This window comes from Acetobacter zythi (genome assembly GCF_963921165.1).
In the GTDB taxonomy this organism is placed as follows: domain Bacteria; phylum Pseudomonadota; class Alphaproteobacteria; order Acetobacterales; family Acetobacteraceae; genus Acetobacter.
This window is the reverse complement of the sequence record NZ_CAWUEO010000047.1, coordinates 1-57,671: the sequence shown is the minus strand read 5'-3', so window position 1 is coordinate 57,671 and position 57,671 is coordinate 1. Positions and strand designations below refer to the sequence as shown.

The window sequence follows — 57,671 nt, the reverse complement described above, 5'->3', positions numbered from 1 at the left end:
AAGCCTCCAACACTTCTATCTGGGTTGTAACATCCAGCGCTGTTGTGGGTTCGTCAAAAATAACCACCTCAGGCTCGGTTATGAGCGCCATGGCAGCCATAATCCGCTGGAGTTGCCCGCCCGAACATTCATGCGGGTAACGCGCGCCGATCGTCTGGGGTGTGGGCAGCGCCATCATCTCAAACAGGGCTATTGCGTGCTCTATCGCCTCCTTACGTGGGAGAATATGGTGCGCAAGGGCCGGTTCAATCACCTGCTCCATAAGGGGCAGGGCAGGGTTGAAGGCCGCACCGGCGTTCTGGGCAATATAAGCAATTGTTTTGCCCCGAAAGCTGCGTAACTCGCTTGCATTCATGGTGCGTACATCATGCCCTGCAACCCGCAGTTGGCCTTGCGCTATGCGGCAGCCTGAGCGGGCATAGCCGGTCAGAGCAAGGGCGATGCTGGTTTTGCCCGACCCGGATTCACCAATCAGGGCCAGCATCTCGCCTTCCGCCACATCAAAACTGACATTGGAGACAATGGGCGTTTCCGGCCCTGTGCCCCTGCGCCCGGTCAGGCACAGATCTCGCACGCAAATAAGGGGCGGGGGGGACAGGAGGGGCTGTTGGGTCATTGGCGGCGTCCTTTGCCGTCCAGAGCAAGGTTAAGCCCTACGGTCAGGCAGGCAATGGCCAGTGCCGGGGCAATAACGGCCGGAGCGCCGTAAACAAGGCCCAGCAGGTTCTCACGCGTGAGGGAGCCAAGGTCTGTCTGCGGGGGCTGCAACCCGACCCCCAGAAAGCTCAGGTTGCTCAGCAGTCTTACGGCGTAAATGAACCGCAGACCCACATCGGTCAGAACGGGACCTGTCATGTTCGGTAGAATTTCGCGCACGACCAGATATCCGGTTTTTTCTCCCCGCATGCGCGCGGCCAGAATAAAATCCTTCTGCACAATGGACAGGGCAAGCATCCGGCATGTGCGGTAAGAACCGGGCATGTAAATACAAGCCATTGCCAGCACCAGAACAGGCACCGATGAGCCAAAAGTTGCCACCGCCACCAGCCCGCTCAGCAGGGATGGAATGGAAATGACCCCATCCATAAAGCGTGAAAGCAGGGTATCGGTCATGCCGCGCTGGAGTGCGGCCATCATGCCCAGAAAAGCGCCTGCGGTACAGGCCAACACAGTGGCCGCCGCACAGAGCAGCACGGTGCTGCTGGTGCCGTAGAGCAGGCGGGTCAGTACATCACGCCCCAAATAGTCCGTTCCCAGCAGGTGCTGGGCAGATATGGGGGCAAATACTGTGGAACTGACAACCTCCCCCGGCAGGCAGGGGGCTATGAAGGGGCCTGCAAAAGCCAGCGCCAGCCAGAAGATCGTGATCACGACTGGCACCTGCAACAAAGGGGACAGGCGGCGCAGGGGCAGGGTAAGCGTCATGCGCGGGTCCTTTCCTGCGTGGAGAACAGGGCCACAATATCGGCCAGAGTGGTCAGCAGCAGATAAGCCGCGCAAAAAATAAGCGCGCATGTCTGCACCAGCGGAATATCGCGCGAGGCCACGCTATCCACCATCAGACTGGCAATGCCGGGATAATGAAAAACAGATTCCACAATCACCACGCCTCCCAAAAGATAGGAAAGGCTGAGCGCCATTACATTGAACAACGGCGCCACAACATTGGGCAAAACATGGCGCAGAATAATAGCCGTGGGAGAAACACCCTTGAGCAGTGCCATTTCCACCCATGATGAGCTGAGAACATTCACCATGACCGCGCGGGTCATGCGTGCCATCTGGCCCACAATCACGCAGCCAAGTGTTGCAACCGGCATGGAAAAAGCTGCCAGAAATGACCCAATGGAATGAATGTCGCTAATGCTGGCAAGGGCTGGCAACAGATGCAGTTGTACGGCAAAAACCAGAACGGCCAGTGTGGCGACCAAAAACTCCGGCACGGAGACCACACAAAGGGTCAGCAGGGATACAGCACGGTCAAAAATTGTATTGCGGAAGATGGCAGACAGAGTGCCCAGCACCAGCGCCGTAGGCACAGCAAACAGGGTTGTAATACCCGCGAGTAAAAGCGAGTGGATCAGCCGCTCATGCACCATGCTCATGACGGACTGGTGGCTGACCAGCGATGTGCCAAAATCCCCTCTGAGCAACCCACCAGCCCAGATGGCAAAACGCAGGAGAACAGGCTGGTCCAGCCGCAGGCTATGGCGCAGGGCTGCTACAGCATCAGGCGTTGCGGCCTGCCCCAGCAAGGACTGGGCGACATCTCCGGGTAGGGCAGAGGTGATAAAAAAGACCGCCACCACCACAAAAATCAGAGAAACGCAGGAGGCGCCAAGTCTACGGGCAATGGCCATGCCAAGCTTTGCAGTCATGGCGCTGCCTCCCTTGTTGTGGTTGGAGCAGGCTGGTCATTAACCCAGATGTGGCGGGCGAAGTTATACCCCATCAACTGCCCACCCTGATGCGGGCGTAAACCCTGTATCCGGGGATGAAAGCCATCCAGACTGGTAATAAAGGTAGGAATGCATACGCCGGAATCTGCGTGGATCATGGCCTGCATATCGTTGTACAGGGCATGACGCCTGGTCTCGTCCGGCTCATGGCGGCTAAGGGCCAGAAGTTGATCAAAACGGGGGTTGCGCCAATGTGCCTCATTCCACGGTGCGGTGGACGCAAAGCTGAGTGCGAAGGTCATGTCGGCAGATGCGCGGGGGTTAATATTGCCAAAACCCATGGGAAACCGCATCCATGACTGGCTCCAGTAGCCATCCGCTGGCATGCGGCGCACGTCCAGCCGCAGGCCAATATTTTGTGCCGCATTCTGGAGGAGCACTGCCATTTCCACCGACCCGTTTGCCGCGGGCGAGCAGATGAGGGGGGGCAGGCTCTGGTTAAGGAAACCATTTTTGTTAAGCAGGAACTTTGCTTTATCCGGGTCATAACTGGTTTGGGCCAAACCGGTGTTACAAAAGCGGTGTTCGGGGGGCAGGGGCTGGTCATTGCCGGTGCGGCAAAAACCCAGATAAATGGAATTGCGCATCTGTTCGCGGTTGAACAGCAGCTTCATGGCCTGCACAAAATCCGGGTTTTTTCCCGGTCCTACGTCCTGACGGATGGCCAGATTGGTGTAAGTCCCTGTTGGGCTTTCCATGACCGCAATGTTGCGTTTGCGGACCAGCGCGACAAGGCGTGGGTCTACAGCGGCAATAATATCCACATCCCCCGAAAGCAGGGCATTGTGCCGGGCCATGTCATCACTAATGGAGATCAGCTCCAGTGAATCCACCCATACACCGCCGGGGTTCCAGAAGTTGGTGTTCCGCAGGGCTACTGAGCGTACACCGGGTTGGAAAACGGCACAGGTAAACGGGCCTGTGCCGTTGGCGGTGTTAAACCGTGTTGTACCATCACGGATAATGGCAAAATTGGTCAGCCCCAGAACTGAGGGAAAAGCAATATTGGGCGCGTCCAGCTCAATCACAACCCCCAATGGTCCGTTTGCGCGAACGGCGCGCATGGCCATGGCCTGATAATGCACCTGTGAACCAAGTTCGGGGTCTTTATGGCGGAGGATGGAATACACAACATCGGCAGATGTCAGCGGTGCGCCATCATGGAAGCAGACCCCACTACGCAACTGGATGTGCCATGTCTGAAAATCAGAGCTTTCAATGCTCTGGGCCAGAGCTGGACGTGGGGTAAGGGTTTCGTCCAGTGCAACAAGGCCATCGTAGAACATATTGCCACGCAGGTAATCGGTCGCCATGGATTGGCGTGCGGGGTCCAGCGTGTCACTGAGGGAGCCGGATGTGGAGGCCGCCCGGACATGCCCGCCTGTGCGGGGCTGCGCGCGCCGTAGCCCGGCGTCAACCTGCGCGTTTGTAGGAATAAAGCCATCGGCAGCACGTGCAGCACCTAACCATGGGCGGGTGGCACACATGCTGGCGGCAACCATACGTGTACCCTGTTTTATCATGTTGCGTCGGTTCAGCATCAACACGCTCCAAGTCGAGGAAAACAGGGGTCAATCAAGAGCGGGGCAGGTTACGGCAGTGGATCATTGCCCCGCTCGGGGAGTGCGCTCTTACAGACCCAGAACGCCGGGCAGGCCACCAATGTCGGGGATTTCGGTATAGCCATAGTAAGGGGTGGAGGGTTCATGGCCACGGGCAACAAAAACCTTGTTGCGGATGCCCAGATCATGCGCGGTCATCAGGTCGTAGCGCAGGGAGGAGGAGACATGCAGAATGTCTTCCGGCCCGCAGCCCAGCTTATCCAGCATGTATTCAAACGCGCGCATGTGCGGCTTGTAGGCCTGCGCGTCTTCCGCCGTGAATACAGCATGCACAGGTGCACCCAGCTTGGCTACGTTGGAATGGATCTGCGAGTTGGACGCGTTGGAAAGGATGACCAGCGGCACCTCTTTGGCAACCTTGGACAACCCCGCAGGCACATCATCCCACGGACCCCACGTGGGAACAGCTTCATAGAACTTGTTCGCCACTTCGGGAGCAAAGGGAACATTCCACTTTTTGCACGTCCGCTCCACGGCATTAAGCAGCACGTAGCGGTAGGGCTGCCATGGGCCGAGCACTTCATCCAGCCGGTAGGCGGCAAAGTCCTTGCAGAACTGCTCCATCCCTTCGGGGGGAACAACATCGGCGTAAAGCTCACGCGCCATGTCGCTCATGCGGAAGCGGGTCAGGGTGCCGTAGCAGTCGAATGTTACGAATTTGGGCCTGAACGTCGTCATGATGTTTTTTGTCCGTCTGGTTAACGTTACGATATGACAACATAAACCAAGAGGAGAATGCTACTGCATTTTTTGTTTATGCAGCAGAGCATTCTGTATGTTGGAAAAAGGACCACAGAAAATGCCGTGTGGTCATGCGACCAGCCATGCCTGTGTGAAAATGGCAGGCTGTTAAGGCAACATTACAAAACCGCCGGGGCCAGAAACCGGGCAATGTTAAATGGAGCCAGAGGTATTTCTGTTTTACCTGTAGCCAACAGATCCGCCATGGTTGCCCCCACGCCCGGTCCAAGCTGAAAACCATGCCCGCAGAACCCAAAAGCATAGTAAAGCCCCGGCACACGCGCACTTGGCCCCATGACCGGCAGGTCGTCATCGGTATAACCTTCAATACCTGTCCATGTACGAATAACACGCAGGCGGGCAAAATCGGGTAAAATGCGTTCCAGATGCGGCATCTGCCGCACGGTATTGAGCGGGTTCAGGTAAGCACGTTTGGCAGCCAGATCTACGGTGCCACGCAGCCCCCCACCAAAAACAATGTTGCCGCGTTCTACCTGCCGCAGATAAACGCCTTCCTCTTCCACCCATGAGGCGTACCCAATAACCGGGTGAATGCGGTAGGGAACAGGCTCTGTTACCCCCATTTGCGGGGCTTTGGGGGTTAGGGGCAGGTTTTCGCCAAAGGCGGCGGCCATTTTTTGCCCCCATGCCCCGCTGGAAATCTGGAGCAAAGGGGCCGTAAAGCGCTGGCCCTTGGTGGTTTCAACCACAAAGTCTTCGGTAGAACGTGTAATATGGCTGACTTCAGCGCCTTCCAGCACCGTGGCCCCTGCTCTGCGTGCCGCGCGGCCAAAGGCTGGTGCCGCAAGGCGAGGGTTTGCATGCCCGTCGAGTGGAGAAAAAGATGCGCAATCCACATCCGGGGCAAGCATGGGAAAACGCTCTACCGCTTTGCGCCCGCTATAAAGCTCCAGTTCCAGCCCGTAAGGTTTGCAGTCCTGCGCATATTTTTCCAGCCGTGCGCTATCTTCGGACTTAAAAGCAACACGCACATGGCCGCTGGGTAAAAACTCCACATTCTCCCCGATCAGTCGGGGCAGGTCGCCCCATATGGCCCGGGATCTGTTGGCGAGGGGGAGTTGCGGTAAAAAACGGCCCTGACGCCGCACATTCCCAAAATTTGTGCCAGATGCGTATTGGCCGACCAGATCACGCTCAAGCAGAATAACAGACAGGCCTTGCTGGCGTGCAAAAAAAGCGGTGGCCGCCCCCATAAGGCCACCGCCAACAATAATAACATCGGCCCGAGCTGTGGTGTGTGTAACGGGTTGGGCAGGGTGGCTCATGTCATAATACCCCGGATTTTGGCGGGTAAGGGTTTAATAGGGGCAGCACTGCGGATACGGCCTGCCTGTTCGATGGGCATTTTGCGGGCGGCGGCCAGAATTTCGGCCCCGGCAAGCCCACACATGCGGCCCTGACAGCGCCCCATGCCCACACGCACAAATGCTTTGGCCCGGTTGAGTTCGGGGGCGTCCAGAGCATCCGCCGCACGTCGGATATCCCCTGCGGTTACGTTTTCGCACCGGCAGATTACCGTTTCATCGGGCAAGGAGGCCGCATTGCGCCATGGCCAGGGAAAACCTGTTTCCAGCCCGTGGCGAAAAGCATTCATAGGCTCTAACGCCTTGCGCAGGCGGGCCATATCCTGCGTGGCCACAGTATGCCCCATATCCGCAAGGCAGCGCAGGGCGGCCAGAGCGCCAGCATATTCTGCGCCATCCGCCCCGCGTATGCCCGCGCCATCGCCAGCCGTGTAAACACCCGGTTGCGATGTTGCGCCGTCCTCATCCGTAACTGGCAACCACTGGCGGGATGTGGGGTCAAAAGCAAAGTCACATTTGAGCAGGTCGGCCAGTTGAGTTTCGGAGCGCAGGCCGTAGCCCATACCAACAGCGTCTCCCACCGTGTGGCGCAACTGGCCACGGCTGTTGCGCCATGTTACCCCCCTTACTCTCAGCCCGTCAGCCTCTTCCTGCTCTTGTATGCGCACGGGCTGGATGCCTGTATGCAGGGGCACGCCAGAACGCATGAGGTCAGCCATGTAACGCACACCCTGTGCGAGTATGGCAGGTCGGTGCCGCAGGCCACGCAGGCCATTGATGCGTGTTTTAAGCGATGACGTATCCAGCACCGCACGCGGTTTTACCCCGGCTTTGAGGTATTGCCATGCAACCAAATACAGTAGCGGCCCCGTGCCCATGAACACAGGGGCACTGCCAATGGCACAGGCCTGTGCCTTAAGTGCTATTTGCGCACCACCGAGTGTAAACACGCCGGGCAGCGTCCAGCCCGGACAGGGCATAATGCGGTCGGTGGCCCCGGTGGCAATAATCAGCGCATCATAGGCAATGGCTTCAACGCGTTGCTTATGCTCGATCAGGAGCTGCTGGTCCACAACGCCCCATGCCAGTGTTTCTGGCCGGTAGTCGATATGGGGTAACAAGTCCGCAAATGCCGTGTGCAGGGCAGTAGCCGAACGGGCGGACGCGCCATAAAGCTTTGTGGCCGGTCGCACAAAGTTTTCGGGTTGTCTGCGGTATATCTGGCCACCCTGCTGCCGGTTTTCGTCCAGTACCACTGGGCGCAGGCCTGCCTGGGCAAGGGTTTGTGCCGCGCGTGTGCCCGCAGGCCCCGCCCCGACAACAATAACTACTGGCTTGTCCATGGCACCTCTGCTGTGACGATACGAAGGCCCGGTGTGGCCGGGGTGGAACAGGCGCGAAGTTCATCACCGTCTTCGGTCCATACGCGGCAGTCCTGACAGGCCCCCATAAGGCAGAAACCTGCACGGGGTTTGCCGTCGAACTCATTGTGGCGTAGCTGTCCACCCGCTAGCAGAACAGCGGTCAGAACAGTGTCTCCTTCAAGCGCCGTTACAGGCTGTCCATCGACTGTTATGGTAATGGGTGACCGCTGTGTTTCGGACACACGTCGGAAAAGTCCCTTCATCAGGGCGAACCTCCTGCCATATGCCGTGGCGCCATTATGTGCGCCACGGCTGTGTGTCTCAGGCAATTGCTGCGGCTATGTCCTTGTCATCCAGCAGCGTGTTCAATACGACCTCGATACGATCGCACATTATGTCGGTCTCTTCCAGTGTCATGCACAGCGGAGGAGCAAGCCCGATAATATCGTCGCCAAAGGCGCGGAACAGCACACCGTTTTCATAGCCGATTTTGGCCATTTTTTTGGAAATGCCAAGTGATGCTGCGGGTTTGGTTTTGGCTTTTTTGTCGGTCACCAGTTCAATGGCGGCCAACATGCCCATTGAGCGCGTATCCCCTACCAGAGGATGGTCCTTCATTGCGGCAAGGCGGGCTGCCAGATGCACACCTGAACGCACACCGTTTTCAAGCAGTCCGTTCTGATAAAGATCCAGCACGGCAAGGCCAATGGCAGCACTCACCGGGTGGGCGCTGTAGGTCATACCGTGGCCTACCGCAACGCCTGCTGGGGTGGCATCGCGGATTGTGGCATACATGCCCTCGCTCATGAACACCGCACCCATGGGGGCGTAGCCGGAGGTCAGGCCTTTGGCCACGGTCATCATATCAGGCACAACGTTTTCATGCTCACAGGCAAAGAGCGGGCCGGTACGGCCAAAGCCTGTAATCACTTCGTCGGTAACAAACAGAATGTCCAGTTCGCGGCAGGTGTCGCGCATGGCGCGCAGCCAGCCAACCGGCGGCACGGCAACACCACCAGAGCCTTGAACGGGTTCGCAAAAGAATGCGGCCACGTGTTCAGGGCCACCAAGTTCCGCCACCTTGTTGCGCAGATCGGCAACGCAGGCAGCTATAATTGCGGCGGCATCTGGCCCTTTGGGGTGGCGGTAGGGGTCCGGGCTTGGAATGTGGTGCTGCCACGAAAGGGGGACATCGGCATTGCGGTGGAATGCGGCAAGGGCTGTTAGCCCGGCACCGGTATAGGTGCTACCATGGTAGCCACGGGCCAGACCAATAACATGCCGTTTACCCGGTGTGCCACGCGCATGCTGGTAAAAGCGGATAAAGCGCAATGCGCTATCCACGGCATCGGACCCCCCTTGGGAGAAAAAGACCCGGTTAAGGTCCCCCGGTGTGACGGCAGCCAGACGGGAGGCCAGCGTAATGGCGCTTTCGCTTGCAAAACCAAAATAGCCGGTCGCATAGGGCAGGCGGGTCATCTGTTCGGCGGCAGCTTGCACAACGCTTTGTTGGCCGTATCCAACATTAACGCACCAAAGCCCGGCAAATCCGTCCAGCAGTTTGTTACCATGAATATCCGTCAGCCAAGAGCCCTGACCGGATTGCAGAATGCGAGGTCCGTGCTCTTCCTGATCACGCCATGATGAGACGGGATGGATCAGGTGGGCACGATCGAGTGATACGAGTGTCTCTGGAGTCATGGCTGTTGGTATCCATTGTGTTGTTGGCCTTGTTTTTCCTATGCTGGTACAGCCGGAAAATATGGTGCCATAACCAGTCGTTACGATAGCGGATTGTGCTGTTCTGGAGGCAGGTGCTATAAGAAAGCATCAAATTGCCCTTTGCTCCATTTTAGTATTTGCGCCATGTGCGTGGATAAGAAAAACTACGATACCGCAATGACCTGACTGGCGTTTGTACAGGCATAATGCAGGGGGAGTAGAGCGTGAGCAATCTCGGTTTCCGTCCAGAAGATGTGGTGTTGCCAGTTGGGCATTTTCTGGCAGGCAGGCTTGTATCCGGCCCTGCGGATATTCCCGTAACCAGTCCGGGAAGTGGCCGTATCATAGCCAGTTTGCCAGAAGCCGGGGCAGATATTGTAGATGAGGCAGCACAAACTGCTGCCCGTGTGCAACGTCAGAGCGGATGGGCAACCTGTGCGCCGCGCGAACGTGCGCGTGTGATGCGCCGCTGGGCAGATCTGGTTGAGCGCAATGCCACCGAACTGGCCCGGTTGGAAACCGTATGCTCCACCCGCCCCATTGCCCAGACCATGGGTTGGGATATTCCTTTCCTTGCCGAAGGAATAAGGTTTTTTGCGGAGTATTGTGACAAGATCGGAGGGGACGTAGCAGCCACAGCTACAAACCTGCTGGGCATGACCGTGTATGAACCTTATGGGGTTACTGGGGCTATTGCGCCGTGGAACTTCCCTCTGGTCATGGCAAGCTGGAAAGTGGTGCCCGCACTTGCCGCAGGCAATGGCACGGTGCTCAAACCTTCAGAAATGACACCGTTTTCTGCCGTCAGGCTGGCCGAACTTGCGGTAGAGGCCGGGCTGCCCGCAGGGCTGTTCAATGTTGTGCAGGGCACCGGGCTTGCCACGGGGGAACCTATTTGCCGGCATGGAGCCATTGGCAAGTTGAGTTTTACCGGCTCCACCCGCACGGGCATTGCGGTTATGAAGGCCGCAGCGGAAAGCGGGCCAAAGCCGGTAACGCTGGAGTTGGGGGGCAAAAGCCCGCAACTGGTGTTTGATGATATTCCCTGCGTGAATGAGGTTGCGGACCGTATTTTTCGTGCATTTACGGGCAATGCCGGACAGGTTTGCGTAACCGGGTCCCGCCTTATTGTGCAGCGGGGTGTGGCTGACGCCCTGATCGCGGCCCTGACTGAGCGATGTGGTGCAGTAACAGCATTGGCTCCGTGGGATGCTGCGGCATCATACTCCCCCATTATTTCGGAAACACAGGCGCAGCGTATTCTTGCTCTGGTGCAGGGGAGCGTCCGTTCTGGCGCGCAGGAACTTGTTGCGTGCAGGCGTATGGATGCGCCAGCAGGTGGGGTTTTTCTCTCCCCCGGCATGGCAATGGTCGACAATACCGAATGCGCCTTGTGGCAGGAGGAGGTCTTTGGCCCCGTATTGGCCATACACGTGTTTGATGAAGATGATGAGGCTTTTGCTCTGGCTGAACATCCCGTCTACGGGCTGGCCGCCGGGGTGCATACGGCCTCACTTCCCAGAGCCATGCGTGCCATTCGCACGCTCAGGGCAGGCACGGTCTGGGTGAACCGTTATGGCCGATCTTCGGACTTTGTTATTCCAACAGGTGGTTTTGGCGGTTCGGGCATTGGCAAGGATCTTGGGCGGCAGGCGTTCGAGGCGAACCTGCGGCTCAAAAGCATTCTTATGGCGGCGGAGTAACGTGGCAATGAAGCCATTGGCTGTAGATGCGACCTTTCTGGCCGAATTGCGCAGGGATTTACATACCCACCCCGAACTGAGGTTTGAGGAGCAAAGAACCGCGGCTGTTGTGGCGCAACATTTGCAAAACCTCGGCTACACACCGCACACCGGCCTTGCCCGTACAGGGGTTGTTGCCACTCTGGACACAGGCCGGGCTGGCCCTGCCATTATGCTGCGTGCCGACATGGACGCCCTACCGGTTAGCGAGGCAGGGCAGGTGCCGTGGGCCTCGTGCACCCCCGGTGTTATGCATGCCTGTGGGCATGATGGGCATACGGCCATGCTCTTGGGGGCTGCTGCATTGCTTAAGGCAGACCCACCACCATGTGGCAAAATCTACTTTGTGTTCCAACCGGCCGAAGAAGGCGGGGCAGGGGCGCAGGTTATGATAGATGAAGGTCTGTTTGACCTGTTCCCCACGGATTACTGCTTTGGCCTGCACAACTGGCCCGGTCTGGAGGCTGGTCGGCTTGGTGTCCGTACCGGCCCCATTATGGCCGGGGGCTGGCGTTTTGCAATTCGGATTATCGGTAAGGGGTCACATGCCGCCCAGCCCCATATGGGCACAGACCCCCTGACCATAGGTGCGGCTTTGGTGCAGGAGGCCCAGTTACTGGTGGCCCGTCGCACGGACCCGGTCATTCCTGCAGTGTTATCGTTCTGCATTTTTGATGCGGGAACAACAGATAACATATTGCCCGAAACAGCCCGCCTGGCAGGCACCCTGCGCGCGCTGGACCCACAGGTTCTGGACGACCTCAAGAAGGGTCTCCAGCAGTTGTGTGGCGGGCTGAGTGTAGCCCATGGTGTGGATATAGAGGTGAATTTTCATCAACCTTATCCGGTTACTGTTAACGAACACCGTGCAACCCAAATTGCCCGCCAGGCCATGCAGGCGCTTGCAGAACAATTGGGTGGCCCAGCACCGGACATGGATATTGCTCCCAGTCTGGCATCTGAGGATTTTGGCTTCATGCTGCAAAAAAAATCGGGGGCCTATGCCATGATCGGGAATGGAGATTCTCACAAACTCCATTCCCCTGATTATGATTTTGATGATTCAATCATAACCCGTGGCGTGCGGTACTGGCATCAGCTTGCCCATACATGCGCCGCAGCGGAACATGCCGCCTGATTGAAAAAATCATACGTTTTTGGTTCTAGTTGTAAGGATAAATCCGCGTGAAAACTTATGATATCGCTGTTATTCCGGGGGATGGTATTGGCACCGAGGTTATGCCACAAGCCCTGAGCGTGCTGGAACGTGTGGCCGAAGTCTGTGATTTTGGAATAAAGTTCCGTCACTACGACTGGAATTGTGAAACATGGTTGCGTACCGGGCAGATGATGCCAAAAGACGGTATAGACCAACTTTCGCAAAGTGACTCCATTTTGCTGGGCGCTGTTGGTTTTCCATCCGTGCCGGATCATATTTCGCTGTGGGGCCTACTTATTCCCATCCGGCGTGAATTCCACCAATACGTTAATCTGCGGCCTGTCAGGCTTTTGCCAGGTATTCCGTGTCCTCTGGCCAATAAAAAACCCGGAGATATCGATTTCTGGATCGTGCGTGAAAACTGCGAAGGCGAGTATTCCCAGATCGGTGGCGTGTTTGGTGAGGGCACACCGTCTGAAGGGGCTATGCAAACAGCCGTATTTACCCGCTACGGCACCGACCGGATTTTACGCTACGCGTTTGAATACGCACGTAAACTGGGGCGACCGCATGTAACCTCTGCCACCAAATCCAACGGTCTGTTCCATTCCATGCCGTATTGGGATTCCCGGTTTGAGGCCATTGGCAAGGACTATCCAGACGTGCGGATGGACCAGTATCATATTGATATTTTGGCCGCGCGGTTTGTCATGTCTCCCGAACGATTTGATGTGGTTGTTGGCAGTAACCTGTTTGGCGATATTCTGTCCGATCTTGGGCCGGGTATTACGGGCACTATTGCCGTGGCCCCTTCGGCCAATATTAACCCCGAGCGGGCATATCCTTCCATGTTTGAGCCGGTTCATGGTTCTGCACCAGATATTGCTGGCCGGTTTATTGCCAACCCGGTTGGGCAGATATGGGCTGCGGCTATGATGCTCGAACATTTGGGCGAGCCAGAAGCCGCTGGTCTTGTTATGCAGGCCATTGAAAAAACACTGGAAAACCCGGCAGCACCCCGCACGCCAGATATGGGCGGCACTGCTGGAACGCGCGAACTTGGGGCCGCCATCATGCAGAGTATTGCGGGCTAAGCAGCGTTAAGGTTCTGTACGCTCCCACAGGCAGTCATAGGCACTTGTGGGAGTGTACATGCCCTAGTATCAGCCACGCACAACCCGGCAGGCAGCAAGGTCCCACGCAGCACATCCTACGGACTTAAAAAAAATTGCCTGCTCAGTAGGCGGCGGGGTGTGAAGAGCCGAAGCAAGAGAGTGTACATATGACCAATCCACTCCTGCCTGTATCAGGTCTCCGGCTTCGCTTGGCGCACCAATCGGGTCATCAACATAAAGCCTGCTGGCGTGAACAACACGCGGCCCCACTTCGATCATATCAGGCCGAAAAGCACCAACACCAATAATCAGGCAATCTGGAGAGGGTTGTTCGTCATAAAGGCAATGCCTGCTTGGTGTAACAGTCAGGACGACATCAAAGTTTTTGTCATCTGGCCGCGCGGGGCGCAGGTCAAGCGGTAGATTTTTATGCTGTTCGCAAAATTCTTTTGCGCGATCGGATGTTCTTCCGCGCACCACAACCGTGGTGCCGGGGTGTAAGCTGGCCAAGGCGGCGCAATGGGCGCTGGCCTGCGTGCCTGTGCCAATAATCAGAACGCGTTTTATGGGGTTACGGGCCAACAGCCGTATCCCCAACATGCTCATCCCGGCTGTACGGCGCATGGTGACTGTTGGCCCATCCAGTGAGAACAGGAGGACACCTGTTTGTGCATCTGCGCAGGTCACTTGCCCCTGAATGGTCGGACGGGTGGTTCCTGCGTTGTCTGGGCAGATAGTCAACAGTTTGGTCACCAGAATATCTGCACTTGCGCAGGGCATGGCCATGAGCAGACCTGTGCCTTCTGGTGCGGTAACAACAGCCCGTTCGGGGCAGATTATGCGGCCATTGGCATAATCCTGCACCGTTAGCGCCAGTTCCTCGACCAGAAGGCCAAAAGGCAGGAGTTCGGCGGTCTGGGTTGCGGAATAGTGTTTCATGTCCAAAGGGACTTTCAAACCGTTTGCTTTGGCGGGCATGCCGTGGGTTTATTCGTGTAGTCCCGGTGCTTCCCGGCCTGTTCGGGCCACATATTCTGTGTATCCGCCATCGTAGCGGTGCAGACCTTCAGGTGTAAGTTCGAGAACACGGTTGGAAAGAGCTGCCAGAAAATGCCGGTCATGCGAGACAAAAAGCATTGTTCCGTCATAATCGGCCAATGCGGTAATCAGCATTTCCTTTGTGGCGATGTCCAGATGGTTGGTTGGTTCGTCAAGCACCAGAAAATTGGGGGGATCATATAGCATAAGCGCCATGACCAGCCGGGCCTTTTCCCCACCGGAAAGAACCCGGCAGCTTTTATCAACGTCATCGCCCGAAAAACCAAACCCACCAGCCACAGTGCGTAAGGCCCCTTGGCTGGCAAGGGGAAAGGCATCGTTCAGTGTTTCAAATACCGTTCGATCACCGTCCAGCAGGTCCATGGCGTGCTGGGCAAAATAGCCCATTTTAACACTACCGCCCAAGGTAACGGTGCCTGCATCAGGCTCGGTTGTGCCGGTCACAAGTTTGAGCAGGGTAGATTTGCCCGCACCATTCACACCCAGCACACAACACCGCTCCTGCCGCCGGATTAACAGGTCAAGGCCCTTATAAATAACACGGCTTCCGTAACTTTTATCCACCCCACGCAGGTTGACCACGGAATCTCCCGACCGTGGCGCTGGTGGGAATGTAAAGGACATGGCCTGCCTGCGCTTTGGCGGTTCTACCCGGTCTATCTTGTCCAGTTTTTTAACCCGGCTTTGCACCTGCGCTGCATGGGAGGCGCGGGCCTTGAAGCGCTCGATAAAAGCAACCTCCTTGGCCAGCATGGCCTGCTGCCGGTCAAACTGGGCTTGCTGGTGTTTTTCGTTGAGTGCGCGCTGCTGTTCGTAGAACTCATAATCGCCCGTAAAGCTGGTAAGGGCGCCACCGTCAATTTCGATCACCTTGTTGATGATCCGGTTCATAAAGGCCCGGTCATGGGAGGTCATAAGCAAAGCGCCATCATACCCTGCCAGAAACTGCTCCAGCCAGATCAGACTTTCCAGATCAAGGTGGTTGCTTGGTTCGTCAAGCAACATCACATCGGGCTTCATCAGAAGGATGCGTGCAAGTGCCACACGCATTTTCCAACCACCGGAAAGACGGCCCACATCTCCGTCCATCATCTCCTGACTAAACCCAAGCCCGTGCAGCACTTCCCGCGCACGGCCGTCCAGAGCGTAGCCTCCCAACTCTTCAAAGCGGGCCTGAACCTCACCAAACTGTTCCAGTATGGTGTCCAGCTCATCAAAGCGCTCGGGGTCGGCCATGGCGGCTTCCAGCCTGCTCAGCTCAGCACCCACTTCGGCCACGGGGCCTGCGCCGTCCATAACCTCCGCAACTGCGCTGCGGCCTGCCATTTCCCCCACATCCTGATTAAAAAAGCCGACAGTAATACCCCGGTCGGTCAGGACATGGCCTTCGTCTGGTTCCTCTTGCCCCGTAATCAGGCGGAACAGTGTGGTTTTGCCCGCACCATTGGGGCCTACCAATCCGATTTTCTCGCCTTTTTGCAAGGCAGCGGAAGCCTCGATAAAGATCACGCGGTGACCGTTATATTTGCTGATATTGTCGAGACGGATCATGGAACCTCGGTGACGCACGAGTAAGGGACTGGTGAAAACAAGCAGTCTTATTGCGTAACACCGGAGCTGCGTAAACTGCTGCGGGTATTAAGTTTTGCGCAAGTCAGGCCAAAACGGAGCCTGAGCGCACATAAAAATGGCGGCCCCACGGATGAGAGGCGGTGTTGAACACGCCCTGAGCACACATGGAGCCGCCCTTTGAGACCCTGCCAGAAAAGAGTTGATCAGGCCGGTGTTGTGGAGTGATCCAGAGTAACCGTAGCCTCGCTGGTTAACACACGGAACACAAAGCTTTCCTGTAGGTACAGGTCCACGGTTTCGGCTGTGTGGCTCAGGTAGCCAATCGACAGGTCCTGACCGATGTCCAGAACAAAGTCCCCCCCACGCATGGAGACCACATAAGCCCCCTCCAGTGCCGGTGCCCAGATGATTTTGCCGTCGATCATGCTTTCAATGTGCTTGCGAACGGGGTAGCCATCATCATCCCCGCTGCTAACGGCCAGATGGGCCTGCGCGCCAAGCACAACCGAATATGGGCCGTTTACACCTGCCAGACGCAGGGCATTCAGGGCCTCTGCAATGGCATGGGGGTAATCCTTGGCCATGGGCGGGAGCTTGAGGTGCGGGTTGGACGTACCTTTGCGCATGCCGCAAATGCCTGCGGCCTCAAAGCCATTGAAAATGGCATGATCCTCGGCAAAAGCAATTTTTTGTGCAGCGTCTTTGACTGTCTGCCAGTCTGAATCGAGCGCTCCACGCTCCACTGCATCAATTTCCTCGCGGGAGAGGGTGAAGGGAACACGCAGTTCAACCAGTGGCAGCACTTCGCGCTGTGTGGCAAGCACACCGCTCTCTGTTGCATCGATCTTTTTGCCACGTCCTGTGCCAACCCCGGCAAAGGCCGTGCCTTTAGGTTCAGGCGTATCGACCACGCGGCGGCCTGCCAGATGGCGGCGGATGGTGCGGGAGGCTTCCTCCTCAATCTGGGACCATGCTTCGGCAGAAATTGGGGCAAGATGTCTGTGCAGGTTGTTCATGTCAGGCGTCCTTAATTTTTCAATGATCCAATGCCAAGAGAACCGTCTTGTCCTTCACGCGGCGGAGGAGCAGGCGAGGCGGGGAGGGGGGCCGGTTGCGCCACAGCGGTGCTCATATCCGGTGCCGCATCCAAAAATTCGCTTGTGGGGGTAAAGAACAGCGTGCCAGTGACGGCTGTGCTCACATCAAGCAACCTGTCATAATTACCCGGCGGCTTACCAATGAACATATTCTGGAGCATCTGCTCCGTGCGGGCCGGGGAGCGGGCGTAGCCAATAAAATAGGTGCCAAACTCCCCTTTACCAACAGTGCCAAAAGGCATGTTTTCGCGCACGATCTGGAGTTGCTCGCCGTTTTCTTCAATGTTGGTGAGCACATTATGCGCGTAGCTGGGTTTGGCTGCTTCGGGCAGTTCTATGTCCGACACCTTTTTGCGGCCAATAATATGTTCCTGCACTTCGGTTGGGATGGCCTCCCATTTTTTGATGTCATGCAGGTATTTCTGCACAATCACGTAGCTTCCACCCGTAAATTCCGGGTCTTCATCCCCAATGATCGTGGCATCGGTGGCAACCTGACCGGACGGGTTTTCTGTTCCATCCACAAAGCCCAGCAGGTCGCGGGCATCGAAATATTTAAACCCATGGACTTCATCCACCACACACGCCGCACCTTCCAGACGGGTAACAAGAGCCGTAGCCAGTTCAAAACAGAGGTCCATCTGGGTTGCCCGGATATGGAAAAGCAGATCCCCCGCCGTTGCAGGCGCATGGTGCACACCATTAATTTCGCGGAAGGGATGAAGATCCTTGGGGCGAGGCATACCAAAAAGCTGATCCCATGCCTGTGAACCCACTCCGGTAACACAACTCAGCTTGCCATCTGGAATCCGAAAGCCAATTCCTCGCACAAGGGAAGAGATATCTCCCATCAGGTCCAGAACCTGCGGAGTGATGGATGGAGTGTTGTTGAGGGTCAGAACAAGGAAAACTGCGGCCTGTGTCAGTTTTGGATCAACAAGTTGAGGTGTGGACAACGGACTGAAGCTCCCCGCAGATACGCGCATGACAATGACGGCTGGCAGCATAAGCCCCTGCGTGGAGATGGCAAGATACGAGAGGTCTGACACACCCGGACAGGAGCGTTCCAACGTGTGCAGCAACATGGCGCCGAACCTGATCGAACACAGATCCTGAGGGCGGTTGCCGGACAGTTACACCATAACTATGCCGCTAGAATCGGAATGCGGATCATTTGCAAAAAATATTCGCTACAGAGGCAAGGGAAGTCCTGCCTGTGCGCGTCTGGCCTGATCATGTGCACAAATTTGTACGTGCGTAACACCAGATATGGTGCAATGATCGCCCATCAAACACAATATGAATGATTTTTGGCCCGTTAGACTTGGGCCGGGCCAGATGATGGAGCCAAGGTATGGGCGGGCATTTTTTACAGACAAAGACCCTCGCCGCGCGGTCTGTGGCAGCACGTTACCCGTTTGAGGAGGCATTTGGCCTACGCCCGATGCAGGCACGCGCACTTGACCGTGGCATGGGCGAGGCCGTTGGGCGGCGAACCGTCTTCCGCCCGTCCGATCATGAAAGTTTTGGTACAGTTGCCGACCGTGTGGCCGCAGGGAATGCAGGATTGCTTGCCTCTGTGGATGACAGGGAGGTCATGCAACTGCGTAACGCCATTGCAACAGGGGCGTTGCTAACCTCCGGCCGCCACCTTCAGCATGGAGATGAGGAACAGCCGGGTCGCAATATGGAGGTGTTTACCAATTGCGCCACGGCAATCTGCTCCTTTGCCAAATTCTACCTGTTGCTCAACGGTTCAGGCGTGGGCCGCGCCTATGATGATGAGCTTTGTATTGTCGATTGGGCGCAGGCCCCGGACCTGTATTTTGTGCTTTGTGCGGACCATCCAGATTACCCGCGTGACCGTGCGGCGCTGCTGCATTTTGGGCTGGAAATGCAAATACTGCCGTGGGGCACCATGCTTGATGCCTTTGATGCGGCAATGGAAGAGCAGGTCACCCGGTTTTTGAATCGTTTTGTGTTGGCCACAGCGCCAGAACTGCCTGATGCGGCAACACATAAGATAGAGGACAGCCGCGAAGGGTGGGCCAAAGCGCTTGAAATCATCGAGGCCATGGCATTTGAAGGCGCGCAGGGCCGCTCTTTGGTGCTTGATTTCAGCCATATCCGTTGTGCGGGTAGCCCCATCGCTGGCATGCAGGGCCGGCCTGCTTCTGGTCCGATCTCGCTTTTGCGTGGGTTGTTGAATGTCCGCCGCAATGTCATCGAACCATCACAGGGCAAGGGTATGCCTCGGTGGGAACAGGCGTTGCGCGTGGATCATTACCTGTCTGTTGAGGTGCAGGTGGGTGGTGCCCGCCGTGCGGCGCGTATGGCTACCAAATCCTGGCGGGATATGGAGGTCCTCCGTTTTATTCGCGCCAAGGAGGAAGGCGGACTCTGGACGGCCAATCATTCAGTTATGGTCGATCAGGAGTTCTGGCAGTCTGTCAATAATCAGGAGCAGGCGGAACCACTGGCCGAGCATGCAAGGGCCGTTTTTGCGGAAGCAACCCGTTGCGCGTGGATCAATGGTGAACCCGGTTTCATTAACGGGGACAAGCTGGAGGATAACCGCACCGGCAGTGCACGACGCAAGCCCGTGCATACGGATGGTCGGGATTTCAGGTCTTCGCGTTATCAGGCAACACAGGCCGCGACCCTACTGGCTGATCTGGCTGACTGCGCAGCCAGAGCGCATTTTCCCGTTACGACCAATCCGTGTGGCGAAATTACGCTGCACGTGACCGGGGGATACTGCGTTATTGGTGACTTTGCACCCCTTCTGGCATGCCCGGTGCCCTTGGCGGATGTGACCCCCGGCCATGCTCCGTGCGAGGTTACGCAGGAGTGGGATGCACGGGTGAGGGATTCCGTGCGGTTGGGTGTCCGCTTTTTGTTGCGAGCAAACCGGATGGATGCCCTGTATGCTCAGGAGGTCGGCAGAACAAACCGTATTGGTATTGGCCCCACAGGGCTGCATGAATGGGCATGGCTGCGTTTTGGCCTGAGTTTTAAGGATATGCTGGACGAAAAACGTGCAGCACCTTTTTGGAATGCCGTGCGCGAACTCTCGGTTATTGCCAAGGCAGAAGCCAATGCCTACGCGCAGGAAACGGGCACGGCGCGCCCGGTTACGGTGACAACCGTCAAACCTGCGGGTACGACCTCCAAGCTGTTCGGCCTGACTGAAGGCGCGCATCTCCCCGCCAGACGGCAATATTTGCGCTGGGTGCAGTTCAAGGGCGTGCGGCGTGAAGACGGTGTGTGGGAAAACGGTACGGACCCGCTGCTACCCACGTATGAGAGCAGGGGATACCCTGTTCGGTCGCTGCGGAGTTTTCCGGGCATGAGTATTGTTGGCTTTCCAACCGTGCCGCTTATTCAACGTCTGGGCATGGGAGAACAGGTGCTGACCGCGCCAGAAGCCACGCCGGAGGAACAGTATTGCTGGCTTGGGTTGTTGGAAAAATACTGGATTGGAGCCGAGCAGGGTAATCAGGTGTCCTACACGCTCAAAATTTATACAGATCGGCATGATCTGGAAAGCTTCCGAACCATGGTTGCTCGCCACCAGCCCGGCGTTCGGTGTTGTGCCGTGCTACCAAGCCGTGCGGATTCCGATCTGGGGTATGAGTACCTGCCGGAAGAGGAAGTTTCAGCAGGCCGGTTTGCCGCGATTACCGCCGCTATTCAGGACGACAGGGTGCAGGAGGTCGTGGACTGGGCGCATTTGCAATGTGCCAGCGGCGCCTGCCCGATCTGATCGGGCAAGACGCATTACACGCCAAGGCCATGTGTCTGGCCTTGGCCGGGCCTTATGGCCCTTGCAGCCTTACGCGCAGGCTTGTGCCGGGGTGTTTGTATCTGCCCGACGGAAACGGATAATGCTGCGTGACAGGCGACCGGCTGCCCAGTTGGGCATTTTGCGCCATGGGGTGACAACATCCGCATACTGGCCGTTCACCGTAACCGTTCTGCGCTGTTCGGTGCCGACCCATTCGGGTGCCCATGCGGTTTGCACACTGGTAATCCACTGATCACCTTCCACACGGTAACGACCGATATAGGCGACAAGTGTTTTCATTAACTGGGCACGATCCGTGTCTGTCGCGGCGGCATGGCGGTTGCTGCCTTCCAGATTAAAAGCCACCCAGCCATCTGGTGTAAAAACAACGCGACCACGTGGTGCTGGCCCCATTGCGTTAATAAAATTGCCGCTCTCTTTTTCTTCCACCTTATAGGACACAAGTTCCCATGTGCCGATCAGGTCCTGCCTCAGGGCTTCTTCCTTGGAGGTATCGGGGGCGATGTAATCGTCCTTGATCCGTTGGGCGGTTGCTTGCATTGGCATTGTTTCATTCCGTTGCTAATTCGTATCGTCTGTCCAGTTTTTGACAGATCCGCAAAGGAGGTTTGCGCTTTATGTTTATGTGTTGGGCCAAACATGCCTCTCATTTCACATCTTCGGTAGTGACAGTTAAGGAAAAATAATATTACGCTAAACGCAAAAGTGGCTGCCAAAAGGCTTTGGGGGAGAACGATGTGCCATGTCCTATGACGAAACAGGGGATTTGCGTTTTTTTATCAGTCTGGTGGATGCGGGCAGCCTTTCCGCTGGGGCGCGCAGTTTGGGCACATCGCCCGCAGCCGCATCTCGCCGTCTGGCCCGTCTGGAAACCCGGCTGGGCAGCACGTTGGTTATCCGCAACACACGCCATTTTGGTCTGAGCGAAACCGGGCGGCTTTATTACGAACGTGCCCTGACTATTGTTGCGGATATTGATCACCTTGAAGAAGAAATATCGTCCAGCACGAATGCGCCACGCGGTACGTTGAGTATTGGCGCCCCCGTAGAATTGGGACGTAGGCAGATCGCACCGTTTATTGAGGCCTTCAGCGCCAAACATCCACGTTTAATGATCAATCTGGCTCTGGCGCCCGAAGGGAATTATGACTTCAACGATTATCTGGACGTAGTGCTCAGGCTTGGTCTGCCTGAAACACCGGGAGCGGTTGTAACTCGCCTTGCTTCCACCATGCGGGTTTTGTGTGCATCACCTGCCTATATTGCCCGCCGGTCCATGCCGACCCACACGCGCGACATTCCCAAACATGATTGTTTATGCCTACGCAAAAACAAAACCATGGCGCTGTTGAATAAGTGGGTTATTGGCAATGAGACGGAAACAGATGTGGTTATGGTGGAACCGCGCCTTTCCACCACCAATGCCGAGATCATTCACGACTGGGCGCTCTCAGGGCAGGGCATTGCCTACAAACTGCTCTGTGACGTTTATCAGGACCTTGAAGAAGGCAAACTTGTGCGTATTCTGCCAGACCTGCAAGGCGAGAAAATTGACCTGTATGCCGTTTTGCCAACACGCCAGCACACGCGGGCAAGTGTTAAGGCTTTTCTGAGCGATTTACGGCCCTATATCCGCACGGCAGGGTTTTTGTAAAAACTGTAGCTTACAGCGTGCACGGTCCTAATATCTGGCGCGAAACACGAAAAAGGGTCTCGCGCAGCCAGCGATGCACCGGGTCTGTATCCCGCCTTGGGTGCCATGCCTGAAAAGCATCAATACTGGGCAGGGATAATGGGAATTCAAAGGTCGCCAACCCCAATGCCGTGACTGAAATATGGTCAATAACAATACCAGGCAGGGGAAGAATAAGGTCTGAATTTTTCATGCTCTCCACCATGCAATGGTAGTTGGGCACCACCATGGCTATGCGCCGGGTCAACCCGTACTGGTTACGGAGCACCCAGTCTATCGGCCCCTGCGCCCGACCACGGCGGGAGACGCTGATATAATCATAAAGCACCATACTCTGTGGGGTAATGGGGTTTGCCAGAATGGGGTGGTCTTTACGCACAACACCCTGCATATGGTCCCGAAACAGGGTTTGCCGCCTGATTTCGGGTTTCATCACATCTGTTGCACCAATGTAGAGGTCAACGCGACCGTGCCGTAGTGGGTCGGAAGCCGGGTCATCAATCTCTGGTGCCCAGATAAGCTCACAACGGGGGCATTCTTTTTTGAGCGCTTGCAACAGGGGCAAGGCAAGGGACGCTACAACCAGATCGTTCGCCCGGATTGTAAACGTAGGCACCATGTTGGCCAGATTGGCCAGTGCGCGGGTTTCTATCAGGCTATCCGCTGCCCGGACCAGTTCCTGCACCCGGTCCAGAATACCTGCGGCAAAGGCGGAGGGACTCATTTTTCGGCCAGACTGGACCAGAATAGGGTCGGCAAAAGCTACACGCAGTTTAGCCAGATGGCGGCTCATGGCAGGTTCGCTCACCTTCAGCCGCCTTGCCGCGAGCGAGACGCTCTCCTCCTCAATAAGCACCTGAAGGAAGCGTAGCAGATCTAGGTCGTAGCCTCTCATAGCTGCAAAAATAGACTTTATCTGGCGCAGGCACCACCATTTATCATTCCGAAAAGTGGAATCGTTGCTTGCCGTGAATAGGGGTTGTCTCCCCCGTTTTGATCGTGAACATGCGGGGCATGACAAATGCCGCTCCTGCTCTGGCGGCTGGTGAGCCTGTTATCCATGCTTCACCGCCGCGGCCATCCTATATTCCGCCATTTGGCCTGCGCACCATTGTGGGCTGCCTTGGCATGCTGCTTGCCGTGCATGTTGCGGGCTTTAATGAGCATGTGACCGAAATTGGTTTGTCCGACATCCGTGGCGCCATGCACATCGGGCATGATGAAGGCACGTGGGTCATTGCCATTTACGAAGCCTTTAACATTGCGGCCATGGCGTTCACGCCCTGGTTTTACATGACGTTTTCGATCTACCGGTTTTCCATTTTCATGACCGCCATTCTGGCGCTGCTGTCCATTCCTGCTCCTTTCATGCCGGATGTGGTCTCGTTGTGTATTCTGCGGGCTTTTCAGGGGCTGGCAGGGGGGTGCCTGCCGCCGGTGCTCATGACCGTCATGCTCAAATACCTGCCCCCCCAGATCCGGGTGTTTGGAATTGGTGGTTACGCCATGAGTGCGACCTTCGGCCCCAACCTTGGCCTGCCGCTAGAGGCATTCTGGTTTGAACATATCGGCTGGCACTGGCTGTACTGGGAGATCATACCCACGGCGGCCCTTGCTATTGGCATGATGGCCTATGGCCTGCCACGTGACCCCATGCATTTTGAACGGTTTGAAAAGTTCAATTGGCTGGGCATTCTTGTGGGTCTGCCTGCCATCTGTTCTTTGGTGATCGTGTTGTATCAGGGGGACAGGCTGGACTGGTTCCGTTCCTCCGTAATCACCAACCTCACATTCTGGGGTGGGGCGGCCTTTATTGTGTTTGTGATCAATGAGGCTTTTCATCCTAGCCCGTATTTTAGAATTCAGTACTGGCGGTCACGCAATATACAGGCATCCTTGCTGTCTCTGGTCGGTATTTTGGCCATCTGTTCCATTATGGGGGAAATCCCGGCAACGTATCTGGAGGCTGTGCGCGGCTACAGGCCCATACAGGCGGCCCCGGTATCTCTGGTTGTGGCCCTGCCGCAGTTGATCATGCTGCCCCTGATTGCGTGGATCTGTAACAACCGCAAGGTGGACTGCCGCTTTGTGCTGGCGGGGGGCATGCTCTGTTTGGCTGCTTCCGCATGGCTGGGTACGTGGCTGACAGTGGACTGGGTGCGGGACAATTTTTACCTGCTCCAGATTCTTCAGGTCTTTGGTCAGCCCATGACCGTTATTCCCACCCTTATGCTGGCAACAATGGCCATGGGGCCTGCGGATGGTCCGTTTATTTCGGGGATGGTGAACATGCTCAAGGGGCTTGCCAACGCCGTAGCCTTTGCGCTGTTCTCGGCCGCCACCCGCAGGCGGGAACAATACCATTCCACCATGCTGCTAGACCACCACGGCACACACCAGCTGGCGTTGCAGGGTATGGGCAATCCCATTGACCAGCAACTGAGCGCAACATCGCCCGATGGCGCGCATGTGGCGTGGAACGGGCTGCAGGTCTTCCATACCTTTGTGCATGAGCAGTCCCTCGTGCTGGCGCTGAACGATATTTACTATGTGCTGATCTGGGTCTGCCTTGGCTATGCCGCCATGAATCTTGTTCTGCCGCACCGTGTGTATCCGCCACGTGCACCTTCACCCAACACTCCTGCCCGTTAAACCGGAATAACAGACAATGATTTACAAAAAACCTCTGCTTTACGCCGGATGCGCCGCTGGCGTGCTTGCCCTTGTTGCATGGGGGGGCGCGCGTCTGGTCAACGGGGACGGCGTAAACCAGTATACAAACGACGCGTATGTGACAGCCGATTTTACCACCGTGGCCCCCAAGGTGGCTGGGCGTATTGACCGCGTGATCGCACAGGATAACGAACGTGTTCGCGCAGGCGAGGAACTTGCCCATATTGAGGATGATGACTACCGGGCGGCTCTGGATGTTGCCAAAGGCAATGTGCTTGCGGCGCAGGGAGACGTTGCAAACCTGAGCGCCGAACTGGCCCGGCAGGATGCCCTTATAACTCAGGCCCGTGCGGCTGTTCTGGCGGATCAGGCGGACCTTGTGTTTGCGCGCCAGAACACCACGCGCTACCGCAACCTGTCTTCTGGCGGGGCCGGTACTATTGAACAAAAACAATCCTCTGAAGCGCATGAAAAAGAGGCTCTTGCCGCCGTAGCGCGTGATCAGGCGGGGGTCGATGCGGCTATCCGGCAGGTTGCCGTTCTGCAAGCCCAGCTTGAACGCGCCAAAGGCGCGCTGCTGCGTGCTCAGGGGGATGCAAAACAGGCCGAACTCAACCTGTCATACTGCTCCATTCCAGCGCCGGTGGATGGCGTGGTCGGCGAGCGTGGGGTGCGTGTTGGGGCGTATGTGCATCCGGGCACAGGTATTTTGGCTGTTGTGCCTACACAGGCGGCCTATATTCTTGCCAATTTTCAGGAAACACAACTGACCAAGGTGCAGTCCGGCCAGCAGGCCACTGTGTGGGTGGATACGTTCCCCGGTCAGCCCCTCAAAGCACATGTGGATTCCCTGGCTCCGGCAACAGGAGTGGCTTTTGCCCCTATTCAGCCAGACAACGCCACGGGCAACTTTACCAAAGTGGTCCAGCGTATTCCGGTCAAGCTGACCTTTGACCCCAACCAGCCCCTGGCAGCCAAGGTGCGGGTTGGTATGTCCGTGGAAGTGAATATTGATACTGCCTCCAGACCGGAAGGTTCGCATGCCAATGATGCACGCTATATCTGGCAGTAACGGCATGAAGCGCTCGCTCCTGACCAGCTTTTCGCTCCTTGCCCTTGCGGGCTGCACTGTGGGGCCGGACTACCACAAGCCGCAGGTCAGCGCCCCGGCAACGTGGCGGAACACGCAACCGCCCGCGCAAAGTCAGGTCAGTACCGCCTCGACCGACCCCGCATGGTGGACCCTGTTCCATGACCCGGTCTTAACCCGGCTGGAACAGGAGGTGGCGGCCTCCAACCTTGATCTGCAGGCCGCCAGCCTGCGGCTGATGCAAAGCCGGGCGGAACGGCGCATTGCCAGTGCAGCACAGCTCCCACATATGGAAGCCAATGCTTCTTACGCGCGGGAGCGGGCAAGCAGTAACGGTATTCTGGGCCTTATGGGCAGCATGGAACAGGCCGGAGCAGGGAGCGTTGCAAGCGGCACTCAAGGGTTCGGCCCGGCCGCGCTGCCCGGCAGTGTTGGCAACCCGTCCTTTAACCTGCCGCAATATGGCATGAATGCCTCGTGGGAGGTGGATCTGTGGGGGCATGTGCGCAGGCAGGTGGAAGCGGCAACGGCTGCCGTGCATGCCACAGAAGAATTACGGCGGGATATTCTTGTCTCCCTTATGGCCGAAACAGCACAGACATACATAGACCTGCGCGCCACACAGGCCCAGATTGATATTCTGGACCACAACATAGCCATTGCGCGCCATAGTGTGCAACTGACCTCCATGCGGCTTGAGCAGGGGGCTGCAACCCGGCTGGATGTGGCGGAGGCCACAGGGCAGTTGCATATGTTTGAATCGCGCGCAGCCCCCTTGCAAGCTCAAGCAACCCACCTGTTGAACAGTCTGAGCTTTCTGGTCGCGCGCGAACCCGGAGCACTGGACACCGAGCTAAAGCAGCCACGCCCCATACCACCCGTACCGGGGCTTGTGCCTGTTGGCCTGCCATCGGAGCTGGCGCAACGGCGGCCGGATATTCGCATGGCGGCTGACCGGCTGCATGCAGCAACAGCCAGTATTGGTGTGGCCATTGCCGACTTTTTCCCCCGCATTACGCTTTCGGGCAGTCTGGACGTGCAGGCACTTCAGTTCAGCGGTCTTGGGTCATGGGCTTCTCGCCAGTATGGCTTTGGCCCCACGGCAACATTACCCATTTTTGAAGGGGGGCGTCTGACGGGGCAACTGCACCTGCGTAAAGCACAGCAGCATGAGGCCTCTGTTGTGTTCCAGCGCACGGTGCTCAAAGCCTGGCAGGAAATTGACGATGCCATGGCTAATTTTACCGCAGCCCAGAAAAGACGTGACGAACTGGCACAGGCCGTGCAGCAGAATGAAATAGCCGTAACCGTAGCCAAAGCCCAATACGTGCAGGGTGCATCCGACTTTTTGAATGTTCTGACCGTACAAAACGCCCTGCTGGCCTCACAAAGTGCGCTGGTTGAAGCTACAGCCAATGTTGCGGGTTCTGTAACGCATCTCTACCGCGCGATTGGGGGTGGATGGGAAACCGTGTACCCTGATACCAAACAAACCAAACAGCATGCATAGGGGGACACCATGATGATAGTCCGGCGGGCCGATAGTCTGGGTCTGGCGCATTCAGGCGCACTTACTTTGCGTTGCCATTTTGCCTTTGCCGATTATCAGGCCCCTCAATACCAGCATGAAGGCACACTCAGGGCAATCAATACCGGGAGCATTCCTCCAGATGGTCGCTACTCCTTGGGACCAGAGGCCAACGTGGATGTGCTTACGTGGTTGCGGGCAGGCTCCTTACAAACCAGCGTAGAGAATTTTCCACCCGAAGCAATCCAGCCCGGTGGCCTGCATCTGGTCAGCACCGGAGCCGGAGTGCGTTCCTTGGCATGGCAGGCCGGGCCGGCTGGAGCCGATTTTATTCAGTTCTGGCTTTTGCCGGATACCGAAGGGGGCGCGCCCGCGCAGGAAGCACGCGCCGCATTCCCCATGCTGGAGGATGGTGGTTTTCGTATTATCGCCTCCGGCTTTCCTGAGGATGACCCGGAGGCGATGGAGATCATAGATGACGGCTCCCCTGTAACGCTCAGTGCGCGTAGCCGCCTGTTGCATGCACATATTCCCACGGGCGAGGGAGCAGCTTACCAGACGACCCAAGGCAGGGACCTGCATGTATTGGTTGTTGAGGGAGGCATTACAATTTCGGGCACGGCTTTGGCGTGCGGAGATGGCGCCATGCTCCCGCAGACAAGTCAGGTTGTGGTGATGGCCACACAGAATGCTGTGGTCATTCTGGCCGATGTTGCTTCTTCAATATCCCCTTCGGCCCTTTAGTCGGATGCGGAAAATGGGGTCAGCCCGGGTAGAATGCCGGGCTGCTTGTTTTGGGCAGGTCTGTGTAGTCCAGATGTCGTGGCAGGGCGCGCGCGCTGCCAGAAAGCACTGTTTCTTCCAAATCAAGGTCCTGGGTTAAAAGCCGTTCTGTCTCGTCACTCACCTGACCTTCCTGGCGCATACGCGTTAGGGCTTTGCGCTCAGTCCGGAGCAGATGGAGGCGCAAAGCCGCCTCAAACCTTCGCCTTGCCAGAGCTGCGTCCCTATGGGTTCCATCTGCTGTCTGGCTATCTTCGGGTTTATGCCGGTCATCGGGTGCGTCTTCCAGAAGCCTTAGTCTGAAGCGATATTCAGCTATCAGGGCTGCGGTCACTTCTGCGCGTTGCTGTGCGGCACTTTCATCGAGTTGTTTTGTCACCAGTGCAGACTGGCGCTCCATTTCCGCAATGGCTTCCAACGCAAGAAGGCGGCGCACCTCATCTGCTTCCTTATTAACCGGGTCGCCCCCATCGTGGCGCAGGGTGCGGCTTAGGGGGGGCAACAACACGGCGGCGATCAGGAGTGATGTCATGATCACGCCTGCGGCAAAAGTAACCAGCAGATCCCGCATAGGGAACTCCGGCACGCCACTTTCCGCTATGGGAAGGGAGAGAATACCGGCCAGTGTGACCGCTCCACGCACACCCCCTACAGTCATGGCGGCTGTTTCCATAATCGAAACCATGCCAGCTTTGTGGCCACGTGCTTTTGCGATCACAGAGTGCGCGCCACTGACAAAAAATATCCAGATCAGGCGGAGCAGCAATAACATGCTGGTCAGCAAAACAATTGTGCCAATTAAGGACCATGTGCTGTCACCCGCCCTGTTGGCGATACGAATACCTTGTGTAGCAATATCGGGCAGTTGCAAACCCAGCAGCAAAAAGACCAACCCATTAAAAATAAAGGTTATCATCTCCCACACGGCACTGCCGCGCAGGCGGGTGGCAGTTTGGGCCGCGCCAAACACACGGCTCTGGTTCAGGCTTAACCCGGCGCTGACTGCGGCCAGTATGCCCGATGCCTCCAGATGTTCCGCAAGCAGATAAGCCGCAAAGGGCAGTAACGTCATAAGTGTAATTTGCGTTGTTGGTTCATCAAAACCATGGCGGGAGAGAATACGGTTAATAATATTAAAGCCAAAGGTAAGGGCTATTCCAATAAAAATCCCCCCTAAGGCAACCAGTAAAAAACCTAAAGACGCATGTACGATGGAAAACGTGCCGGTTAACGTGGCCGCCACCGCAAATTTGAAGCAGACCAGACCCGAGGCATCATTCAGCAAGGCTTCTCCTTGTAGAATATGCAAAAACCGTCTGGGAATATGTTCCTCGTCTATCATGCCGCCTACGGCTACGGCATCGGTGGGAGAAAGGATGGCAGCAAGGGCAAAGCTTGCCGCAAGGGGTACAACAGGCAGTAGCCAGTGAATAAAATAACCACCAACAATCGTGCTAAAAATAACCAGACCAACGGCCAGCAGTAAAATGGGCCAGCGCAGTTCACGAAAATTGCGCAAAGGCATGAGATATGCATCGGAAAAGAGCAGTGGAGGAATAAAAAGTAGCAGAAAAGTATTCGGCTCAAAATCAATATGGAGGCCAAGGAGCGATGCCACCACACCGCAGGCAATTAACAAAAGCGGCAAAGGTAGGCGCAAAAGCCGGGAAAAAGGCCCGGATACGGCTGTTATAAGCAGCAACAGGAGTACAACAGATGTTACATGCATATTGGATCCTGTCCGGCCTGAAGTATTCTACTGATGCTTTTTTGTAAAAACGCTTTTTGTCCATAAAGTTTGAACGGCCACAGGGTTTCCTGCCCATGGTCAGAAATTACCGTTGTTCCATTCTGGAAATGGCGGACCTTGAATTTTTCAAATTCCCGTCAGACCAGTTATGGACAGGCAACGGGTGGCCACCATATTTCAGGGAACAAAGGACGCAGAGAATGCGTTAAAGGCAGTGTGTTCGCGCAGTTCCTCAACTCAGCGCAACGTTTGCCAGAGTAGAACCGGGAGGCTTAATCCCGCCCGGATCAGACGTGGTGGATTGGGGCGGGATGGTCTAAGCTTTCATCAGCACGGGGGCTTCCGTCCGTGGTGAGTATTTTATGATGCGACGTGGGCCTGAAAGCTCATAATTTTTGTCTGAAAGGACATGCAACGTGGTTATGCTTCATTCAAAGCCTCTTATTCTCCTCGCCTGTGCAATGGCTATACTGCCATCATTGGCCCACGCAGCCGACACGGCTTCTGGCACTTTACTGGGCACAGATGGCACAGCACATGGCACAGTGCAGGTTACGGATGCCCCTAAGGGCGTTATTTTACGGGTGGAAGCAAAAGGGCTGACCCCCGGCTGGCACGGCATGCACTTCCACGACAAAGGCACGTGTGAAGGGCCAAAATTTACCAGCGCAGGGCCGCATGTGCATGCCGTAACCCCTGTTGTGCATGGCCTGCTTAACTCCAATGCGAATGATGCAGGCGACCTGCCAAACATTTTTGTAGGAGCAGATGGTACGGCTACGGTCGAACTTTTCTCCCCTCTGGTGGCCCTTAAAGCCAGCAAGGACAAACCTGCGCTGCTGGATGCAGATGGTTCGTCGCTTGTAATCCACGCTCACCCCGATGACTACCAGAGCCAGCCCATTGGTGGGGCAGGGGATCGGGTAGCGTGTGCGGTTATCAAATAACCACACTCCCTCCAGCGCTATGGGGCAATCAGGGTTAAGCGCCTTGCTTCATGCAGATGAAATCCGGTCGGTTTGGGGGGAAGGTCGCCTTATCCCCCAAACCCGATAGGAAAAACCGGATTATCTTCAGTTATCATGACGAACCCTGTTGTCTGATAGCAGACCGTGCGGCATGAGGAAGCTTATGGAACACCTTCCTCAGTTTGCAGCAGGTAATCAATATGTCTGAACATACCCCCATTGGTCTCGGTCATGAGGCAACAACCACAACGGCGTTGACCCATTCGGGTAATTTCCATGTTGATGAAACACTGGGATATGTGGTCCTGCATTATGCTCTGGCTCCCATGGGTGATTTACGTGCGCGTATTCTGGAAGGAGCATCGGACGACTGTCTGAAGTTCAGCCGCTCACGCAAACCGGAAGATATTCAGGCTGCGGACATCGTGTTTGATGTGGGGGGCATTTATGACCCATCATGTGGCCGTTATGACCACCACATGAAAAACAAGCCTCTGCGTGAAGACGGCACACCATACAGTGCAGCTGGGCTGCTATGGAAAGACTATGGCAAGGCCGCTGTGCGTAATCTGGTCCGCACACAGGTGGATGACGCGACAATCAACGCAATCTGGCAAAGCATTGATAAATCCCTTGTTGTGCCGATTGATCAGGACGACAACGGCGTTGCCAAAATGGGCAAGCTCTCGCTGGCTGATATTGTGTCTGCCTGCAGCCCCCCGTGGGATACAGCCGAACTCCACGGCCCAGAAGAAGCCAAGCGGCGCGAAACCCTTGGCTTTGCTAATGCGGCAACGGCAGTTGCGTCCCATCTGGTCAACACGGTTGACCGTGTTCGCGCCAGCTTAAAAGCCACAGATCGCGTTCTGGCAGCCTATAAACAGGCCGAAGACAAGCGCATCCTGCTGATGGAAACCGGGATGCCAACCGAAAAAGTCATTTTCGAGCATGATCTTCCGGTTGTTTATGTCGTTTCCCCCACCGGGAGCGGGCAGTGGAATGTGAAAGCTGTACCGCCCGAACGAGGGGCGTTTGGCCAGCGTATTTCCCTGCCTGAAGCATGGGGCGGACTGAATGGGCAGGATCTGGCGGCTGCCAGTGGTGTTGCAGATGCCGTGTTTGCCCACCCGGCGCGCTTTATCTGTGGTGCAGGGAGCCGGGAAGGGGCTTTGGCAATGGCCCGACGTGCCTTGGAAGTGGATGCATCCTTGAAGGCTCAGTCAAACTGAGAACACTCAGCAACCTGCACTCTCTGGTTTTAAGCGTGGTTTGTTCGCCTATGTGCAACGGATCACGCTTATAATCAGGCTGTTTGATTGGGGGCGGTATGAAGCGGCTTTTTGCCCGGAATAAATATTATACTGGCCCAATAACCGATCACTTCGATGGGGCCCGGTTTTTTAACCCTGGGCAATCCTCCACAGACCGTTCCTTACGGGACATCTGGCGCTGGCGGAGAACGTCGCACCCCACGCCATGGCCGACCAGCATTCCCGTTCAACCTGTTGTGCCAGAGCGTTATGTGAATGCATTACGCATTACCATGGTCGGCCATGCCACACTGCTTATTCAGGTCGCGGGGCAGAATATTCTAACAGACCCTGTGTGGTCTGATCGGGCAAGCCCGTTCAACTGGGTTGGCCCTAAACGCGTTAGTGCTCCGGGTATAGCGTTTGAAAACCTACCGCCCATTGATGTTATTCTGATCAGCCATAATCACTATGATCATCTCGACCTGACAACACTCAAACGGTTGCAGGCAACCCATGATCCGCTCATGATCACGCCATTGGGGAATGAAAGCATCATTCAAAAAGCTATTCCCCAGGCACGCATTCTGAGCGGTGACTGGCATGAGCGGCAGGTTATTTCTCCCCCACTCAGCGTCACACTTACCCCAGCATATCACTGGTCCGCACGCGGTATTTTTGATCGCCGGATGGCTCTGTGGGCCGGGTTCTGGTTGAATATGCCCACAGATACTCTCTGGTTTGCAGGTGACACGGCTTATGGAGATGGCACCCTATTCCGCACGCTGTTGGCCCAGTATGGTGCGCCGGATGTCGCGTTAATTCCCATTGGCGCGTATGAGCCGCGCTGGTTTATGGCTGACCAGCATGTTAATCCACATGAGGCTGTGTGTATTTATAAAGAGATACAGGCCAAACAGGCATTGGGTATTCATTGGGGCACCTTCCAATTGACAGATGAAGGTATTCTTGCCCCAAAAGAGGCGCTACAGGCCGCCCTTCTGGCGGATAATGACACGACTGACCACTTCAGGGCTGCTGTGCCGGGTTGTGTTTATCAGTTTGGATAAAACCGAATGATCGGCGGCACGGCCATAAAATAACAACAATTGGCGTGATATAAAAAAACAACGATTCATAAAATTATATAATTGACTAACGTGGAAATATGGGTGATACAAAATCACACGTTAAGCACGTGGCACACAAGGAGCGCATACATAATGCAAAACCTGTTTGGTCGAATGTGTCGGCTTGGCCGATGTTGTGAGGTTAAAGTATCTGACGCCTGACCTGTAGGTTTTATTACCTTTCGGGTCAGCTTTTACCCGAGAGGATTAAAGTAATGTTTGAATCACGTATTATTGAAATCAATGGCACTTTTGTTGGTGCAATTATTCTTGAGGAAGATCGCCGAACCCGCCGTTTTTATGCGGCGCATGAAAGCGTTCAGAGCTTGCATAACAAGCGCTACCCGGATGGGCAGGATTTGCGGACCTCTGTTATTCGCAAATTCAAAACAACCTTTGCACAGCACAATTTAAGCGCGGTATGACCGCGCACGCAGCGTGCCGGTCATGGTATTGCGCTGTGGTGTTCGCATATAATATTCTTTTGCCGTAATAAATAGCATTCTCAATGAGCATTATCTGCAAAGGGTGGATGGTGGTGCGTCAGTTGTGTCTTGAATGGTTCGGTCTCAAAACAAGATAATTCTGTTTTGTGTTATTCTACCGTATCAAAGTAAAAGTTTAAGTTTTGGGGGACTTATGGCGGTGTCTGTTCGGGCAAGCGTTCTGTTGACGACAACAGTTTCAAGCCTTTTTTTGCCATGCGTAGCCATGGCCGCAACATCTGATGCGGAAAATGCAGCCTTACGGCGTGAAATTGCAGCGATGCATCGTGAAATGATGGGGGAAATCCATCGTCTTCAGGCGCGGGTTGATAAATACGAGCATGTCTCCACCCAGCAAAGCCACAGGATCGGGCGCGTTCCGCGTACCCTGACTGCGGGCGATGCGGATGATGCCCAGCCCCGTTTCCGGGAAGATCCGATTGTTCCGGTCAATCATGGTCCCCGTAGTGCCAGCGAAAGCCGTATTGCCCTGCCAGAAGGACCTGCGCAGTCATGGAGTTCATTCAAGGCGGCTACCGCCAAGGATGAGAGTGTCGATATTGGTGGTATCAAAATTGGTTTTCCCAAAGGCCGACCAACCATTTCTTCGGATGACAAGGCTTACGCATTTTCCATTGGCCTGCTGGCGCAAGAAGACTTTGGCGGCTTTATGGGAGTGAGTGGAAACGGTGGTATTTTCAATAAGTTTACAGAAAATGCTCGCCGTCTTCGTATTTACATGTCCTGGCGTTACAAGGATTGGGTTGTTAACGTAACGCCCGATTTTGGCGCAAATAATGCTGACGGCACGGTCAGTCTGTTTGAAGCCAACCTTAATTACACAGGTCTGCACAATACAACGCTGACTGTTGGTTATTTTCAGCCACGTATGGAAGAAGATAGCGCAGAACGCTCGGGCGCGTTTGAATTCCTTGAACGTCCGACCATTGTTGATCTGGTGCGTAACATTGCTGGTGGCGTTGCCCGCTTTAGCATTGGTGGTGAGCATTACGAAAAACGCTGGCTGGTTGCCGGGTATTTTACGGGCCAGAAATATGGTGATCGTAAAAGCAACACGGATACAACTGGTATCGTCGATAGTCAGACAGGGGGCGTGTTCAGAGCCACAGGGCGTCCTTATGTCTCTAAAGACATTGATTTGCATGTGGGTGTTGGTGCGACAGCGGCCTTTAAGGTTAACCAGACCACAACTGCGGGCCGGTCCTATACATTCAAGGATAATGTGGAAGTCCCTCTGGGCGAAGACCAGTTGCTCTCCTCTGGAGCATTATCCAATATTTCCCAAATCTGGGCTGCCGGGCCGCAGCTTGGGTTCCGTTATAAAAAATTCCTGCTGAAAGGGGAATATTACCACGTTGGTGTTCAGCATGATAACGTAGCTGCTACTATTAACCCCTCATCCATTGGGTTTGATGGCTGGTATGTTGCGGCAAACTATACACTTCTTGGGCATGGTCGTGGCTATAATGAGAAAATTGGGGCCTTTACTACTCCGGGCGTCGAGTATGATTTTGATCCGGCCAAAGGGCACTGGGGAGCACTGGAAATTAGCGGACGCTGGAGTGTAACTGACCTGCGGACATCAGGCTCGACCACAGCGACAGGGAACACAGTCAAAGCCAATGGTGAAACAGGCGACAAACAAACAGTTTGGCAGGGTGGGTTGAACTGGTACCCCAACCAGCACATCAAAATCATGCTGGATTACACGCACTTTGATGTTTCCAGCTACAATGGTGCAAAATCAACGGCCCCCAACTTCTTTGGACGTAGTGGCAATGCTGTTGTTGGTCGCGTGCAGGCGGCATTCTAATCTGACTTTATTTTTAAGGAACAGGCTTATGAAACAGGACAACTTTTCTCACATCCGTCGCGCCGTTCTCAAAGTAACGGCGGTATTGGGTGTTTCCCTGCTGGCGGGGTTGCAGGCAACGGCGAGCTATGCGGAATCTTACCATCTTCTTAACGTCTCTTATGACCCAACGCGTGAACTCTATGCTGATGTGAATAAGGCATTTGCCGCGCAATGGCACAAAGACCATCCGGAAGACACGGTAAGTGTTAAATCAGCGCATGGCGGTTCCGGGGCGCAGGCGCGCTCCGTGCTGGAAGGCGCACCGGCAGATGTGGTAACGCTGGGGCTGGCTTACGATATTGATCTACTGGCCCAGCATGGCCTGATTGCGGCTGACTGGCAGAGCAGGCTGCCCCATAACGCAACCCCTTATACCAGCACCATTGTGTTTCTGGTCCGTAAGGGGAACCCCAAAAACATTCACGACTGGCCCGATCTGATCCGTGACGGCGTGCAGGTCATTACGCCAAACCCCAAAACATCGGGCGGGGCACGTTGGAACTATCTGGCCGCTTGGGGCTGGGCGCTGCACCAGAAAGGGGGAACCCCCGAAACTGCCAAAGCGTACTTGAAAGACCTGTTCAAACATGTGCCCGTGCTGGATACGGGGGCCCGTGGCGCCACCAACAGCTTTGTGCAGCGTAATCTGGGTGACGTACTGCTCGCATGGGAAGATGAAGCACTGCTGGCCACACGTGATATTGGGCCTGATCAGTTCGACATTGTTGTGCCGTCACAGACCATTCTGGCCGAACCGCCTGCGTCCATTGTAGACAAGAACGTTAAGGCGCATGGTACGGAAGCCGTTTCCAAAGCCTATCTGGACTTCCTGTTTACGCCTGAAGGGCAGAAAATTGGTGCAAAACACTATTTCCGCCCTGTTGATCCAGCCATTTTGGAGGAAAATAAAGCACTGTTCCCCAAAGTGGATACCTTTGATGTGAAAAGCCTTGGTGGCTGGACCAAACTGCAGAAAGAGCATTTTTCTGACGGCGGGGTTTTTGACAGCCTTTATAAATAAAGTTCAACTATGCGCCGCACTTTATAGTGCGGCGCATTTTCGATTATTCAGAATCAATAACAGTAAACGCAAAAGATGTTGGGGTGCCTATTGGCACAAAGTGCCAAGTAAAATCGAGTGCCCCTGTGTCTGTATTAACCCGCAGCGATGTAATGCAGTCACTACGCTGGTTGGCAACAAATACAAACTTTCCGGAAGGATCAAAACTTAAGGCCCGTCCGTAATCCGCATGTACCCAGACTTCGTCAAACAATGTTATCGAACCATCCTCATGCACTCTAAAGCAGGCAATGGCGTTACCTAACCGATTGGTGACATAGAGAAATTTCCCTGTTGGGTGGAGAATAATTTCGGCCGCAAGCGTGCTACCCCGAAACTGCGCTGTAACGGTTGAAGCCGTTTGCTTGATTTGCATAGCACCCGTCTGACCGTCATAATCCGCAACAACAACGCGGGAATCCTGTTCGCCAAGAATGTAAATAATTTTTCCGTCATGGCTAAAACAGAAATGGCGGGGAGCAGATCCCGGTTCCATGCTCAACCATGGTTTTTCAGCCGGTTTTAAGGTGCCGTTCTCCATATCGAACGACCAGACATAAACCCTGTCCAGCCCAGCATCACAGGCGAGAACAAATTTTCCACTCACATCGGATTGGATCATGTGAACGTGGGAGCCTGAATGGTCACTGACGGCATAATTGCCCGGCGGGTTGTCTGCTGCCCGTTCTGGCATTTTAGGTCCTGTGTTGTGCACAAGATCAGTTAATAACCCTAAGCTACCATCGGGTTGAATGCGCATAACTGCCGCACTCCCACCCGTATAATTAGCGATAAACAGATATTTTCCCGATGGATGAACACTTAAATGTGCAGGGTCCGCGCCACCGCTACTCATCACATTAAGTTTGCTGAGCACACCTGTGTGTCGGTCGACCTTAAACGCCGTAACAGAACCCGTGTGACCACCTTCAAAATCACTTATCTCATTAACCGTATACAAGGTGTTCTGGTCAGGGGATAATGCCAGAAACGAGGGATTGTCAGCGGGGGTGACATGACCCAACTGGGTTAAAATCCCGCTTTCAGGGTTCATTTCAAAGAGGGTAATACCGAGTGCATTACTCTCTGCCGGGCCTGAGCGCGTATACCCCCCCACATAACATAAAATGCGAGGTCCCTCTTTTTTGGCAGCTTTTTCCGGGTTGGCTTTTGGTAAAGCGGCCTTAGGGATTGGAGCAGGGGGCGGGGCACTCTCGCCAAAAGCTTTTCCAAAATGGGCTGTCAGGCTTAAGCCCATGATAGAAAAGCCAAAAATTCGGCGACCCATCATATTCGGTTTATGATTCATGGGGTGATTATTACGAGATCACGCGGAATTTTCAAATATTTATTAGCATGGATTTGTATGATTGAACAAAATACGATGCTTAAGCCCGAGAAGAATATACAGTTCCTCTCTATCCTTCTCAAGCATATGCAACAGAGATCAGAATGATATTAAGATTTTATCTCTATATTTTCATTTCTGTATTTGGCTTGCATGCCATTTTTTCAAAGATTCAAGGGTTTCAGCAACATGCTGCTCTGGGTTGCTACCCGTATAACTGAGTAAAATATTGCCATCTGGTGCAATAACATACGAAGTGCGTTGGGAAAGTAAGGTTTGATGCTCTGTACTGACAGAATGGTAGAGGATAGCCGTTAAGGCACCCGGGTCGGCCAAAACTGCAAATTTATCCCTGCATTCCACTTTTGAAAATTCCGAGACCCTCTCGGTATTTCCCGCAGTTATGCCAACAAGCGTTGCCCCCTGTGCTTGAAACTGCTCCGCTGCGGCGGCAAAATCATGAGCTTCCTGTGTGCAGCCAGCAGTAAATGCTGCGGGAAAAAAGTAAAGAACAACAGGGCCTTTTGCGAGCGCCGCTTTAAGGGAAAAAGTTATGGGTTTGCCGGCCAGAGCGCCTTGAAGCGTAAAGTCCGGAGCATTAACGCCCTGAGATAAAGCCGCCTGTGCTGGCTGGGCGTTACACGCCAGTCCAGTTGCAACAGGAAGAGCGATAAGTGAGAACCTTAAAGCGGTTAAAACGGTTGTTGTCCTGATCACTCTATAAATCCCATATGCTAACCGGAGGACCCAGTCCCGACACGTTGGCCCATCCGGCAACCCGATCTAGCTTTGTTCCTGCATTGTAGCTTTGATTGTAGCGGGTTCCTGATGTGTTGTCGCGGGCCAGAATGTTATGGCAATGGCATTTTGTAAATCTCTGATCTGTGTCTGAATCCAGCTCATATAGTCGTGCAACCCACGAATAATAATTTCTTCGGCGGTCTGGTCCTGTAGACTAGCCCGCAGTTCGGCAACGCATTCCAAAAGAGGGGAACATATCTGGCGCAGATTTTCATGGGCAGCCAGAAGGGTCAGTGTTTCATCAATCTGACGTAGAATTGTGCTGAGGGAGCGGGGAAAACCATCATTCTTGAGCAAGAACCCTACAATATTGGCGGGTGTCAGGGTTACGGGCCGTAACCGCCGGAAGGCATGGTAGGCCGCGGCTGAACGGAGGACTGATGTCCATTGTGTCAGGTCAATATCAGACCCCGGCACTTCAGATTGGGGGAGGAGCATATGGTAGCGAATATCAATCAGACGCGTGATCTGGTCACTCCGCTCCAGTGCTTTGCCTAACCGATAGAAAAGCCATGCCTGATCACGGTAGAGCGTGCCTTCGGCAATGCCAAAATGGGTCTGGCAGTCCTGCCGGACACGGGTGCAGAGTTCGGCAAGGTTATGGTCTGCCATATCTCCATTTTTGAGATTAAGCAGATTGCGGGAAAAAACATTCAGCTGTGTCCATAATTCAATAGACACAAGGGGGCGCACAGCGCGCGCATTTTCACGCACTTGCTGCGCGAGCGAGACCAGTGATGCCGGGTTGCGTGTTTCCGTTACATAAAACGGGACAATCGCTGCATGTTCAGAGGTGGGGTGTATCTGCTCAAACAGGCTCTCGTCCGAATTGATGGCAAGGATGGAATCCCATGCCGTCTGGCCTTCCGCATTGCGGACAAAAGTCTCCGTAACCTCCAGCAAGCGGGCCAGATTTTCCATGCGTTCCATGTAGCGTGCAAGCCACATCATACATTCCGCATAGCGCGACAGGAGGGGAGTTGGGGAAACAATTATCATGACGCCATGACCCATGTATCTTTTGAACCGCCACCTTGGGATGAGTTGACCACCAAAGACCCCTTACGCAGGGCAACGCGCGAGAGGCCACCGGGCATGACCCATACAGAACGCCCCGTAACAGCAAAGGGTCTCAGGTCAACATGGCGGGCTTCTACCGCGTTGCCACATAGCGTTGGTGTAACAGACAGCCCAATAGTCGGCTGGCTTATGTAATTACCCGGATTGTTGCGTAATTTTTGGCTAAAATCATCCAGTTCCGCCTGCGTGGCCTGTGGGCCGATAAGCAGGCCATACCCACCGGATTCACCAACAGGTTTAACAACCAGTTTGTCGAGATTTGCCAGCGTGTAGGCCAGTCCTTCCGGCTCTGCGCATATGTGTGTTTCCACACTCTCCAAAATTGGTTCCTGATCCAGATAATAGCGGATAATGCGCGGCATATAAGCGTAGACGGCCTTATCGTCCGCAACGCCCGTGCCCAGAGCGTTTGCAAGCGTTACATTGCCCCGCCTGTAGGCTTCCACCAGACCCGGCACCCCCAGAAGACTGTCAGGGTTAAATGCAAGTGGATCAAGGAATTCATCATTTAGGCGGCGGTAAATGGAGTGTACGGGTTTTGGCCCCATAACTGTGCGCATGAACACCTTATGGTCATCCACGAACAGATCCCGGCCTTCCACAAGGGGTACCCCCATTTCACGCGATAAAAAGACATGCTCAAAATACGCGGAATTATAAATACCGGGGGAGAGCAGAACGACCTGAGGATCATCCACACCTTCAGGGGCGACTTCGCACAAAGCATGGTGCAGGCGTGGGCCGTATTCCTCAACAGAACGTATGGGCAGGCCAGATGCCAGATCAGGCATGAGCCTGAGCATCATATGTCGGTTTTCTATAACGTAAGATACGCCAGAGGGGGTGCGTGCATTATCCTCCAGCACCAGAAAACGGCCCTGCTGGTCACGGATCAGATCCGTGCCATTGATATGGACATAAACCCCGCCGGGCACGGAAAGACCGACCATGGCCTGACAGTAATTTGCATTTTTCAGCACAAGTTCGGCTGGCACCACGCCATCTTTTAGAATGTGTTGCTCATGGTAAATATCATGCAAGAACAGATTGATCGCCTGAATGCGCTGTTGAACGCCGCGTTCTATATGGTGCCATTCGTTTGCTGTAATAATGCGCGGAATGGCATCAAACGGTAGAATACGGTCAATCGCCTCCCGGTCAGTATAGACGGTAAAGGTTATGCCCATTCTGTAAAGCTGCGCTTCTGCCGAGGCTGTTCTGTTTTTAAGTTCCTGTATCTGCAATGCGGATAGACGTTTTTTTACGCACTCGATAATGGGGGGTGTGGGAGATTTGCGGTTCATCAATTCGCAATAAAAATCGGGCGTTGCGTAATTATCCAGCAGTCCGCGTGTTGGGGGAGGGGCAAGGTGTAGGGCGTTTGTCATAAAAGCCTCCCATCTGGCGTTCGGGACTGAAGGAGAGAAGGGTCCGGCCCGCCAAAACGTTTCGAATATGTATTAACGGAGCAGGATTTCCGGCATTTGCCAAGCACAAAATACGCGCTCACATTTTGTTTGAACAAACCCGCATGGGTCCCTTGCGTGGCTTGCACAGAATGCTATGATTTTGTGCTGAATTATTGTTCTGATACCAAACAGATATCAGCGGCACATTGCGTCAGGTCGCAAAAAGAGCAGGACCGTATTTCTGATGAGTTCACACGTAACGCTTTTGCACCGGACCTGCTACCGTTACGACCGCCCCGTAGCTCTGGGGCCACAGACAATACGCCTGCGCCCGATGCAAAGCAGCCGCACCCCCATTGAATCTTATGCTCTGCACATCCGGCCGGAAGGCTTTAACCTGCGATGGGAGCGTGATTCGTGCGGGAATGATGTTGCCTGCATTGGTTTTCTTGACCGCCTGACACATTTTGATATCGAAGTCTCGCTTATTGCGGACATGACCGCCTATGACCCGCTTCTCCAGACCCGTTCGAGCGAAGATCAGGAAGACAGCTTTCTGGACGATTATTCCATGCCTCCAGATTGCGGGCCGGAGGTTCGGGATTTTCTGTCCAATTACTCCATCGGCATGAGCGGAGACATGCTGGGGGACATGATGGCGATCAATCGCGGCATCGCCAAGCGGGTCAGCTACCAGCGCCGTCTGGAACCGGGTGTATGGTCTGCGGAGGAAACACTCCGCAATGGGGCCGGCTCCTGCCGGGATAGTGCCTGGCTTTTTGTTAATATAGCCCGGTATCTGGGGCATGCTGCCCGGTTTGTCTCAGGCTATTTGATCCAGAGTGCCATAACGGCCGATGGCGAAGAGGTTCTGACTGGCGAACTCCACGCATGGGCACAGATTTTTATACCCGAACGCGGCTGGCTGGGGTTTGATACGACATCAGGCCTCCTGACCGGGGAGGGGCATATTCCTCTCGCTGTTGCAGCCAGACCGGAAAATGCAGCCCCTGTTTCGGGCCTATTAGACCGATGTGAAGCAACATTTAATGTTTCCATGAAGGTGGAACGGCTGTTTACGTGATAAGAGATTTCAAAGAATAAATCTTTGGCCGCTGAATGTTAAAAGGAAGTGCAGGATGAAGCGCTTTACCTGCCAATCCTGTGGGCAATTACTGTTTTTTGAAAACACCCGCTGTAACCAGTGCCATGCCCCACTGGGTTTTATGCCCGAAAGTGCCAACCTTACCGCACTTTCCCCCGTGGGAGGGGGGCTCTATCGCGCGGTTGATTGCGGTACAGAGGACGCCCCCCGAGCGTTCTGCACCAATCACATTTATGATGTGTGTAATTGGCTGGCTTCCCCTGCGCAGGGTACCGGGGCGTTCTGTTTTGCATGCCAGTTCAACCGGGTTATTCCCAACCTCAACATACCGGGCAACATGGAGCGATGGCACAAGCTGGAAATTGCCAAGCACCGGCTGTTCTACACCATTCTGCGCTTAAAACTCCCGGTTAAAAACCGACGACAGGACCCGCGGGAAGGGTTGGCGTTCGATTTTTTGGATGATTCTCCACAAAGCGACCTTCCCATCATGACAGGCCATAGCAACGGCATCATCACAATTGCGACCAAAGAGGCGGACGATGCCTACAGGGAGCGCATGCGTGTGGAAATGGGAGAGTATTACCGCACCCTTTTGGGCCATTTCCGGCACGAAATTGGCCATTACTACTGGAATGTTCTTATTCGTGATGGAGGTCGGCTGGAGCCGTGTCGCGCTGTGTTTGGTGATGACCGGATGGATTATCAGACTGCACTACAAAACCACTATGCACGCATAACACCGGGGAATTGGCGGGAGCATTATGTCAGCCTGTATGCGATGTCTCATCCGTGGGAGGATTTTGCGGAAACATGGGCGCACTACTTCCACATTGTCTCCACGTTGGAAACTGCTCTGTCTTATGACATGACCATTGGTCAAAAGGTCGATGGGCAAACCATTCTAACCCATAAAAATGACCCTTATCTGCACATGCCGTTTGATGAAATGATAGAGGCATGGCTACCGTTAACCTATGCCGTTAACAGTCTGAACCGCTCCATGGGCCTTGCCGATTTTTATCCTTTTGTGCTCACGGCGGGGGTGCGCACAAAACTCCGCTTTATTCATGATGTCGTGCGGCAGGTGCAACAGGCTGCGGAATGAACGCTCATTTATTGCACCTGAATTTGCGAAAATAGAATTTCATCATTCAGGGTAATAATGACGTTTCTGGCACGGCGCGATAACAGAACAACCCTTTGGGTCTGAGAGAGTGGAACAAAAGGTGCCTGCGCCATAACCTCCCGATCCACTTCCGACCAAGCATGATTGCTGGCGGCTCTATCCGTCAATGCCAGCATGGCGGCTTCGTGCATGAGTTGATCAATATGAGGGTCGCAAAATCCGGAATAATTGGGCGAGTTATCGGAATTGGGGTGAAAGGTCTCGCAAGAGAATAGGGTTTGCAGAAAACTGGATGCGGAAGGGTAATCCGCATTCCAGCCTGCCAGTGCAATTTGAAAATGGTTTTGTGTATTCTGGATATACGTAAACGCAATGGCGGGGCTTATACTGCGGACTGTTGCCTTGAACCCAAGCATTTCCAATGTATTGCGTATGTCTTCCGCCGTTGCACTTCCGTGCTGTTCGGATGGCACAATAATGGTGACCTTTTGCCCAGCCATGCCACTTTCTTTAACCAGACGGCGGGCTGTATCCATATCTGGTTTGACCCAGTGTTCCGCCGGGTGCGTGGGGGATGCCCCTTGCGTGTAAAAGCAGAAGGGTTCGTAACCCGGTGTGCCATCGGGCAGGATCTGGCATAAAGGCGAGGCCACCGCTGGACCGCCCCTGTAAATAATCATGGCGTGCCGGTTTACGGCGTAATTCAGAGCCTGACGGACCTTAAGAGACGTAAAGGGAGGTTCATGCACATTCAGCATGGCAAAATAGGACAGAAGAGGGGCGTAAAGCCGGACCTGATCGGCGTAGCGGCTGCCGACCTCGCCCAGCCGGTCCAGCGGCACGTTCTCATACATCCAGTCCGCCTGCCCATTTTCGACCGCAGTAACGGCAGACTCTCCATCCAGACCGAAGGAAACCTGTACAGCGTCAGGGTAGGCCGCGGGTTGCGCGTTGTGTGACCATTCGTGAAAAAATGGGTTCCGTTCCAAGCGCAAAAGGCTGGTTGGGTCATACTCGGCAATGCGGTAAGGGCCGGTTCCGGGGATGGGGGTATTGCCCATGTCCCGTACTGGTGTTTCGGCTGGCAGAATAACGGCATGCATCCATGCCAAGCGATCCAGAAATTCGGGGTCTGGGGTGCTGAGCCTAAAAATAATTTGCCGCGTGCTAGCATTTGTTTCCATGCCGCCAGCCAGTGTGCACGTTCCCGGGTTTTCCAGACAGGCCTGCGCACCAATAATGGCGCCGTAATACGGTCCAGCGGTTGGGCTGCCAATTTTGAAAAGCCGCCGGAAGGATGCCGCCACATCGTCCACTGTCACAGGCTTGCCGTTGGAAAAATGTAATCCTTCCCGCAAGGTCAGGCGGTAGGTGCGCCCACCATCCTCAGGCAGTGGTACAGATTCGACCAGATTGGCAATAACCGGCTGCGCCTCAGGCCCGGAGAATTTGGGGTAGGCAAGTAGCGTATCATAAACCGGTGTTTCAAATAACTTGGTCAGGGCGGTGTAGGATATCTGCGGGTCCAGCGTGCCAGAACTGCTTTGCGCAAGAATACGCAGCGTGCCGCCCGTATGGCCCGCGGGCTGTGCTTCCGCCGCCCAAGCCGAGGGGGCAGAACTGGCCAGCAAGCCCAAGGCGGCAAGGTAGGGGAATATAAGCGGCATCCGGTTGGTCATGCCCAAGTATGGCCTGCTTTGCCGCCCTGTTCAAATATGAAAATGGTAGGGAAGGGGTGCCGCATATCGGCCTCCGCCAATGGGCGTTGTTTTGAAAACATCCCGTCACAAAACAATCACACCCAAACGGTTTTTTTTGCGTGTAGTGTCTGGTTACAGCATGGGAGGAGGCGAGCATGTATGGTCATCAGGCAGTGCAAACCGCTCAGGCGGAAACCGCGAACCGCTGGCGTGAGGCCGTTCGGGAACGCTGGCGCATTACGCTGCTCAGTGCATGGGAACGGGAAACCCTGATGGCGGATGGTAAAGCACCATTGCACATCCAGAAAACCGTCTTTCTAAAGCAGAAAGCCCGAATGACCCGTTGCAACGCGGGCTGCAAATAAAGGTCTTACGCCCAAATCTGGCAGGTTACCCCCGCAGGCTTGCGCCTTCGGGGCATTTGCCGTTCGCTCACCTTTGAGCAGCTTTTTTCAAAAACATTATGAATAATGACTATGGGCGCTTGCGTTTACCCTGCCAAAGTCATAAGAGGAAGCGCCAAAGGTCGGGTGACCTGCGGCAGTGCTTTGCTACAGGGTTAACCCGCCACGTTGTAATTCAGCAAGGGTGCCCGCTGCATGACTTCCTCTCCATACAGCCGTGTTACTGAAGCTCTGGCGTTTGACGATGTTCTGGTCGTCCCGGCTGCTTCTGATGTCGTGCCAGGTCAGACCATGGTGCGTACGCATCTGACGCGTTCCATCGAGCTTAACATCCCTCTTATTTCTTCCGCCATGGACACGGTAACGGAAGAGCGCATGGCCATTGCCATGGCGCAGCAGGGCGGTCTGGGCGTTATTCATAAAAACCTCAAACCCGAAGAGCAGGCCGAGCATGTGCGTCGGGTCAAGCGCTTTGAATCCGGCATGGTGGTCAACCCGGTCACGGTTGGACCAGACCAGACGCTGGCCGAAGTGCGGGAAATTATGCACCGCCACGGTATTAGCGGCCTGCCGGTTGTGCAGCCCGGCACACAGAAGCTGGTCGGTATTCTGACCAACCGGGATGCCCGCTTTGCAGTTGACCCCACGCAGCGTGTTTCCGAGCTTATGACCAAGGACCGTCTGGTTACGGTTAAAAACGGCGTTGACCCGGATACAGCCCGCCAGCTTTTGCACAAGCACCGGATTGAAAAACTGCTGGTTGTGGATGATGCAGACCGTTGTGTTGGCATTATTACCGTAAAAGACATGGACAAGGCGGTAGCGCACCCTCTGGCTATCAAGGATAGCATGGGCCGTCTGCGCTGCGCCGCCGCCACCGGCGTGGGGGAAGACGGCTTTAGCCGCGCCAAACTGTTGATTGACGCAGGGGTGGATGTTCTGGTGGTCGATACCGCCCACGGCCACTCTGCTGGCGTTCTGGCCGCGGTGGAACGCCTGAAGGCTCTGGATGACGATATTCAGGTCATCGCCGGTAACGTTGCCACACCCGAAGCCGCCCGGGCACTGGTTTCGGCCGGGGCTGACTGTATTAAAATCGGCATTGGTCCGGGGTCCATCTGCACCACGCGCATTGTGGCAGGCGTTGGGGTGCCCCAGTTCTCGGCTATTTTGGAAACGTCTCTGGCCTGTAAGGAAATGGACGTACCCTGCATTGCAGACGGTGGCATCCGCACATCGGGCGATATTGTTAAAGCTATTGGTGCCGGGGCAGACGTAGTGATGATTGGCTCCTTGCTGGCTGGCACAGAAGAAGCGCCGGGCGAGGTCTTTCTGTATCAGGGCCGCTCCTACAAGTCCTACCGGGGCATGGGCAGCCTTGGCGCCATGGCGCGAGGCTCGGCGGATCGTTACTTCCAGCAGGAAGTCAAGGACGCGCTCAAGCTTGTGCCTGAAGGGATTGAAGGCCGTGTTCCCTACAAGGGCAGCATGTCCGCCGTTATTCATCAACTTGTGGGCGGGCTGAAAGCTGGCATGGGCTATACTGGCTCGCGCGAGATCAGTGATCTGCAGGTGCGGGCCAAGTTCCGCCGCATTACAGGCGCAGGCCTGCGCGAAAGCCATGTGCATGATGTTTCCATCACGCGTGAAGCCCCTAATTATCGTCAGGACTGATCTGCCTTTATGACACCTACAGCCAGACTTGCCGCAAGCATTGACCTGCTTGCGGCCATGGAGGCGGCACCACGCAAACCAGCGGATGCCGTTGCCAACAGCTTTTTCAGAGAAAGACGCTACATTGGCGGCGGCGACCGGCGTGCCATTTCCGGTCTTGTGTGGGACATCATGCGCAACTGGCGCAGGTTGGGGTGGTGGCTTGAGCAGAACGGGGGCGCTGCCAGCCCCCGCATGCTGGCGGGTGCTCAACTGGTATTTGACCGAACCCCCATGGAAAAACTGGTTTCCATCTATGGTGGCGGGCGTTTTGCCGCAGGGGCGCTAAGCGAGGCCGAACAGGCCGTTCTGACCGCCCTGATAGGCAAGGACCTTGACTGTGCCGATATGCCGCGTGCTGTTCGGCTTGAAGTGCCAGACTGGTTGCTTCCCAAACTGGAAGAAACTTTTGGAGACACCCTTGAATCCGAAATAAAGGCTATGGCGGACCCTGCCTCGCTGGACCTACGGATTAACATGCTGCGCACAACCCGTTCGGAGGCCATGCACGCATTGGCGCGTGAAGGCCTGCATGCGGAGGAAACAAAGCTCTCCCCTTGGGGGCTGCGGCTGGAAGGACGCCAACCGGTTACCGCCAGCAAGCCTTTCCGCGATGGTCTGGTCGAAATTCAGGATGAAGGCAGCCAGCTTGTGGCCGCCATGGCGGGTGTAGACCCCAGCATGCGCGTGCTGGACTACTGCGCGGGGGCCGGTGGCAAAACACTGGCTCTTGCCATGATGATGGAAAACAAGGGCCATATTGTTGCGTGTGATGTTTCCGTGGTGCGTCTGGAAGGGGCCGTAAAGCGGCTTCGTCGTGCCGGGGTGCATAATGTGGAACGCCATCTGCTGACCGAAGGCGATAAATGGGCCAAAAGGCGGGCGGCCTCATTTGACCGCGTTCTGGTCGATGCGCCATGCAGTGGCACAGGCACCTGGCGGCGTAACCCGGATGCCCGCTTCCGTACTACTCAGGTTGATCTGGACGAACTTCTGGTCAAGCAGGCCGCGATTATGGACCGTGCGGCTGCTCTGGTTAAGCCGGGGGGGCGTATGATTTATGCAACATGCTCGCTCCTCCGTGCGGAAAATGCAGGGCAGGTGGAGCAGTTCCTTGCCCGCCATCCTGACTTTCGTCTTGTGCCATCCGGTTCCCCATCACTGCCCGATGCTTTGCGCGAGCAGTCCATGATCAGCCTGACCCCTGCGCGGGACGAGACAGACGGATTTTTTGCTGCTGTTCTGGAGCGGCAGGCGCCCGAGAACTGATTGTTTTTTTAGAAAATAGTATTAACCCACCGCTTTTGCGGTCTATCTTCTTGGTTTGATGTATAACTGCCATGCCTATATGCTCTGGGCACGAAAAACATGGATCACATCTGACCACGAGATAGACCTGCATGACCGATAGTGTAATTATTTTCGTCTTTTTTGTGCTGGGCGGCAGTATGCTCGCACAATGGACGGCTTGGCGCTTCCGGCTGCCCGCTATTGTGTTGCTATTCTCGCTCGGGTTACTTTACGGGCCGGTGCTACAGGTTATGCATCCGTCCGAAATGATTGGCTCTGCTTTTCATCCTCTGGTTTCACTTGCTGTGGCCCTTATTGTTTTTGAGGGCGGTCTGGCGCTAGATTTTCGCCAGCTCAAGGAAGCAGGGGAAGGTGTGCTCCGCCTTACGCTGGTTGCGCTGCCCATTAATTTTATGCTGGGCAGTCTGGCAGCCCATTACCTTGGCGGCATGGGCTGGGGGCCAGCGTTCCTGTTTGGCTCGATTGTGGTTGTAACTGGGCCTACGGTGGTGCTGCCGTTGCTGCGGCATGCCAAACTCAAGCCCCGTATTGCCGCCTTCCTGCGCTGGGAAGCTATTCTGAACGACCCGGTCGGGGCCATTTTGGCGACTTTGGTGCTTGAAGTCCTCCTCATGCACCCTGATGAAGGCTCGGGCACTGTTTTTGCCGCAATTGTTCCGCATATGCTGGCGAGTGCTGCCTTAATGATCGGGCTGGGCGTTGGCTCGGCATGGTGCGTCCGGTGGCTATGTGTGCGTGACCTTCTGCCCGAAATCATGAAGATGCCTTTGTTCATCACGCTGGCACTCATGCTGTATGTGGTTGGAACGTTGAGCATGGATGGCGCGGGACTGATCGCCTCCACGGTGTTCGGGATGGGGCTGGTCAATCTGCGTATTCCGGGAATGGGTGAACTCCAGCGCATGAAGGAGGCGTTGGTTGTTCTCATTGTCTCGGTGTTGTTTGTGCTGTTGGCAGCAGACCTGCAACGCAACGAACTGGCCAGTATTTCGTGGTCCATTGGCGCGTTAACACTGGCGGTTCTGTTTCTGGTTCGCCCGTTGGGCATATGGCTGGCGACCATGGGGTCCAGTCTGAGCTGGAGAGAGCGCTTTTTTGTTGGCTGGATTGCGCCGCGCGGCATTGTGGCCGCCGCAGTAGCCGGCATTGCCGGGGTCAGGTTGCAAGATGCGGGCTACCCCGGCGCTGGTCTGGTGATGCCGGCTGTTTTTGCGGTTATTGCCTCAACCATGATTTTGCATGGCTTTTCGCTTATTCCGCTGGGGCGTAAATTACACTTGACCCTGTCCAACCAACCGGCACTGGCTATTGTGGGGGCAAGCGAATGGTCAACCCAGTTGGCACAGACCGTGCATGACGTAGGCACCCCAGTGCTTCTGGTAGACAGTTCCGCAAGAGATCTGGCACCCGCACAAAAAGCCGGCGTGCCCGTGCTGTGCACGGAAGTTCTATCCGAAGAAGGGGCGGAAAGTCTGGAGGAACGCCCCGCCGATTACCTGATTACCGCAACACCGGATGCCATTTATAATGGACTGGTCTGTGCCCATCTGGCCCCTCATTTTGGCCATCAGCGTGTGTATCAGGTTAGTCCGGGCATTGCGCGGCTGGATCAGTACCGGGGCCTCAGCCGTGAGGCGAGGGGAAAGGTTCTGGGGCAGCCCGGATGGAACTTTACCCTGCTGGAAACCTTGGTCAAACAGGGCTGGCGCTTTGTGGCCAAGGACATTACGGAAGAAAACAAAGAACGTCTTCTGATGGAAAACAGTGATTTTCTGATTTTTCTCATGATCCAGAAAGGTGCCGCCATCACGGTGGTCTCACTTGAAGATGATGCCTCTCCTCCTTTCTGGGTAGGGCTGGTTGCTATTGGTCTTATGCCTCCACCCCAAACGGCGGCATAAAATACGGTTCAGTTTTCTGCGGCGTGAATGGCAATAGACGTAGCACCAGACCTTAGAACAGCACGTAGGTCCTGCTCTGTCAGGGCTACGCACCCCTCTGTTGGCGTGCAATCTGGGCGTTGCAGATGCATAAAAATGGCAGACCCAAAGCCGGGCAGGGCGGGTGCATCGTTGTAACCAATTACAACCACAAGGTTGTAAAGGTCATCCTCTCTCCACAAAACTTCATGTCGGGCGGCATCTGGAAGTGTAATGTGTTGATTATACTGAGGGGATGCAGGGTCATCGCACCATCCATCATGAGGGGTCAGGGCTTCCACGGGTAGGGTCGTCACCGGCGGGTGGGTTCGATCGGCGCGATAATACACTTTTCGGAGAGTGAACTGCCCGGTCGGTGTGGCCATATCCCCCTCCCGCTTTTGGTCTGTTGTGCCATTTTTGCCAATGACTGCTGCCATTGTTGTGTGCCCGCAATGCAGTTTTGCGTGGCTACGGCTGTCAGGCGTGGGCCACACGTGTATTATCGTCTCCATATCTTGCCTCTGTTCATGGCCTGCCATGCGGCTCACGTATCATGTCAGTTCTTACGTTGTGTGAAGATTCGTGGCACGATAGCAAAAGAATAGGTCAGGCAGCCACTTTATAGAGGGCTGACACAAGGAGATGGAACCACATGACGGGTGCACGCCCCATTTTGGTTGTTGACGACGATCAGGTCATCCGCCGCGCTTTAACGGAACAGTTGCAGGTTGATGGTGAGTTTCTGGTTCTGGAAGCCGCCACACTTGCCGAAGCACGTGAAAAAATGAAAGGCCCGGACGCCCGGTGTGATGCCATCTTGCTTGATGTGTCATTACCAGATGGCGATGGTCGGGATTTTTGTGCGGAACTGCGCAAGGAAGGCCTGCGCATGCCCGTGATCATGCTGACAGGCTCGGATGATGAAGCCGATATTGTGCGCGGTCTGGATGCTGGCGCCAATGATTACGTGGCAAAGCCGTTCCGTATTGCCGAGCTTCTGGCCCGGTTGCGCGCGCAGTTGCGGTTGTTCGAAAACAGCGAAGACGCCGTATTCTCAATCGGACCATATACATTCCGTCCGTCCGCCAAGCTGCTGCTGGAACCGGTTAAAAACCGTCGTATCCGCCTGACTGAAAAAGAAACAGCCATTCTGAAGTTTCTGTACCGTGCGGGCACCCGCCCTGTGCCACGGCAGGTTCTACTGAATGAAGTCTGGGGCTACAACGCAGCGGTGACCACCCATACGCTGGAAACCCATATTTACCGCCTGCGCCAGAAAATTGAGCCAGACCCTGCTCATGCCTCCCTTCTGGTCACCGAGGGTGGTGGCTACCGCCTGAACCCGGAAGTGCTCGCATAAAACACAAGGATTCTGTTCGCCGGGCTAGCACCGGGTGCGGTTGCCAATCCGGCGAACAGAATTTACCCGGCTCTTCCGGGCCTACCCGAGAGCGCGTTTGTAACAATGCCGGGTAGGGCGCATGAGGCCAGCAGAGCCGCTATAATAAACAAAAAACTTACAGGCCATGCGTGGTATATAAACGCCCCGGCCACACCGCCTCCAACAAAACAGCAGATGATCTGCAAATGTAACCGGAGCCGCTGACGGATCGTATCCAGATGTTCAGCACTCAGGTTGTGTCGCCATGCCCCAAGCCAGTCGGCAATTTCCATTCCAAGGTCAGTCAGCATACCGGTAATATGCGTTGTCCGCACAACTGAGCCTGAGATACGGGTGACTGTTGCGTTTTGCAGCCCCATGAGAAAGCAGAGCGTTAAAGCGGGAAGAAAGCTATGTGCGCCCAGCAACGTGAAGGCATGAGCAGCCCCTAATAGAGCCAGCAGGGCCGCTTCGAGTAAAATACTAAAGGCATAAGCTGCATGCCAGTGCCGACTGCGCCCCCAGTTGACCAGAAATGTGCAGACAATAGCTCCAAGCACAAAACTACCGGCCAACTCCATTGCACGGCCCCCCTCCAGCAATTGACCATTTTGCAGGTTAAGGGCCATGGCAGAGGCATTGCCGGTCATATTGGCGCAGTAATAACCAAAATCCATAAATCCTGCGACATTTACGGCTCCCGCGATCATAGCAAGGGAACTGCCCAGCCGCCGGTTTGTCACAAAATTGCGCTTTTCCTGCTCCTGAAAGAGCATACCCTCTCCTTAATTCATTCCGGCAGTTAACGTCCGGTAGCAAAATATCTGATTTTTTTAACTTTAATAGCAAATCACCTCTTGCCAAAACATTCGTGATGGATGTATCAAGCGCTCACAAACCGGGTGCGTAGCTCAGCGGTAGAGCATCGCCTTCACACGGCGGGGGTCACAGGTTCAATCCCTGTCGCACCCACCACGGTTTGCCCTAGTTTTCTGCGGGTTACAGAAAACAATCCACAAAATAATAAGCGTGCTATCGGTTTATATCGGTCCATATTGGACCATTTCGACCCATATTAAACCACATCAATCCGTGCAAAATCCGTGCACCTTTTTGATTGACTTTGCATACCATGTTCTCTTTATGTTCTCAGTTAGGGAGAAAGTAGATGAATGCACGCTATGCGGGAGACCGCACGACCGGCTTTGCCAGCCCGGCATCCGATTCTGTTGAGGGGCCGATTGACCTTTCCCAGACTCTGGATTTAGCGAATCCCAGCCGTTACCCGGTGCGTGTGCGCGGGGCGACCTTTGCCGCACGGGGCATTCTGGATGGGGATATTCTGATAGCTGATACAGCAGGCTCCCCACAGGCAGGCCAACTGGTCATTGCCTGGGCAGCAGGGCGTGTTCTGCTGGCGGAATTGCAGAAGCGGGGCAAGGCGTGGTGGCTTGTGTCGGGAGACAACACGCATCCACCACTTGAGGTTGATCCTGCACGGGATGTGGAAATCTGGGCCAATGTTGCCAGCGTGGTACGCGAGAAAGCCTGATGCTGTACGGCCTGATCGACTGCAACAGCTTCTACTGCTCCTGTCAGCGGGCCTTTGACCCGGAATTGAAGCATCGCCCGGTTGTCGTCCTGTCCAATAATGATGGCTGCGCCATTGCCCGCACGGCAGAAGCCAAGCAGCTCGGCATCAAAATGGGAGAGGCATGGCATCTGGTCCGCAATGAGCGGAAGCTGTCGGACGTGCGCTGGTTCTCCAGCAACTACCCGCTTTATGCGGATATGAGCCGTAGGGTCTATCAGGTTCTGCTGGATTACAGCCCAAGGGTAGAACCGTATTCCATTGATGAGATGTTCCTTGATTTGTCCGGCTTCTCAAACGCCTTACATGCCCATTGTGGGGCTATGCGCCAGGCTGTTCAGCAGATTACCAAGGTACCAACCTGCGTAGGCTGGGGGCCAACCAAAACCATTGCCAAGCTGGCTAACGGACTGGCCAAGGACAGGCCGGAGCTGGAAGGGCTGTGCGACCTGACAGACCCACAAATGCGCCAGAGATTTTACCGCAACGTCTCCGTGGGAGAGGTCTGGGGCGTGGGCCGAAGACTGCTCCCGAAGCTGCATTATGCGGGTATCCGCACGATAGAGCAGTTTGTAGAGGCCAAACCTGCGCAGATCCGCAAGATCATGGCCATTACAGGTTTGCGGCTCCAGGCTGAATTACAGGGGGAAAGCTGCCTCCAGATAGCGGAAATGGCAGAGGCTCGAAAAGGCATGGCCTGCACCCGGTCTTTTGGTCGCCCCATTACGGCCTATGACGAAATGCATGAAGCCATAACCGGCTTCGCCAGCAGAGCGGCGGAGAAGCTCAGAGCGGAGAAGTTGGATGCGGCCCATATCGCCGTATTCATCCAGACCAACCGGCACAGGCGGGATGATGGCTGGTATGCGAACCAGTTCAGCATCAGTTGCGAGCCGACCAACGACACCTTTACCATTTGCCGACACGCTTCCCGCCTGTTGAAACAGATATGGCTCAAAGGGTACTGCTACGCCAAAGCTGGCGTCATGCTGAATGATCTGGCGCCACACGGACAGCAAAGTACCCTGTTCAGCATGGCTAGCGCAAAACCAGATCACGAGACCCTGCTGGCCGCCATGGACGGGATCAACCAGAAGTTTGGTAGCGGCACACTCTTTCCACTCTCGGCAGGGATCAAACGGGACTGGAAGCCACGACAGGCCATGCTTTCAGCTCGTTACACGACAAGGCTGAAAGAAATTATGGAAGTAAATTGCTATTAATTATAAATATAGTTTTCAATTAAAAATATACTTGGAACATTGATAAAATACTATCAAAATCTTTATAATTCCCTTTCTCGTAATATTTTGTGTGAGAGTAATCCAAAGAAACTCGTATAATATCTAATGGATACCAGTTTATATTTGCACTCCATATATTTTGTCTTCCTCCAGATACGTCACTGCTTTCTAAATCCATTTGAGAAAACCTTGTAGCCAGTTCAATGACTCCCGTGCCATGACAAAAAGTTGAGATTTTCTGATCACATGATGGAGAAGCGAAACTTGCAGATGTGGATTTCCATGCCCGCGGTTTTCCAACCAATGTGTATGCCGCAGTAATATACCATCCATAAAAATTTTGACGGTTTATTCTAGAGTTTGGCTTTGTATTAACAATTAAGTTGTAGTATTCACTGGTTAGCAATAGTTTCTTCCATGCAGCAGCCCCTTCTAAACCGAAGGCACCAGCATTTTTTGCTGGAATATTACCTGTCTTTATATATTTATCGTTTAATCCATCACCATTTTCAGGTGTATCTGAAAATGATACACCACCTGCCATAGAACTTTTATGAGACGGCTGAAAAACCCACTCGCCTGATATGCCTATATGCATAAGAAATGATTGGGTATGTATCGGTAGAATGACAGATCTAAAAACAATTGCTCTTTGATTGCCGTCTTTTCCCGGACCAGCTGTCCCCGCCGTTCCAGAAATAGCTAAATGATAGTAATTTCCATAAAATAACGCTTGCACCGCCTGACGATTTGCACCGGCGGCAAGCCCACGGGTAATTGTTGCAACGCTTGCCCGTTCAGGAAAAATGCTATCACCTCTGGGCTGCATTGATGACAGTCCAAAACTTGGATTAAACACCCCGGCAGAAAATTGAAAATGTTTTAAACCAGTATAGCTAGCAGCACCTTCGAATAGACGCATTTGTCCACCAGGAGCCGGCCCAAAGTCCCAAATGGCACCGATCTTGACCTGGTTAGCTATATTAATTCGCACCCCGTTACGGATGTGAGGGCCACTGGCAGATGGAGAAGAGTGTTGACTGCCACGTATATTACTACCCACCTCGAGCTGATCTTGAGCAAATGGGTGAATAATAACTTTCCCCACAACAATGTCTTTAACAGTTTTGGCAAAAGACTCGGAAGAAAAATTCGAAACAAACACAATACAGAAAATAAATTTCTTATTTTTCCACATAATTTTTCATATATTTCATATCATTTTCTTGCGGAACTGAGTTTATCAATATATTTTTTTCTGTAAGATCAAGGTATTTTTTAGTTCCAGAACGAACAATAGATAGCCCAATATTAACAAAATCTTTTTGTTTCCAAGGCTTTTCTTTTCCTAACGACAAACATACAGCATAAGCTGCGCCAGCTAAGTACGAATCTAATTCTTGTACAGTACGGTTTTCTTCAAAACATAATTGTCCGATTTGTTCTCCAACATACTCAGGATCAAATCTGACTCGTAATGACATGACGTAAGACCCTCACTTGCTTCCATATGCTCACACTATCTAACGTGTTTTTTTTGTTACAAAAAGCCATTTCAAATTACAAATATTTTTTATGTTATTATAATACATGAAATATGACAAAATATTCTGTAGATATAAAATTATACAATTTAGACCTGTGTTATTTATTATTATGCAAGCATGCATTTATTAACGAAGTGCAGGCGGCATATTTCCCCAGAAAAGTATTGCTCGGACCGGTATATTCGACCTGAATAACAAGCCCATTTCTGATCCGTGCTACGAAATGACAGGTACCGTGCCCGGACAGATCCAGCTCCAGACTAAATGGCCCCTTGAGGGTTAGCGGCCCCTGCACCTGTTGATCCTGCCGCCATTGCAGCACCTCACCATCGGGCAGGGTAGCCACGTTATCCGGCACCCCAGCGCAGGCAATCAGGTCTGATCTGGGCATTCCGATCAGGTCATGCTTGGCCCGCAGGGGCAGGCTGGAGCAGGCGGATGCCAACAACAGCAGCCCAAAACTTGCGAATTTGCGCAAGTTCGCAAACTGGATCATTGATCATCCTCTCTATCCGCACGGGTTCTGAGCCAGCGCACGGTTGCGGCAAACAGGACAAAGGCGAGGCCAACGGCCCCGCCTCCCAAGATCAGAAAGAACTCGTTATCGGGCGTCATGCGTTCTGGATCGCGGCGTTATCGGCCACGCACTTGGCAATGATCGCCTGAATATCCGCATCGGTCGGGCCGGTGCCGGATTTGCTCTGCTCGATTGCGGCAATGATTGTGGCGTAGATCTCCGGCCCGTATTTTTCGGCCAGTTCCACCACTTCCCCCACAACGCCAAGGATCGCGCCAGAGGCGGCGGCAATGCCTTCCATGGTTTCGGCTGTACTCATTTGCTGGTGTCTCCTGTCTTGCAGGCATCCGGAATGGTGCCCGCCTTCACACCCGCCCAGCAGGTCTGGAACGAGAGCA

General features: G+C 54.6%; 51 protein-coding genes and 1 tRNA gene (1 of these 52 running past the window's edge). 25 read left to right on the top strand and 27 right to left on the bottom strand.

Translation table 11 applies throughout. The features are described 5' to 3' along the window. The 9 genes from AABE20_RS13550 to AABE20_RS13510 form a co-directional block, all read right to left on the bottom strand. A protein-coding gene (locus AABE20_RS13550; protein WP_338333573.1) for an ABC transporter ATP-binding protein crosses the window boundary here: on the bottom strand, positions 1-616 show its start. Its footprint begins 1,187 nt before the window's first position; 616 of the gene's 1,803 nt are visible here — the first part of the coding sequence; it begins with the start codon at positions 614-616; the stop codon falls past the left edge of the window. Then, positions 613-1,425, bottom strand: coding sequence for an ABC transporter permease (locus tag AABE20_RS13545; RefSeq protein ID WP_338333572.1), 813 nt, complete (start codon positions 1,423-1,425; stop codon positions 613-615). Before AABE20_RS13545 ends, AABE20_RS13550 begins: the two co-directional genes overlap by 4 nt. Continuing rightward, a complete protein-coding gene (locus AABE20_RS13540; RefSeq protein WP_338333571.1) occupies positions 1,422-2,378 on the bottom strand; it encodes an ABC transporter permease in 957 nt (318 codons plus the stop codon). The genes AABE20_RS13545 and AABE20_RS13540 overlap by 4 nt, the downstream gene beginning before the upstream one ends. Then, positions 2,375-4,000, bottom strand: a complete 1,626-nt coding sequence (locus AABE20_RS13535; RefSeq protein WP_338333570.1) for an ABC transporter substrate-binding protein — start codon at positions 3,998-4,000, stop codon at positions 2,375-2,377. The genes AABE20_RS13540 and AABE20_RS13535 overlap by 4 nt, the downstream gene beginning before the upstream one ends. A gap of 90 nt (positions 4,001-4,090) precedes the next feature. Continuing rightward, complete coding sequence (locus AABE20_RS13530) at positions 4,091-4,759, bottom strand: haloacid dehalogenase type II (RefSeq protein ID WP_338333569.1); 669 nt, start codon at positions 4,757-4,759, stop codon at positions 4,091-4,093. 182 nt (positions 4,760-4,941) lie between these two features. Beyond that, complete coding sequence (locus tag AABE20_RS13525) at positions 4,942-6,108, bottom strand: NAD(P)/FAD-dependent oxidoreductase (protein WP_338333568.1); 1,167 nt, start codon at positions 6,106-6,108, stop codon at positions 4,942-4,944. After that, the gene (locus tag AABE20_RS13520; RefSeq protein ID WP_338333567.1) at positions 6,105-7,490 is read right to left on the bottom strand and encodes an FAD/NAD(P)-dependent oxidoreductase; all 1,386 of its coding nucleotides are present in this window, start codon (positions 7,488-7,490) and stop codon (positions 6,105-6,107) included. Before AABE20_RS13520 ends, AABE20_RS13525 begins: the two co-directional genes overlap by 4 nt. Next, positions 7,475-7,774: a (2Fe-2S)-binding protein gene (locus tag AABE20_RS13515; protein WP_338333566.1), complete on the bottom strand. Its 300-nt coding sequence runs from the start codon at positions 7,772-7,774 to the stop codon at positions 7,475-7,477. Before AABE20_RS13515 ends, AABE20_RS13520 begins: the two co-directional genes overlap by 16 nt. A 58-nt stretch (positions 7,775-7,832) precedes the next feature. Then, positions 7,833-9,212 carry an aminotransferase class III-fold pyridoxal phosphate-dependent enzyme gene (locus AABE20_RS13510; protein ID WP_338333565.1) on the bottom strand — a complete coding sequence of 460 codons (1,380 nt, stop codon included), beginning with the start codon at positions 9,210-9,212 and terminating at the stop codon, positions 7,833-7,835. 245 nt (positions 9,213-9,457) lie between these two features. Between AABE20_RS13510 and AABE20_RS13505 the strand changes: the two genes are divergently transcribed. The 3 genes from AABE20_RS13505 to AABE20_RS13495 are packed head-to-tail and all read left to right on the top strand — an operon-like array spanning position 9,458 to position 13,228. Continuing rightward, complete coding sequence (locus AABE20_RS13505; RefSeq protein WP_338333564.1) at positions 9,458-10,936, top strand: aldehyde dehydrogenase family protein; 1,479 nt, start codon at positions 9,458-9,460, stop codon at positions 10,934-10,936. Between the two features lie 7 nt (positions 10,937-10,943). Continuing rightward, a complete protein-coding gene (locus AABE20_RS13500; RefSeq protein ID WP_338333563.1) occupies positions 10,944-12,113 on the top strand; it encodes an amidohydrolase in 1,170 nt (389 codons plus the stop codon). A gap of 47 nt (positions 12,114-12,160) precedes the next feature. After that, on the top strand, positions 12,161-13,228 hold the full coding sequence (locus AABE20_RS13495; protein WP_338333562.1) for a tartrate dehydrogenase: 1,068 nt from the start codon (positions 12,161-12,163) through the stop codon (positions 13,226-13,228). 69 nt (positions 13,229-13,297) lie between these two features. Here the strand turns inward: AABE20_RS13495 and AABE20_RS13490 are convergent, their stop codons facing one another. From AABE20_RS13490 to AABE20_RS13475, 4 genes are all read right to left on the bottom strand, one after another. Then, entirely contained in the window at positions 13,298-14,188 is an 891-nt protein-coding gene (locus AABE20_RS13490; RefSeq protein ID WP_338333561.1) for a delta(1)-pyrroline-2-carboxylate reductase family protein, read from the bottom strand. A gap of 48 nt (positions 14,189-14,236) precedes the next feature. Next, positions 14,237-15,859, bottom strand: a complete 1,623-nt coding sequence (locus tag AABE20_RS13485; protein ID WP_338333560.1) for an ABC-F family ATP-binding cassette domain-containing protein — start codon at positions 15,857-15,859, stop codon at positions 14,237-14,239. Positions 15,860-16,083: 224 nt separating this feature from the next. Further along, positions 16,084-16,896 carry a family 1 encapsulin nanocompartment shell protein gene (locus AABE20_RS13480; protein WP_338333559.1) on the bottom strand — a complete coding sequence of 271 codons (813 nt, stop codon included), beginning with the start codon at positions 16,894-16,896 and terminating at the stop codon, positions 16,084-16,086. An 11-nt stretch (positions 16,897-16,907) separates the two neighbouring features. Continuing rightward, positions 16,908-17,933, bottom strand: a complete 1,026-nt coding sequence (locus AABE20_RS13475; RefSeq protein ID WP_338333615.1) for a Dyp-type peroxidase — start codon at positions 17,931-17,933, stop codon at positions 16,908-16,910. A 398-nt stretch (positions 17,934-18,331) separates the two neighbouring features. Here AABE20_RS13475 and AABE20_RS13470 point away from each other — a divergent pair, with 398 nt between their 5' ends. After that, the gene (locus AABE20_RS13470) at positions 18,332-20,743 is read left to right on the top strand and encodes a recombinase (RefSeq protein ID WP_338333558.1); all 2,412 of its coding nucleotides are present in this window, start codon (positions 18,332-18,334) and stop codon (positions 20,741-20,743) included. A gap of 69 nt (positions 20,744-20,812) precedes the next feature. On the opposite strand, the gene AABE20_RS13465 is transcribed toward AABE20_RS13470, so the two are convergent. Beyond that, complete coding sequence (locus tag AABE20_RS13465; RefSeq protein WP_338333557.1) at positions 20,813-21,331, bottom strand: lipocalin-like domain-containing protein; 519 nt, start codon at positions 21,329-21,331, stop codon at positions 20,813-20,815. 196 nt (positions 21,332-21,527) lie between these two features. Here AABE20_RS13465 and AABE20_RS13460 point away from each other — a divergent pair, with 196 nt between their 5' ends. Continuing rightward, the gene (locus AABE20_RS13460; RefSeq protein ID WP_165992658.1) at positions 21,528-22,439 is read left to right on the top strand and encodes a LysR substrate-binding domain-containing protein; all 912 of its coding nucleotides are present in this window, start codon (positions 21,528-21,530) and stop codon (positions 22,437-22,439) included. 10 nt (positions 22,440-22,449) lie between these two features. Here the strand turns inward: AABE20_RS13460 and AABE20_RS13455 are convergent, their stop codons facing one another. Continuing rightward, positions 22,450-23,373 carry a LysR family transcriptional regulator gene (locus AABE20_RS13455; RefSeq protein WP_338333556.1) on the bottom strand — a complete coding sequence of 308 codons (924 nt, stop codon included), beginning with the start codon at positions 23,371-23,373 and terminating at the stop codon, positions 22,450-22,452. A 119-nt stretch (positions 23,374-23,492) separates the two neighbouring features. On the opposite strand from AABE20_RS13455, the gene AABE20_RS13450 reads away from it, so the two are divergent. The 4 genes from AABE20_RS13450 to AABE20_RS13435 are packed head-to-tail and all read left to right on the top strand — an operon-like array spanning position 23,493 to position 28,513. Beyond that, positions 23,493-25,130, top strand: coding sequence for an MFS transporter (locus AABE20_RS13450; protein ID WP_338333555.1), 1,638 nt, complete (start codon positions 23,493-23,495; stop codon positions 25,128-25,130). Between the two features lie 16 nt (positions 25,131-25,146). Next, positions 25,147-26,223 (top strand): HlyD family secretion protein, encoded by a 1,077-nt coding sequence (locus tag AABE20_RS13445; RefSeq protein ID WP_338333554.1) that lies wholly within the window; start codon positions 25,147-25,149, stop codon positions 26,221-26,223. Positions 26,224-26,227: 4 nt separating this feature from the next. Beyond that, positions 26,228-27,751: an efflux transporter outer membrane subunit gene (locus AABE20_RS13440; RefSeq protein ID WP_338333614.1), complete on the top strand. Its 1,524-nt coding sequence runs from the start codon at positions 26,228-26,230 to the stop codon at positions 27,749-27,751. A 9-nt stretch (positions 27,752-27,760) separates the two neighbouring features. Next, entirely contained in the window at positions 27,761-28,513 is a 753-nt protein-coding gene (locus tag AABE20_RS13435) for a pirin family protein (protein ID WP_338333553.1), read from the top strand. Positions 28,514-28,532: 19 nt separating this feature from the next. Here AABE20_RS13435 and AABE20_RS13430 read toward each other — a convergent pair whose 3' ends face one another. Beyond that, positions 28,533-30,281 (bottom strand): Na+/H+ antiporter, encoded by a 1,749-nt coding sequence (locus AABE20_RS13430; protein ID WP_338333552.1) that lies wholly within the window; start codon positions 30,279-30,281, stop codon positions 28,533-28,535. Positions 30,282-30,724: 443 nt separating this feature from the next. Here AABE20_RS13430 and sodC point away from each other — a divergent pair, with 443 nt between their 5' ends. The 6 genes from sodC to AABE20_RS13400 all read left to right on the top strand — a co-directional run bounded on the left by sodC (position 30,725) and on the right by AABE20_RS13400 (position 37,032). After that, positions 30,725-31,249, top strand: coding sequence for a superoxide dismutase[Cu-Zn] (sodC, locus tag AABE20_RS13425; protein WP_338333551.1), 525 nt, complete (start codon positions 30,725-30,727; stop codon positions 31,247-31,249). A gap of 221 nt (positions 31,250-31,470) precedes the next feature. After that, positions 31,471-32,499: an MYG1 family protein gene (locus tag AABE20_RS13420; protein ID WP_338333550.1), complete on the top strand. Its 1,029-nt coding sequence runs from the start codon at positions 31,471-31,473 to the stop codon at positions 32,497-32,499. Between the two features lie 293 nt (positions 32,500-32,792). Beyond that, positions 32,793-33,590 carry an MBL fold metallo-hydrolase gene (locus AABE20_RS13415; protein WP_338333549.1) on the top strand — a complete coding sequence of 266 codons (798 nt, stop codon included), beginning with the start codon at positions 32,793-32,795 and terminating at the stop codon, positions 33,588-33,590. A 275-nt stretch (positions 33,591-33,865) separates the two neighbouring features. Further along, on the top strand, positions 33,866-34,075 hold the full coding sequence (locus AABE20_RS13410) for a hypothetical protein (protein ID WP_086646786.1): 210 nt from the start codon (positions 33,866-33,868) through the stop codon (positions 34,073-34,075). Between the two features lie 214 nt (positions 34,076-34,289). Beyond that, the gene (locus AABE20_RS13405; protein ID WP_338333548.1) at positions 34,290-35,969 is read left to right on the top strand and encodes an OprO/OprP family phosphate-selective porin; all 1,680 of its coding nucleotides are present in this window, start codon (positions 34,290-34,292) and stop codon (positions 35,967-35,969) included. 28 nt (positions 35,970-35,997) lie between these two features. Next, positions 35,998-37,032, top strand: coding sequence for a sulfate ABC transporter substrate-binding protein (locus AABE20_RS13400; protein WP_338333547.1), 1,035 nt, complete (start codon positions 35,998-36,000; stop codon positions 37,030-37,032). Between the two features lie 43 nt (positions 37,033-37,075). Here the strand turns inward: AABE20_RS13400 and AABE20_RS13395 are convergent, their stop codons facing one another. The 4 genes from AABE20_RS13395 to AABE20_RS13380 all read right to left on the bottom strand — a co-directional run bounded on the left by AABE20_RS13395 (position 37,076) and on the right by AABE20_RS13380 (position 41,688). Then, the gene (locus tag AABE20_RS13395) at positions 37,076-38,362 is read right to left on the bottom strand and encodes a lactonase family protein (protein WP_338333546.1); all 1,287 of its coding nucleotides are present in this window, start codon (positions 38,360-38,362) and stop codon (positions 37,076-37,078) included. Between the two features lie 189 nt (positions 38,363-38,551). Continuing rightward, positions 38,552-39,136 (bottom strand): peroxiredoxin, encoded by a 585-nt coding sequence (locus tag AABE20_RS13390; protein WP_338333545.1) that lies wholly within the window; start codon positions 39,134-39,136, stop codon positions 38,552-38,554. 66 nt (positions 39,137-39,202) lie between these two features. Further along, the gene (locus tag AABE20_RS13385; protein WP_338333544.1) at positions 39,203-40,234 is read right to left on the bottom strand and encodes an alpha-E domain-containing protein; all 1,032 of its coding nucleotides are present in this window, start codon (positions 40,232-40,234) and stop codon (positions 39,203-39,205) included. After that, positions 40,216-41,688 (bottom strand): circularly permuted type 2 ATP-grasp protein, encoded by a 1,473-nt coding sequence (locus AABE20_RS13380; RefSeq protein WP_338333543.1) that lies wholly within the window; start codon positions 41,686-41,688, stop codon positions 40,216-40,218. The genes AABE20_RS13385 and AABE20_RS13380 overlap by 19 nt, the downstream gene beginning before the upstream one ends. A gap of 265 nt (positions 41,689-41,953) precedes the next feature. Here AABE20_RS13380 and AABE20_RS13375 point away from each other — a divergent pair, with 265 nt between their 5' ends. Together AABE20_RS13375 and AABE20_RS13370 are read left to right on the top strand one after the other, a co-directional pair. Continuing rightward, positions 41,954-42,793, top strand: a complete 840-nt coding sequence (locus AABE20_RS13375; RefSeq protein ID WP_338333542.1) for a transglutaminase family protein — start codon at positions 41,954-41,956, stop codon at positions 42,791-42,793. Positions 42,794-42,848: 55 nt separating this feature from the next. After that, positions 42,849-43,922 carry a zinc-binding metallopeptidase family protein gene (locus AABE20_RS13370; RefSeq protein ID WP_338333541.1) on the top strand — a complete coding sequence of 358 codons (1,074 nt, stop codon included), beginning with the start codon at positions 42,849-42,851 and terminating at the stop codon, positions 43,920-43,922. Between the two features lie 8 nt (positions 43,923-43,930). Here the strand turns inward: AABE20_RS13370 and AABE20_RS13365 are convergent, their stop codons facing one another. Next, positions 43,931-45,622, bottom strand: coding sequence for an ABC transporter substrate-binding protein (locus tag AABE20_RS13365; RefSeq protein WP_338333540.1), 1,692 nt, complete (start codon positions 45,620-45,622; stop codon positions 43,931-43,933). Between the two features lie 176 nt (positions 45,623-45,798). Here AABE20_RS13365 and AABE20_RS13360 point away from each other — a divergent pair, with 176 nt between their 5' ends. From AABE20_RS13360 to AABE20_RS13345, 4 genes are all read left to right on the top strand, one after another. Next, complete coding sequence (locus AABE20_RS13360; protein ID WP_338333539.1) at positions 45,799-46,008, top strand: hypothetical protein; 210 nt, start codon at positions 45,799-45,801, stop codon at positions 46,006-46,008. A 234-nt stretch (positions 46,009-46,242) separates the two neighbouring features. After that, complete coding sequence (gene guaB / locus AABE20_RS13355) at positions 46,243-47,721, top strand: IMP dehydrogenase (protein ID WP_338333538.1); 1,479 nt, start codon at positions 46,243-46,245, stop codon at positions 47,719-47,721. A gap of 9 nt (positions 47,722-47,730) precedes the next feature. Beyond that, entirely contained in the window at positions 47,731-49,029 is a 1,299-nt protein-coding gene (locus AABE20_RS13350; protein ID WP_338333537.1) for an RsmB/NOP family class I SAM-dependent RNA methyltransferase, read from the top strand. Positions 49,030-49,160: 131 nt separating this feature from the next. Beyond that, positions 49,161-50,972 carry a cation:proton antiporter gene (locus tag AABE20_RS13345; protein WP_338333536.1) on the top strand — a complete coding sequence of 604 codons (1,812 nt, stop codon included), beginning with the start codon at positions 49,161-49,163 and terminating at the stop codon, positions 50,970-50,972. An 8-nt stretch (positions 50,973-50,980) separates the two neighbouring features. Here AABE20_RS13345 and AABE20_RS13340 read toward each other — a convergent pair whose 3' ends face one another. Beyond that, the gene (locus AABE20_RS13340) at positions 50,981-51,505 is read right to left on the bottom strand and encodes a L,D-transpeptidase family protein (protein WP_338333535.1); all 525 of its coding nucleotides are present in this window, start codon (positions 51,503-51,505) and stop codon (positions 50,981-50,983) included. 140 nt (positions 51,506-51,645) lie between these two features. On the opposite strand from AABE20_RS13340, the gene AABE20_RS13335 reads away from it, so the two are divergent. Continuing rightward, positions 51,646-52,353 carry a response regulator transcription factor gene (locus tag AABE20_RS13335; RefSeq protein ID WP_338333534.1) on the top strand — a complete coding sequence of 236 codons (708 nt, stop codon included), beginning with the start codon at positions 51,646-51,648 and terminating at the stop codon, positions 52,351-52,353. Positions 52,354-52,415: 62 nt separating this feature from the next. Here AABE20_RS13335 and AABE20_RS13330 read toward each other — a convergent pair whose 3' ends face one another. Further along, positions 52,416-53,150, bottom strand: a complete 735-nt coding sequence (locus AABE20_RS13330; protein ID WP_338333533.1) for a YoaK family protein — start codon at positions 53,148-53,150, stop codon at positions 52,416-52,418. 124 nt (positions 53,151-53,274) lie between these two features. Here AABE20_RS13330 and AABE20_RS13325 point away from each other — a divergent pair. The 3 genes from AABE20_RS13325 to AABE20_RS13315 all read left to right on the top strand — a co-directional run bounded on the left by AABE20_RS13325 (position 53,275) and on the right by AABE20_RS13315 (position 55,188). Beyond that, positions 53,275-53,349, top strand: a tRNA-Val gene (locus AABE20_RS13325). A gap of 193 nt (positions 53,350-53,542) precedes the next feature. Further along, positions 53,543-53,926 carry a LexA family protein gene (locus tag AABE20_RS13320; RefSeq protein ID WP_338333532.1) on the top strand — a complete coding sequence of 128 codons (384 nt, stop codon included), beginning with the start codon at positions 53,543-53,545 and terminating at the stop codon, positions 53,924-53,926. Next, complete coding sequence (locus tag AABE20_RS13315) at positions 53,926-55,188, top strand: Y-family DNA polymerase (RefSeq protein WP_338333531.1); 1,263 nt, start codon at positions 53,926-53,928, stop codon at positions 55,186-55,188. Before AABE20_RS13320 ends, AABE20_RS13315 begins: the two co-directional genes overlap by 1 nt. A gap of 19 nt (positions 55,189-55,207) precedes the next feature. On the opposite strand, the gene AABE20_RS13310 is transcribed toward AABE20_RS13315, so the two are convergent. The 4 genes from AABE20_RS13310 to AABE20_RS13295 all read right to left on the bottom strand — a co-directional run bounded on the left by AABE20_RS13310 (position 55,208) and on the right by AABE20_RS13295 (position 57,592). Beyond that, positions 55,208-56,407 carry an OprO/OprP family phosphate-selective porin gene (locus AABE20_RS13310; protein WP_338333530.1) on the bottom strand — a complete coding sequence of 400 codons (1,200 nt, stop codon included), beginning with the start codon at positions 56,405-56,407 and terminating at the stop codon, positions 55,208-55,210. Beyond that, entirely contained in the window at positions 56,394-56,693 is a 300-nt protein-coding gene (locus AABE20_RS13305) for a hypothetical protein (protein ID WP_338333529.1), read from the bottom strand. Before AABE20_RS13305 ends, AABE20_RS13310 begins: the two co-directional genes overlap by 14 nt. Before the next feature lie 160 nt (positions 56,694-56,853). Then, positions 56,854-57,252 carry a hypothetical protein gene (locus tag AABE20_RS13300; RefSeq protein WP_338333528.1) on the bottom strand — a complete coding sequence of 133 codons (399 nt, stop codon included), beginning with the start codon at positions 57,250-57,252 and terminating at the stop codon, positions 56,854-56,856. Positions 57,253-57,367: 115 nt separating this feature from the next. Beyond that, positions 57,368-57,592 carry a hypothetical protein gene (locus AABE20_RS13295; RefSeq protein ID WP_338333527.1) on the bottom strand — a complete coding sequence of 75 codons (225 nt, stop codon included), beginning with the start codon at positions 57,590-57,592 and terminating at the stop codon, positions 57,368-57,370. Positions 57,593-57,671: the final 79 nt, after the last annotated feature.

Excerpts from the sequence above, each read along its gene's own strand:
- AABE20_RS13435 (WP_338333553.1), top strand. The coding sequence starts at position 27,761 with ATGATGATAGTCCGGCGGGCCGATAGTCTGGGTCTGGCGCATTCAGGC.
- AABE20_RS13395 (WP_338333546.1), bottom strand. The coding sequence starts at position 38,362 with ATGATGGGTCGCCGAATTTTTGGCTTTTCTATCATGGGCTTAAGCCTG.
- AABE20_RS13450 (WP_338333555.1), top strand. The coding sequence starts at position 23,493 with ATGACAAATGCCGCTCCTGCTCTGGCGGCTGGTGAGCCTGTTATCCAT.
- AABE20_RS13380 (WP_338333543.1), bottom strand. The coding sequence starts at position 41,688 with ATGACAAACGCCCTACACCTTGCCCCTCCCCCAACACGCGGACTGCTG.
- AABE20_RS13315 (WP_338333531.1), top strand. The coding sequence starts at position 53,926 with ATGCTGTACGGCCTGATCGACTGCAACAGCTTCTACTGCTCCTGTCAG.
- AABE20_RS13460 (WP_165992658.1), top strand. The coding sequence starts at position 21,528 with ATGTCCTATGACGAAACAGGGGATTTGCGTTTTTTTATCAGTCTGGTG.
- guaB (WP_338333538.1), top strand. The coding sequence starts at position 46,243 with ATGACTTCCTCTCCATACAGCCGTGTTACTGAAGCTCTGGCGTTTGAC.
- AABE20_RS13350 (WP_338333537.1), top strand. The coding sequence starts at position 47,731 with ATGACACCTACAGCCAGACTTGCCGCAAGCATTGACCTGCTTGCGGCC.
- sodC (WP_338333551.1), top strand. The coding sequence starts at position 30,725 with ATGCTTCATTCAAAGCCTCTTATTCTCCTCGCCTGTGCAATGGCTATA.
- AABE20_RS13400 (WP_338333547.1), top strand. The coding sequence starts at position 35,998 with ATGAAACAGGACAACTTTTCTCACATCCGTCGCGCCGTTCTCAAAGTA.
- AABE20_RS13360 (WP_338333539.1), top strand. The coding sequence starts at position 45,799 with ATGTATGGTCATCAGGCAGTGCAAACCGCTCAGGCGGAAACCGCGAAC.
- AABE20_RS13465 (WP_338333557.1), bottom strand. The coding sequence starts at position 21,331 with ATGCCAATGCAAGCAACCGCCCAACGGATCAAGGACGATTACATCGCC.
- AABE20_RS13335 (WP_338333534.1), top strand. The coding sequence starts at position 51,646 with ATGACGGGTGCACGCCCCATTTTGGTTGTTGACGACGATCAGGTCATC.
- AABE20_RS13320 (WP_338333532.1), top strand. The coding sequence starts at position 53,543 with ATGAATGCACGCTATGCGGGAGACCGCACGACCGGCTTTGCCAGCCCG.
- AABE20_RS13540 (WP_338333571.1), bottom strand. The coding sequence starts at position 2,378 with ATGACTGCAAAGCTTGGCATGGCCATTGCCCGTAGACTTGGCGCCTCC.
- AABE20_RS13295 (WP_338333527.1), bottom strand. The coding sequence starts at position 57,592 with ATGAGTACAGCCGAAACCATGGAAGGCATTGCCGCCGCCTCTGGCGCG.
- AABE20_RS13470 (WP_338333558.1), top strand. The coding sequence starts at position 18,332 with ATGGGCGGGCATTTTTTACAGACAAAGACCCTCGCCGCGCGGTCTGTG.
- AABE20_RS13330 (WP_338333533.1), bottom strand. The coding sequence starts at position 53,150 with ATGCTCTTTCAGGAGCAGGAAAAGCGCAATTTTGTGACAAACCGGCGG.
- AABE20_RS13405 (WP_338333548.1), top strand. The coding sequence starts at position 34,290 with ATGGCGGTGTCTGTTCGGGCAAGCGTTCTGTTGACGACAACAGTTTCA.
- AABE20_RS13440 (WP_338333614.1), top strand. The coding sequence starts at position 26,228 with ATGAAGCGCTCGCTCCTGACCAGCTTTTCGCTCCTTGCCCTTGCGGGC.
- AABE20_RS13480 (WP_338333559.1), bottom strand. The coding sequence starts at position 16,896 with ATGAACAACCTGCACAGACATCTTGCCCCAATTTCTGCCGAAGCATGG.
- AABE20_RS13535 (WP_338333570.1), bottom strand. The coding sequence starts at position 4,000 with ATGCTGAACCGACGCAACATGATAAAACAGGGTACACGTATGGTTGCC.
- AABE20_RS13530 (WP_338333569.1), bottom strand. The coding sequence starts at position 4,759 with ATGACGACGTTCAGGCCCAAATTCGTAACATTCGACTGCTACGGCACC.
- AABE20_RS13490 (WP_338333561.1), bottom strand. The coding sequence starts at position 14,188 with ATGAAACACTATTCCGCAACCCAGACCGCCGAACTCCTGCCTTTTGGC.
- AABE20_RS13520 (WP_338333567.1), bottom strand. The coding sequence starts at position 7,490 with ATGGACAAGCCAGTAGTTATTGTTGTCGGGGCGGGGCCTGCGGGCACA.
- AABE20_RS13430 (WP_338333552.1), bottom strand. The coding sequence starts at position 30,281 with ATGCATGTAACATCTGTTGTACTCCTGTTGCTGCTTATAACAGCCGTA.
- AABE20_RS13345 (WP_338333536.1), top strand. The coding sequence starts at position 49,161 with ATGACCGATAGTGTAATTATTTTCGTCTTTTTTGTGCTGGGCGGCAGT.
- AABE20_RS13485 (WP_338333560.1), bottom strand. The coding sequence starts at position 15,859 with ATGATCCGTCTCGACAATATCAGCAAATATAACGGTCACCGCGTGATC.
- AABE20_RS13420 (WP_338333550.1), top strand. The coding sequence starts at position 31,471 with ATGTCTGAACATACCCCCATTGGTCTCGGTCATGAGGCAACAACCACA.
- AABE20_RS13500 (WP_338333563.1), top strand. The coding sequence starts at position 10,944 with ATGAAGCCATTGGCTGTAGATGCGACCTTTCTGGCCGAATTGCGCAGG.
- AABE20_RS13305 (WP_338333529.1), bottom strand. The coding sequence starts at position 56,693 with ATGTCATTACGAGTCAGATTTGATCCTGAGTATGTTGGAGAACAAATC.
- AABE20_RS13455 (WP_338333556.1), bottom strand. The coding sequence starts at position 23,373 with ATGAGAGGCTACGACCTAGATCTGCTACGCTTCCTTCAGGTGCTTATT.
- AABE20_RS13370 (WP_338333541.1), top strand. The coding sequence starts at position 42,849 with ATGAAGCGCTTTACCTGCCAATCCTGTGGGCAATTACTGTTTTTTGAA.
- AABE20_RS13300 (WP_338333528.1), bottom strand. The coding sequence starts at position 57,252 with ATGATCCAGTTTGCGAACTTGCGCAAATTCGCAAGTTTTGGGCTGCTG.
- AABE20_RS13410 (WP_086646786.1), top strand. The coding sequence starts at position 33,866 with ATGTTTGAATCACGTATTATTGAAATCAATGGCACTTTTGTTGGTGCA.
- AABE20_RS13310 (WP_338333530.1), bottom strand. The coding sequence starts at position 56,407 with ATGTGGAAAAATAAGAAATTTATTTTCTGTATTGTGTTTGTTTCGAAT.
- AABE20_RS13525 (WP_338333568.1), bottom strand. The coding sequence starts at position 6,108 with ATGAGCCACCCTGCCCAACCCGTTACACACACCACAGCTCGGGCCGAT.
- AABE20_RS13510 (WP_338333565.1), bottom strand. The coding sequence starts at position 9,212 with ATGACTCCAGAGACACTCGTATCACTCGATCGTGCCCACCTGATCCAT.
- AABE20_RS13340 (WP_338333535.1), bottom strand. The coding sequence starts at position 51,505 with ATGGAGACGATAATACACGTGTGGCCCACGCCTGACAGCCGTAGCCAC.
- AABE20_RS13375 (WP_338333542.1), top strand. The coding sequence starts at position 41,954 with ATGAGTTCACACGTAACGCTTTTGCACCGGACCTGCTACCGTTACGAC.
- AABE20_RS13365 (WP_338333540.1), bottom strand. The coding sequence starts at position 45,622 with ATGACCAACCGGATGCCGCTTATATTCCCCTACCTTGCCGCCTTGGGC.
- AABE20_RS13545 (WP_338333572.1), bottom strand. The coding sequence starts at position 1,425 with ATGACGCTTACCCTGCCCCTGCGCCGCCTGTCCCCTTTGTTGCAGGTG.
- AABE20_RS13445 (WP_338333554.1), top strand. The coding sequence starts at position 25,147 with ATGATTTACAAAAAACCTCTGCTTTACGCCGGATGCGCCGCTGGCGTG.
- AABE20_RS13515 (WP_338333566.1), bottom strand. The coding sequence starts at position 7,774 with ATGAAGGGACTTTTCCGACGTGTGTCCGAAACACAGCGGTCACCCATT.
- AABE20_RS13385 (WP_338333544.1), bottom strand. The coding sequence starts at position 40,234 with ATGGGTCATGGCGTCATGATAATTGTTTCCCCAACTCCCCTCCTGTCG.